Source organism: Psychromicrobium xiongbiense, from assembly GCF_030271165.1.
Classification (GTDB): Bacteria; Actinomycetota; Actinomycetes; order Actinomycetales; family Micrococcaceae; genus Renibacterium; species Renibacterium xiongbiense.
This window is the reverse complement of the sequence record NZ_JASSZH010000005.1, coordinates 1-57,169: the sequence shown is the minus strand read 5'-3', so window position 1 is coordinate 57,169 and position 57,169 is coordinate 1. Positions and strand designations below refer to the sequence as shown.

At 64.0% G+C, this 57,169-nt stretch carries 53 protein-coding genes, 5 tRNA genes, 3 pseudogenes and 1 riboswitch (1 of these 62 cut by a window edge); of the genes and pseudogenes, 21 read left to right on the top strand and 40 right to left on the bottom strand.

The window, feature by feature from the left end; translation table 11 throughout:
- Together QQM37_RS01415 and QQM37_RS01410 are read left to right on the top strand one after the other, a co-directional pair.
- Positions 1–266, top strand: the 3' end of a protein-coding gene (locus QQM37_RS01415) for an MFS transporter (protein WP_285724302.1). It extends 1,213 nt beyond the left edge of the window; the window shows 266 of its 1,479 coding nt (coding positions 1,214–1,479); its start codon lies off the left edge, out of view; it ends in the stop codon at positions 264–266.
- A gap of 88 nt (positions 267–354) precedes the next feature.
- Entirely contained in the window at positions 355–930 is a 576-nt protein-coding gene (locus QQM37_RS01410) for an NUDIX hydrolase (protein WP_285724300.1), read from the top strand.
- Here QQM37_RS01410 and QQM37_RS01405 read toward each other — a convergent pair.
- From QQM37_RS01405 to QQM37_RS01380, 6 genes and pseudogenes are all read right to left on the bottom strand, one after another.
- Positions 927–2,256, bottom strand: a pseudogene (locus QQM37_RS01405) (alpha-N-arabinofuranosidase). The gene QQM37_RS01410 and the pseudogene QQM37_RS01405 overlap by 4 nt on opposite strands.
- Positions 2,257–2,897: 641 nt before the next feature.
- On the bottom strand, positions 2,898–3,581 hold the full coding sequence (locus tag QQM37_RS01400) for a type 1 glutamine amidotransferase domain-containing protein (protein WP_285724298.1): 684 nt from the start codon (positions 3,579–3,581) through the stop codon (positions 2,898–2,900).
- Between the two features lie 27 nt (positions 3,582–3,608).
- A pseudogene (locus QQM37_RS01395) lies at positions 3,609–4,152 on the bottom strand (aldehyde dehydrogenase family protein).
- A 238-nt stretch (positions 4,153–4,390) separates the two neighbouring features.
- Positions 4,391–4,759: a type II toxin-antitoxin system death-on-curing family toxin gene (locus QQM37_RS01390; RefSeq protein ID WP_285724297.1), complete on the bottom strand. Its 369-nt coding sequence runs from the start codon at positions 4,757–4,759 to the stop codon at positions 4,391–4,393.
- Positions 4,756–4,962: a ribbon-helix-helix protein, CopG family gene (locus QQM37_RS01385; RefSeq protein WP_285724295.1), complete on the bottom strand. Its 207-nt coding sequence runs from the start codon at positions 4,960–4,962 to the stop codon at positions 4,756–4,758. The genes QQM37_RS01390 and QQM37_RS01385 overlap by 4 nt, the downstream gene beginning before the upstream one ends.
- Positions 4,963–5,182: 220 nt before the next feature.
- Positions 5,183–5,264 (bottom strand) — tRNA-Leu (locus tag QQM37_RS01380).
- Between the two features lie 122 nt (positions 5,265–5,386).
- Here QQM37_RS01380 and QQM37_RS01375 point away from each other — a divergent pair.
- Positions 5,387–5,992, top strand: coding sequence for an ANTAR domain-containing response regulator (locus QQM37_RS01375; RefSeq protein WP_285724293.1), 606 nt, complete (start codon positions 5,387–5,389; stop codon positions 5,990–5,992).
- Between the two features lie 83 nt (positions 5,993–6,075).
- Here QQM37_RS01375 and pyk read toward each other — a convergent pair whose 3' ends face one another.
- The 11 genes and pseudogenes from pyk to hisI all read right to left on the bottom strand — a co-directional run bounded on the left by pyk (position 6,076) and on the right by hisI (position 21,375).
- A complete protein-coding gene (pyk, locus tag QQM37_RS01370) occupies positions 6,076–7,551 on the bottom strand; it encodes a pyruvate kinase (protein WP_285724291.1) in 1,476 nt (491 codons plus the stop codon).
- A 120-nt stretch (positions 7,552–7,671) separates the two neighbouring features.
- Complete coding sequence (locus QQM37_RS01365) at positions 7,672–9,129, bottom strand: glutamate synthase subunit beta (RefSeq protein WP_285724289.1); 1,458 nt, start codon at positions 9,127–9,129, stop codon at positions 7,672–7,674.
- Positions 9,122–13,750, bottom strand: coding sequence for a glutamate synthase large subunit (gene gltB / locus QQM37_RS01360; protein ID WP_285724287.1), 4,629 nt, complete (start codon positions 13,748–13,750; stop codon positions 9,122–9,124). Before gltB ends, QQM37_RS01365 begins: the two co-directional genes overlap by 8 nt.
- Before the next feature lie 205 nt (positions 13,751–13,955).
- Positions 13,956–15,173, bottom strand: coding sequence for a prolipoprotein diacylglyceryl transferase (gene lgt, locus QQM37_RS01355; protein ID WP_285724561.1), 1,218 nt, complete (start codon positions 15,171–15,173; stop codon positions 13,956–13,958).
- Positions 15,174–15,204: 31 nt separating this feature from the next.
- Positions 15,205–16,080: a tryptophan synthase subunit alpha gene (gene trpA, locus QQM37_RS01350; RefSeq protein WP_285724285.1), complete on the bottom strand. Its 876-nt coding sequence runs from the start codon at positions 16,078–16,080 to the stop codon at positions 15,205–15,207.
- The gene (gene trpB / locus QQM37_RS14475; RefSeq protein WP_420030109.1) at positions 16,077–17,351 is read right to left on the bottom strand and encodes a tryptophan synthase subunit beta; all 1,275 of its coding nucleotides are present in this window, start codon (positions 17,349–17,351) and stop codon (positions 16,077–16,079) included. The genes trpA and trpB overlap by 4 nt, the downstream gene beginning before the upstream one ends.
- An 81-nt stretch (positions 17,352–17,432) precedes the next feature.
- Positions 17,433–18,155, bottom strand: a pseudogene (gene trpC / locus QQM37_RS14470) (indole-3-glycerol phosphate synthase TrpC); the annotation flags it as partial.
- A gap of 2 nt (positions 18,156–18,157) precedes the next feature.
- The gene (locus QQM37_RS01340; RefSeq protein WP_285724281.1) at positions 18,158–18,439 is read right to left on the bottom strand and encodes an HGxxPAAW family protein; all 282 of its coding nucleotides are present in this window, start codon (positions 18,437–18,439) and stop codon (positions 18,158–18,160) included.
- Positions 18,440–18,596: 157 nt separating this feature from the next.
- Complete coding sequence (locus tag QQM37_RS01335; RefSeq protein ID WP_285724279.1) at positions 18,597–19,331, bottom strand: Trp biosynthesis-associated membrane protein; 735 nt, start codon at positions 19,329–19,331, stop codon at positions 18,597–18,599.
- Complete coding sequence (locus tag QQM37_RS01330) at positions 19,328–20,947, bottom strand: anthranilate synthase component I (RefSeq protein WP_285724277.1); 1,620 nt, start codon at positions 20,945–20,947, stop codon at positions 19,328–19,330. Before QQM37_RS01330 ends, QQM37_RS01335 begins: the two co-directional genes overlap by 4 nt.
- Positions 20,944–21,375 carry a phosphoribosyl-AMP cyclohydrolase gene (gene hisI, locus QQM37_RS01325; RefSeq protein ID WP_285724275.1) on the bottom strand — a complete coding sequence of 144 codons (432 nt, stop codon included), beginning with the start codon at positions 21,373–21,375 and terminating at the stop codon, positions 20,944–20,946. Before hisI ends, QQM37_RS01330 begins: the two co-directional genes overlap by 4 nt.
- A 111-nt stretch (positions 21,376–21,486) precedes the next feature.
- Here hisI and QQM37_RS01320 point away from each other — a divergent pair, with 111 nt between their 5' ends.
- Positions 21,487–22,131, top strand: a complete 645-nt coding sequence (locus QQM37_RS01320; RefSeq protein ID WP_285724559.1) for a TIGR03085 family metal-binding protein — start codon at positions 21,487–21,489, stop codon at positions 22,129–22,131.
- A gap of 49 nt (positions 22,132–22,180) precedes the next feature.
- On the opposite strand, the gene hisF is transcribed toward QQM37_RS01320, so the two are convergent.
- From hisF to QQM37_RS01245, 15 genes are all read right to left on the bottom strand, one after another.
- Positions 22,181–22,954, bottom strand: coding sequence for an imidazole glycerol phosphate synthase subunit HisF (gene hisF / locus QQM37_RS01315; protein ID WP_285724273.1), 774 nt, complete (start codon positions 22,952–22,954; stop codon positions 22,181–22,183).
- Positions 22,955–22,978: 24 nt separating this feature from the next.
- The gene (gene hisG, locus QQM37_RS01310) at positions 22,979–23,821 is read right to left on the bottom strand and encodes an ATP phosphoribosyltransferase (RefSeq protein WP_285724271.1); all 843 of its coding nucleotides are present in this window, start codon (positions 23,819–23,821) and stop codon (positions 22,979–22,981) included.
- Between the two features lie 73 nt (positions 23,822–23,894).
- The gene (locus QQM37_RS01305) at positions 23,895–24,158 is read right to left on the bottom strand and encodes a phosphoribosyl-ATP diphosphatase (RefSeq protein ID WP_285724269.1); all 264 of its coding nucleotides are present in this window, start codon (positions 24,156–24,158) and stop codon (positions 23,895–23,897) included.
- 9 nt (positions 24,159–24,167) lie between these two features.
- Complete coding sequence (gene ribH / locus QQM37_RS01300; protein ID WP_285724267.1) at positions 24,168–24,656, bottom strand: 6,7-dimethyl-8-ribityllumazine synthase; 489 nt, start codon at positions 24,654–24,656, stop codon at positions 24,168–24,170.
- Entirely contained in the window at positions 24,653–25,327 is a 675-nt protein-coding gene (gene ribA, locus QQM37_RS01295) for a GTP cyclohydrolase II (RefSeq protein ID WP_285724265.1), read from the bottom strand. Before ribA ends, ribH begins: the two co-directional genes overlap by 4 nt.
- A complete protein-coding gene (gene ribB / locus QQM37_RS01290; RefSeq protein WP_285724263.1) occupies positions 25,324–26,025 on the bottom strand; it encodes a 3,4-dihydroxy-2-butanone-4-phosphate synthase in 702 nt (233 codons plus the stop codon). The genes ribA and ribB overlap by 4 nt, the downstream gene beginning before the upstream one ends.
- Positions 26,022–26,636, bottom strand: coding sequence for a riboflavin synthase (locus tag QQM37_RS01285; RefSeq protein WP_285724261.1), 615 nt, complete (start codon positions 26,634–26,636; stop codon positions 26,022–26,024). The genes ribB and QQM37_RS01285 overlap by 4 nt, the downstream gene beginning before the upstream one ends.
- A gap of 3 nt (positions 26,637–26,639) precedes the next feature.
- Entirely contained in the window at positions 26,640–27,689 is a 1,050-nt protein-coding gene (gene ribD, locus QQM37_RS01280) for a bifunctional diaminohydroxyphosphoribosylaminopyrimidine deaminase/5-amino-6-(5-phosphoribosylamino)uracil reductase RibD (protein WP_285724259.1), read from the bottom strand.
- Positions 27,686–28,411: a nicotinamide riboside transporter PnuC gene (pnuC, locus tag QQM37_RS01275; RefSeq protein WP_285724257.1), complete on the bottom strand. Its 726-nt coding sequence runs from the start codon at positions 28,409–28,411 to the stop codon at positions 27,686–27,688. The genes ribD and pnuC overlap by 4 nt, the downstream gene beginning before the upstream one ends.
- 86 nt (positions 28,412–28,497) lie before the next feature.
- Positions 28,498–28,632: riboswitch (FMN riboswitch) on the bottom strand.
- An 83-nt stretch (positions 28,633–28,715) separates the two neighbouring features.
- On the bottom strand, positions 28,716–29,366 hold the full coding sequence (gene rpe / locus QQM37_RS01270; protein ID WP_285724254.1) for a ribulose-phosphate 3-epimerase: 651 nt from the start codon (positions 29,364–29,366) through the stop codon (positions 28,716–28,718).
- A gap of 88 nt (positions 29,367–29,454) precedes the next feature.
- Positions 29,455–31,026: an RsmB/NOP family class I SAM-dependent RNA methyltransferase gene (locus QQM37_RS01265; RefSeq protein WP_285724253.1), complete on the bottom strand. Its 1,572-nt coding sequence runs from the start codon at positions 31,024–31,026 to the stop codon at positions 29,455–29,457.
- On the bottom strand, positions 31,019–31,942 hold the full coding sequence (gene fmt, locus QQM37_RS01260; RefSeq protein WP_285724251.1) for a methionyl-tRNA formyltransferase: 924 nt from the start codon (positions 31,940–31,942) through the stop codon (positions 31,019–31,021). The genes QQM37_RS01265 and fmt overlap by 8 nt, the downstream gene beginning before the upstream one ends.
- A complete protein-coding gene (gene def / locus QQM37_RS01255) occupies positions 31,939–32,505 on the bottom strand; it encodes a peptide deformylase (protein WP_285724249.1) in 567 nt (188 codons plus the stop codon). The genes fmt and def overlap by 4 nt, the downstream gene beginning before the upstream one ends.
- Positions 32,506–32,606: 101 nt before the next feature.
- Positions 32,607–33,500, bottom strand: coding sequence for a cytochrome (locus QQM37_RS01250; RefSeq protein WP_285724246.1), 894 nt, complete (start codon positions 33,498–33,500; stop codon positions 32,607–32,609).
- A gap of 143 nt (positions 33,501–33,643) precedes the next feature.
- Positions 33,644–33,715 (bottom strand) — tRNA-Val (locus tag QQM37_RS01245).
- A gap of 301 nt (positions 33,716–34,016) precedes the next feature.
- Here QQM37_RS01245 and QQM37_RS01240 point away from each other — a divergent pair.
- The 5 genes from QQM37_RS01240 (at position 34,017) to QQM37_RS01220 (ending at position 36,030) form a co-directional block, all read left to right on the top strand.
- A tRNA-Gly gene (locus QQM37_RS01240) sits at positions 34,017–34,088 on the top strand.
- A 69-nt stretch (positions 34,089–34,157) separates the two neighbouring features.
- Positions 34,158–34,228 (top strand) — tRNA-Cys (locus QQM37_RS01235).
- Positions 34,229–34,267: 39 nt separating this feature from the next.
- Positions 34,268–34,342, top strand: a tRNA-Val gene (locus QQM37_RS01230).
- 164 nt (positions 34,343–34,506) lie between these two features.
- Positions 34,507–34,752: an antitoxin gene (locus tag QQM37_RS01225; protein WP_285724244.1), complete on the top strand. Its 246-nt coding sequence runs from the start codon at positions 34,507–34,509 to the stop codon at positions 34,750–34,752.
- 78 nt (positions 34,753–34,830) lie between these two features.
- On the top strand, positions 34,831–36,030 hold the full coding sequence (locus QQM37_RS01220) for a benzoate/H(+) symporter BenE family transporter (RefSeq protein ID WP_285724242.1): 1,200 nt from the start codon (positions 34,831–34,833) through the stop codon (positions 36,028–36,030).
- Positions 36,031–36,034: 4 nt separating this feature from the next.
- On the opposite strand, the gene zapE is transcribed toward QQM37_RS01220, so the two are convergent.
- Positions 36,035–37,081 carry a cell division protein ZapE gene (gene zapE, locus QQM37_RS01215; RefSeq protein WP_285724239.1) on the bottom strand — a complete coding sequence of 349 codons (1,047 nt, stop codon included), beginning with the start codon at positions 37,079–37,081 and terminating at the stop codon, positions 36,035–36,037.
- 164 nt (positions 37,082–37,245) lie between these two features.
- On the opposite strand from zapE, the gene QQM37_RS01210 reads away from it, so the two are divergent.
- From QQM37_RS01210 to QQM37_RS01175, 8 genes are all read left to right on the top strand, one after another.
- Positions 37,246–38,154 carry a sulfurtransferase gene (locus QQM37_RS01210; protein ID WP_285724237.1) on the top strand — a complete coding sequence of 303 codons (909 nt, stop codon included), beginning with the start codon at positions 37,246–37,248 and terminating at the stop codon, positions 38,152–38,154.
- A gap of 12 nt (positions 38,155–38,166) precedes the next feature.
- A complete protein-coding gene (locus QQM37_RS01205; protein WP_420030103.1) occupies positions 38,167–38,655 on the top strand; it encodes a SufE family protein in 489 nt (162 codons plus the stop codon).
- An 8-nt stretch (positions 38,656–38,663) separates the two neighbouring features.
- Positions 38,664–39,170, top strand: a complete 507-nt coding sequence (locus tag QQM37_RS01200) for an aminoacyl-tRNA deacylase (RefSeq protein ID WP_285724233.1) — start codon at positions 38,664–38,666, stop codon at positions 39,168–39,170.
- Between the two features lie 69 nt (positions 39,171–39,239).
- Positions 39,240–39,728 (top strand): hypothetical protein, encoded by a 489-nt coding sequence (locus QQM37_RS01195; protein ID WP_285724231.1) that lies wholly within the window; start codon positions 39,240–39,242, stop codon positions 39,726–39,728.
- Between the two features lie 14 nt (positions 39,729–39,742).
- Positions 39,743–40,213 (top strand): peptide-methionine (R)-S-oxide reductase MsrB, encoded by a 471-nt coding sequence (gene msrB / locus QQM37_RS01190; protein WP_285724229.1) that lies wholly within the window; start codon positions 39,743–39,745, stop codon positions 40,211–40,213.
- A gap of 7 nt (positions 40,214–40,220) precedes the next feature.
- A complete protein-coding gene (locus QQM37_RS01185; protein ID WP_285724227.1) occupies positions 40,221–41,339 on the top strand; it encodes a threonine aldolase family protein in 1,119 nt (372 codons plus the stop codon).
- A 48-nt stretch (positions 41,340–41,387) separates the two neighbouring features.
- Positions 41,388–41,984 carry a DUF3000 domain-containing protein gene (locus QQM37_RS01180; protein ID WP_285724225.1) on the top strand — a complete coding sequence of 199 codons (597 nt, stop codon included), beginning with the start codon at positions 41,388–41,390 and terminating at the stop codon, positions 41,982–41,984.
- A gap of 49 nt (positions 41,985–42,033) precedes the next feature.
- Complete coding sequence (locus tag QQM37_RS01175; RefSeq protein WP_285724223.1) at positions 42,034–43,335, top strand: HRDC domain-containing protein; 1,302 nt, start codon at positions 42,034–42,036, stop codon at positions 43,333–43,335.
- 37 nt (positions 43,336–43,372) lie between these two features.
- Here QQM37_RS01175 and QQM37_RS01170 read toward each other — a convergent pair whose 3' ends face one another.
- A complete protein-coding gene (locus QQM37_RS01170; protein WP_285724221.1) occupies positions 43,373–44,278 on the bottom strand; it encodes a LysR family transcriptional regulator in 906 nt (301 codons plus the stop codon).
- A gap of 265 nt (positions 44,279–44,543) precedes the next feature.
- Here QQM37_RS01170 and QQM37_RS01165 point away from each other — a divergent pair, with 265 nt between their 5' ends.
- Together QQM37_RS01165 and QQM37_RS01160 are read left to right on the top strand one after the other, a co-directional pair.
- Positions 44,544–45,806, top strand: a complete 1,263-nt coding sequence (locus QQM37_RS01165) for a thiolase family protein (protein WP_285724219.1) — start codon at positions 44,544–44,546, stop codon at positions 45,804–45,806.
- Entirely contained in the window at positions 45,803–47,959 is a 2,157-nt protein-coding gene (locus QQM37_RS01160) for a 3-hydroxyacyl-CoA dehydrogenase NAD-binding domain-containing protein (protein WP_285724217.1), read from the top strand. The genes QQM37_RS01165 and QQM37_RS01160 overlap by 4 nt, the downstream gene beginning before the upstream one ends.
- A gap of 86 nt (positions 47,960–48,045) precedes the next feature.
- Here QQM37_RS01160 and QQM37_RS01155 read toward each other — a convergent pair whose 3' ends face one another.
- The 4 genes from QQM37_RS01155 to QQM37_RS01140 all read right to left on the bottom strand — a co-directional run bounded on the left by QQM37_RS01155 (position 48,046) and on the right by QQM37_RS01140 (position 51,898).
- Positions 48,046–49,023 (bottom strand): aldo/keto reductase, encoded by a 978-nt coding sequence (locus tag QQM37_RS01155; RefSeq protein WP_285724215.1) that lies wholly within the window; start codon positions 49,021–49,023, stop codon positions 48,046–48,048.
- Positions 49,024–49,125: 102 nt separating this feature from the next.
- Positions 49,126–50,175 carry an ABC transporter substrate-binding protein gene (locus QQM37_RS01150; RefSeq protein WP_285724212.1) on the bottom strand — a complete coding sequence of 350 codons (1,050 nt, stop codon included), beginning with the start codon at positions 50,173–50,175 and terminating at the stop codon, positions 49,126–49,128.
- Positions 50,176–50,234: 59 nt separating this feature from the next.
- Positions 50,235–51,107: an ABC transporter permease gene (locus QQM37_RS01145; protein ID WP_285724210.1), complete on the bottom strand. Its 873-nt coding sequence runs from the start codon at positions 51,105–51,107 to the stop codon at positions 50,235–50,237.
- Positions 51,104–51,898 (bottom strand): ABC transporter ATP-binding protein, encoded by a 795-nt coding sequence (locus tag QQM37_RS01140; protein ID WP_285724208.1) that lies wholly within the window; start codon positions 51,896–51,898, stop codon positions 51,104–51,106. Before QQM37_RS01140 ends, QQM37_RS01145 begins: the two co-directional genes overlap by 4 nt.
- A 258-nt stretch (positions 51,899–52,156) precedes the next feature.
- Between QQM37_RS01140 and QQM37_RS01135 the strand changes: the two genes are divergently transcribed.
- Entirely contained in the window at positions 52,157–53,788 is a 1,632-nt protein-coding gene (locus QQM37_RS01135) for an ATP-binding protein (protein ID WP_285724206.1), read from the top strand.
- Positions 53,785–54,444 carry a response regulator gene (locus QQM37_RS01130; RefSeq protein WP_285724204.1) on the top strand — a complete coding sequence of 220 codons (660 nt, stop codon included), beginning with the start codon at positions 53,785–53,787 and terminating at the stop codon, positions 54,442–54,444. The genes QQM37_RS01135 and QQM37_RS01130 overlap by 4 nt, the downstream gene beginning before the upstream one ends.
- 3 nt (positions 54,445–54,447) lie before the next feature.
- Here QQM37_RS01130 and QQM37_RS01125 read toward each other — a convergent pair whose 3' ends face one another.
- Both QQM37_RS01125 and dxs read right to left on the bottom strand, forming a co-directional pair.
- On the bottom strand, positions 54,448–54,990 hold the full coding sequence (locus QQM37_RS01125) for a DUF402 domain-containing protein (protein WP_285724202.1): 543 nt from the start codon (positions 54,988–54,990) through the stop codon (positions 54,448–54,450).
- A gap of 8 nt (positions 54,991–54,998) precedes the next feature.
- A complete protein-coding gene (dxs, locus tag QQM37_RS01120; protein WP_285724200.1) occupies positions 54,999–56,972 on the bottom strand; it encodes a 1-deoxy-D-xylulose-5-phosphate synthase in 1,974 nt (657 codons plus the stop codon).
- Between the last annotated feature and the right edge of the window lie 197 nt (positions 56,973–57,169).

The following is a 57,169-nucleotide window of genomic DNA, read 5'->3' as shown; positions in this document are numbered from 1 at the left end:
CGGCAACTCTGGTGCAGCTTGCCGCCGGAGCAGGCATCGCGGTGGCTGCGCTCCTGCTGCGGCTTCTCGACCCAGGATCCTGGTGGGGAAGCCTCTGGGCTGCGGCAACCGGCACTGCCCCGGGAAGCAGCCAGGGCAGCGACCCGGCCCTGGCCTATCGCGGAACGTTCCTGGCCATCGCCGTGCTGATTCTGCTCAGCACCCTGGACAGCCTTGCACTACCCCGGCAGGCCGGTGCTTCCGTCAGCGCCAAATCCTCGCGATGAAAGCCGCCACCGAAGAGGCATCGAAAAAGCACTGCCAGGCAGACCCGCCAGGAAAAACCGGTCAGAAATTCCGCAAGAAATGAGAGAGATGTCCCACCTCGCCAGCATCCGCCAGACCCTCGAATCCTGGAGCCCGCTCAGCGAGTCCCAGCGGGTGCTCCGCGATGACTATCTGACTTTTCTTCAGACCACCGGTGCGGCTGGCCTGGAACGGGCGGGCGATCCCCGGCATCTGACGGCCAGCTGCTTTGTGTTCTCGCCGGATTTCCGCCAGATCCTGCTGTGCTTTCACGGCAAAGGGAACTTCTGGGTCCAGCTGGGTGGACATCTGGAACCCGATGACGCCTCGTTAGCGGCCGCCGCACTCCGGGAATGCCGCGAGGAGAGCGGCCTGGAGCAGCTGGAGCTGCTCTCCCCGCTTCCCCGGGACCTTGATCTGCACCCGCTGAGCAGCGCTTTCGGCAGCTGCCGGGCTCATTTCGATGTGGGGATGGCCGCCATCGCCGACCCCACCGCGCCGCTGGTGATCAGTAGCGAAAGCCGGGACCTGCGCTGGTGGCCCGTCGATGGGCTTCCGCCGACCGCGGCTCCGAGCATGCCGACCCGGATCACCCAGACACTGCGCGAGATCAGGGCTCAAGCGGAGCTGGCGGCGGAGGCCTAGTTCTTCGTCACCTCGAGCTCGATGACGGCCCAGGACAGCTGCGGCAGAGTCGCCCGCAGCTCGGCCCCGGTGGCACTGACGCCTGCCAGCGGCTTCAAGGTGACGGCGTTCTGCGCAGACTCGGTGTTGGCCAGGAACCGGTCTGCTCCGTCCGGCACCCGCAGGACCTCTGCGCGGATCACGCGTTGAACGGAAAATCCACGTAGTGCAACTTCCAGGTCGCGCTCACATCCACCAGGTCACTGCTGTCGAAGCGGGCGTTGTCATACTGATCCGATGCGATGGACGGTCGCAGGATCTGACCTGTGGCGAGCTCAGCCATCCGGGCAAAAGGATAGAAGATGCTCTGCCGCCAGGCCGGTCCGTTCGGCTCGCAGCGGATCGGCGCAATCACGTTGACCAGCTGGGCCTGGTTGGCAATCTTGACCCGGTCACCGCGCCGTAGCAGGGAATTCAGCAGCGTTCCGACCACCACGGCATCCGTGACGTTGTACTGATCCTCAATGACCCGCGGGTGCTCCCGCCATCCCGCCTTCACCACCCGGTGCGGTTGATCCTCGCGGTCCAGCCCCCGCTCGTACCAGACGTTCCATTCGTCAAAGGAGAGATTGATGTGCTTCTGATGTTTGCCTCTGGCCCGGACGCCATCCGCCGTGGCCACGACGGACTCGATGAATGTAGTTCATGTCCACCGCGCTGGCCAGAAAACTGGCGGCATCGCCATCGTGCTCCTGGTAGTACGCATGCAGCGAGACATAGTCGACCACATCGTAGGTATCGCTGAGGACCGTTTGCTCCCGGGCGCCGAAGGTCGGCATCCCGGAGTTTGAGCTGCCGCAGGCGACAAGCTCGATGTCCGGATCCACGAACCGCATCGCCTTGGCTGCCTCCTGGGCCAGCCGGCCGTACTCCTGCGCAGTCTTGTGACCGCTCTGCCAGGGCCCGTCCATCTCATTGCCCAGGCAACACAGCTTGATGTTGAACGGATCCCTGGCGCCATTTTTGATCCGCAGGTCCGAGAGGTAGGTCCCACCCGGATGATTGGCGTACTCGACCAGTTCCCGGGCGGCATCGACACTTCGCGTGCCCAGATTGATCGCTTCCATCACCTCCACGCCCGCCTGAGCGGGCCACCGTCGCACCCAACTCCCTGACCAGGGAGAGGACGTCCTGGCGGTAGCCATGCTCATCCGCCTACGAATGGCCCGGCTCATAGATGCCGGTGCACACACACCGCCCCATATGTTCAACGAAGAATCCGAACAGCCTGCGGGGCACCTCGCCCAGGGTGAAGTCGCGGTCAATGCTGATCCGTGCATGGGACATGGTGTCGATTCTGCCACGTGGTCGTTTCCGGCGGCAGGGTCTCAATGTCAGATCAGTCCGAGTTCCGTGAAGGCCGTGACCAGCCCTTCTTCGCGCGGCGGTGGCGCTGTGCGATCAGCCAGGGTAAGCGGTTCCGGGCTGGACCCTTCAATGGCGATGCCGTCGGCCTTGGTGATCCCCTGCTGGTACAGCTCTCCGGCGTGCTTGCCCTCCCCCCCATCAGGGAATTGCCCACGACGGCGATACCGTCCCCGATCTCCGTGACCAGGCGTTCCATCGGCACCCGAGACTCAAAGACCCCGATTTTTGCAAAGGGTGTGAGGGCCAGGTCTTCCGAGGAGCTCAGCGAACCCAGGATGCCGCTGGCGCCCTCCTCAGGGGCGGAGGACGCCTGCCGGAAGTGCTCGAGTATGTCAACCCTATTTGGCCCCGGTAGGACGGTTACTTCTGGCCCCGGGGGAACTAAGTTCTCGTGTTTGGCTTGGTGCCGGGTACTCCTGTCCGACGTGCGGGTCTTGCGCGTGTGCCGCCGCCGGCTATCGCGGCGAGCTGCGCCATAATCGGTGGATTGGTCGCAGCGGCCCGTCGGCGGTCTTTGGCTTGGACCGAAGGCCACGGTTCAGCTTGCCGGTATGTTCGCCTCAGAGCTGCGCGGCGACCTTCTGCGCGGTCTCCTTCGCGGAACCGGGGTTCTGGCCGGTGACGAGCTTGCCGTCGGTGACGGCGTAGGAGACGAACGGCAGCTTGGCCTTCTGGTACAGGGCGCCGCGCTTCTTCATCTCCTCCTCCGCATTGTAGGGCACGAGCTTGTCGACCCGCGCGAGGACCTCCTCCTGCCAGGCGAAACCCGTGAGGTGCTTGCCGTCGACCAGCAGAGTCCCGTCCGTGAGGCGGACATTGAGCAGACCGCAGTAGCCGTGGCAGACGGAGGACACGACCTTGCCCTGCTCCCACAGTTCGCGGGTCAGCCTTTGCAGGCCTTCGCTGTCGGGGAGGTCGTACATGACCGCGTGACCGCCCGTAAAGTAGATCGCGTCGAAGTCCTCCGCGTTCACCTGCTCCGGGCTGAGCGTATTCTCCAGCAGCGCCATCCGCTCGGGATCGGCGTGCCAGGCCTTGGCGGATTTGTCGTAGCTCGGGAACTTCAGCGAGCGGGGCTCCAACGGCACCTTTCCGCCCTGGGGGCTGACGATGACCTGCTCGAAACCGTGTCCCTCGAACACCTCCCAGGCGTGGGTGAGTTCGGAGAGCCAGAGGCCGGTGGGGTGGTCCGGATCGTCGTAGTGGCTGATATTGGTGACGACGTGCAGGATGCGCTTGATCATGGTCCGTCCTTATCTCTCGTGCGTGCGTTACTTGTTGTTCAGAGCCTTCAGGGCTTTCAGTGCCCGGGTCAAGAGGCGGGCCCAGGCCTCGGGAGCCATCCCCCGCGGCGCGGTGAATCCCTGCAGGCGCTGCTGGGCGATCGTCTGTGCCTCGGTGTACTTCAGCAGCCCGTCGGCTCCGTGCCGACGTCCGACGCCGGAGTCCCCCATGCCGCCCATCGGAGCATCGATGCTGCCCCACGCCGCCGCGAAGGCCTCGTTGACGTTGACCGTCCCGGTGTGCAGGCGCGCGGCGACGGAACGTGCGCGGGCGCCGTCGCGCCCCCAGACGCTCGCGTTGAGTCCGTAGGGTGAGTCGTTTGCCATCCGGACGGCGTCGTCCTCCGGCCAGGACGCGGGCGCCTTTGTCCACGGCGTCCTGGACGTGCCGAGTCACGGTGTCCAGCTGGGACGGGGTGGACAGGCTGCCGACGTCCATGGACCAGTCGTAGGCACCGCCGACCGTCAGCTGCTTCGTCGCCGCGACGAATCGGGAGGCGAACTCCTCAAGGAGCGCGTCCGGCACGTACATCCGCTCGATCGACACGCACAACTGGCCCGCGGAGGGGCATTGGGGACTCGTTAGGGCGAAAGTCCCCCTCTAACGAGGGGTTTTGCAATGCTCGAGGTGGAACTCGAAGTGCGTTCCACGCCTTCCGAACACTGGGAACTCCCGAAGACATTCCGACTACCGCCCATTCCGATACCAGTCTGGCCGAGTCTGACGGGCGGCAGGTGTGCTCAGCCCTCTTCTGAAAGGTGAGGCAGGCTTACCGTTCCACCAGATGCTTCGAGATCACGGCCGAGGAATCCCGGAGTTCGATGTTGCCTGCAGCAACTCCGACCACCAGGTCGAAGCCCTCGTCAGTCGTGAAGTCATGGCGGCAGCCGTTGATCCACAACAGCAACACCATGAGCGTCCAGGCGGTGCGCTTGTTGCCGTCAATCAGAGGATGGAAACGGGCCACCGACTCCAGCAACGCAGCCGATTTCATCGCCAACTCAGGATAGGCCTCAGCGCCCATGACCGTTGTCGCGGGCCGAGCCAAGGCCGAGGCGAGCAGGCCGATGTCGCGGATGTGGAACCCGTACCCGTCTATCACCTGCAGTGCGTCCTCGATGTCGAGGTACGCGGTCATGCGTCCTCAAGCCGCGTCAACAGCTCGGCGTCATGGCTCATGACGAAGTCCAGGCCCGCACCGATCTCACGCCGGCGCGCGTGGCGCTGCAGGACCAGCTCGGCACCCTGGAGGAGCAACGCCGACTTGGAGGTATGTTCCTCGGCGGCAAGCTGCTCAAGCCGCCGGTCAAGCTCTTCGGGAACACGCAGATTCATCGCCATATCCCCATGGTACCAAATTAGTACCAACCTTCATCGTCAGTCACGGCCCGTCCCACCCGGTAACGAATGACGTCATTGAGGAGTTCACGTTCCGCCAGCCGAATCAGGGCCTCCGGCCACAGCAACGCCCACCAACGAAAAAAGCCCCCGAAGGGGCCAATCCGTGAACATTTTGTCCACACTCAGGGGCCAAATAGGCCCCTGACCTGCGACAACGCTGTGCCCGAGGTGGGACTCGAACCCACACACCTTTCGATACTGCATTTTGAGTGCAGCGCGTCTGCCAATTCCGCCACTCGGGCATACCACCACGACGGCCGTTTTCTCGGTCGGCAACCTCCCGGAAACCATCGCGTGCGAAAATCTACTTTACATGCCGATAGGCTGATTGATGCAACTCATTGAGCACCACAAGGAGACCCACGTGTCTGAACCCCAAGAATCGCCCAACCCCCAGGCGCTCGCGCGACGCGTCGTCGTCGCGGAGGACGAGACGCTCATCCGCCTCGATATCATCGAGATTCTGCGCGGCGAGGGTTATGACGTGGTCGGGGAGGCTGACAACGGCGAGAAGGCCATTGAACTCGCCCGCGAACTCACACCCGATCTGGTCCTGATGGACGTCAAAATGCCCATCCTGGATGGCATCAGCGCCGCAGAGACGATCGCCAAAGAACGTATCGCACCGGTGGTGCTGCTCACCGCCTTCAGCCAGAAGGAGCTCGTCGAGCGCGCCAGCGAGGCTGGTGCCATGGCCTACGTCGTCAAGCCCTTCACGCCCGCGGACCTGATCCCCGCGCTCGAAATCGCACTCTCCCGCTATCAGGAGATCAAGGCCCTGGAAGCTGAGGTCACTGACCTCCAGGACCGTTTCGAGACCCGCAAACTCGTCGAGCGCGCCAAGTCGCTGCTGATCACCAAAATGGGTCTCACCGAGCCCGAGGCGTTCCGCTGGATCCAGAAGACTTCCATGGATCGCAGACTCAGCATGCGGGAGGTCGCAGAGACCATCATCAGCCAGGTCAACTGACTTAACGCCGATGGCGGGCACTCACCACACGGTGAGTGCCCGCCATCGGCGTTAAGACTGGTCCGCCCGTCAGGAAGCCAGACTCAGGAGCCGGAGCCCCAGAAGCCGACCTTCTCGCGGTTGCTGCGTCCGGTCTCCGAGAAATCGGCCAGATCACCGACCTTGTGGACCTTGACCGAGTTCGTCGAGCCGGCCTGTCCAGGAGGTGAACCGGCAGCGATGACGACCTCTTCGCCCAGCTCTACCAGGTGCTTCTCCAGCAGGATGGTGTCCACCTGTTCGGTCATCTCATCGGTATGGCGCACCATCGGAACCTGGATCGGCTGGATGCCCCAGGTCAGCGACAGCTGGTTCCAGACCCGTTCGTCCGGGGTGAACGCCAGAATCGGGCGGACCGGGCGCAGACGGGACAGCCGCCGCGCGGAATCACCGGACTGGGTGAAGGTGCAGATGTACTTCGCATCGAGCTGATCGGCAATCACCACGGCAGCCTTGGTGATGGCGCCACCACGGGTCTTGGGGTTGCTGCCCAGCGGTGGGATGCGCTCCAACCCGTGCCGTTCGGTCGACTCAATGATCTTCGCCATGGTCTGCACGGTGACGATCGGGTACTTGCCCACACTGGTCTCACCGGAGAGCATGACGGCATCCGCGCCATCGAGCACGGCGTTGGCGCAGTCAGAGGCCTCGGCGCGGGTCGGACGCGGGTTGTCAATCATCGACTCGAGCACCTGAGTCGCCACAATGACCGGCTTGGCCCAGCGACGCGCCAGTTCAATGGCCTTCTTCTGCACGATCGGTACTTCCTCCAGAGGAAGCTCCACACCGAGGTCACCACGGGCCACCATGATGGCATCGAAGGAGTCAATGATCTCGTGCAGGTGTTCAACCGCCTGCGGCTTCTCGATCTTGGCGATCACCGGCACCCGGCGGCCTTCTTCGTCCATGATCTCGTGCACGCGGTTGATGTCCGAGGCATCCCGGACGAAGGAGAGAGCGATCAGGTCAACGCCACGGCCGATGGCCCAGCGCAGATCGTCCTCGTCCTTTTCGCTCAACGCCGGAACGTTGACCGCTACGCCGGGCAGGTTGATGCCCTTGTTGTTGGAAAGCATTCCGCCCACCACCACTTCAGTGACCACCTTGACGGCGTCCACAGCGGTTGCGATCAGGGAAACCTTGCCATCGTCGATCAGCAGGGTGTCGCCGACCTTCACGTCTTCGGTCAGGCTCTTGAGCGTGGTGGAGCAAATATCCTTCGTGCCCACCACGTCTTCGGTGGTGATGGTGAAGACATCTCCCGGAACCACCAGGTGCGGCCCGTTCTCAAAGCGTCCCAGGCGAATCTTCGGTCCCTGGAGGTCAGCCATGATCGCCACCGGCTTGCCGAGTACCCCGGCCGCCTTGCGGACGTTTTCGTAGGTCCCCGTGTGAACCGAATAGTCGCCATGGCTCATGTTCATTCGTGCCACGTCCACGCCGGCTTCGAGCACCGCAAGGGTGTTCTCATAGCTGGAGATGGCCGGGCCAAAAGTTGCCACGATCTTCGCGCGTCTCATATCCCTACCTTAACTTGAGCGGGTTGTGCTCATATGACCTGGAGTTGTCTCTCCAGTGAATCTTCGGTGACGTCGGCCCAGAGCAATCGGTGCACCGGACCAGGAACAACGTGGAATCTTCTACAGCGGGCTGATGGCCACATCGGTGGGGGCCACCGGTGCTGGCAGAATCGTGGACCCGCTCAGATATTCGTCGACAGCAGCGGCGCAGGCCCGGCCCTCAGCGATCGCCCAGACGATCAGGGACTGTCCACGACCGGCATCGCCCGCTACGAAAATGCCCTCCGTCTCGGTCATGTAGTGGCCATCACGGGCCACGTTGCCGCGGGCATCGAAGGCCGCACCGACCTGCTCGGTGATTCCTGCCGGTTCCGCACCGGTGAAGCCGAGCGACAGGAAGACCAGATCCGCGGGGATCTCCCGCTCGGTGCCGGCCTTGGGCAAACGGCGGCCGTCAACGTATTCCGTCTCGGCAATCCGCAGGCCGGTCAGTACCCCGTCCTCCCCCAGGTACTCCACGGTGGAAGCCAGGTACGTCCGTTCCCCGCCCTCTTCATGGGCGCTTGCCACCTCGAAGAGGGTGGGGAACATGGGCCAGGGCTGATGCCCGGGTCGCTCCGACGGTGGCTGCTTGCCGATCGCCAGAGTCGTCACGGAGGCAGCCTGCTGACGGTGTGCGGTACCGAGGCAGTCTGCGCCGGTATCACCGCCACCGAGGATGACGACGTGCTTGCCACGCGCGTTGATCTGGTCGGCAACGGTTGCGCCCTCCTGGACGCGATTGGCCTGAACCAGGTAGTCCATGGCGAAGTGAATGCCCTGCAGTTCCCGGCCCGGAATGGGCAGGTCACGCGGCACCGTGGCACCGGTGGCGATCACCACGGCATCGTAGCGGCGCCGCAGCTGCTCCCAGGAGATGTCCTTGCCGATCTCCACCCCAGCACGGAACCGGGTGCCCTCGGCGCGCATCTGCTCCAGCCGACGGTCGATATGGTGCTTCTCCATCTTGAAATCAGGAATGCCATAGCGCAGCAGACCGCCGATGCGCTCATCGCGCTCATAGACCGCCACGGTATGACCGATCCGGGTCAGCTGTTGTGCAACAGCCAGTCCAGCGGGGCCGGAGCCCACGACGGCGACCGTATGACCGGTCAGCCGGGCAGGAGGCAACGGCGTGACCCAGTCGTTGTCGAAGGCCTCATCAATGATCGAGACCTCGATCTGCTTGATCGTCACGGCGGGCTGATTGATCCCCAGCACACAGGACGACTCGCACGGCGCAGGACACAGCCGCCCGGTGAATTCCGGGAAGTTGTTCGTCGCGTGCAGACGCTCAATCGCCTCTTCACCCTTGCCACGCCAGGTCAGATCGTTCCATTCCGGAATCAGGTTGCCCAGCGGGCAGCCCTGATGGCAGAACGGCACACCACAGTCCATGCAACGGCCGGCCTGGCTGCGCAGGATGCCTTTTTCCTGTGCTTCATAGACCTCTTTCCAGTCCATGATGCGCACCGGCACCGGACGGCGAGGCTGGGTCTGCCGTTCCCGGACTTTCAAAAATCCCCGTGGATCAGCCACCGGTCACCTCCAGAATCCGCTGCCAGACGACATCGCCGTCAGGGTCCAAACCTTCACCGCTCGCTTCCTCACGGGCCTTCAGCACTGCCGCGTAGTCCCGAGGCAGTACCTTGGTGATCCGGCCGAGGCTCGCCTCCGGATCCGCCAGGAGTCGTGCGGCCAGCAGCGAGCCGGTCTCCTCCTCATGCCGACGCAACAACGCCAGCACTTCGGCGGAATCCCCCTCGTTGAGCGGATGCAATTGCAGTTCGCCGGATTCCAGCGCCTGCTTATTGATCTTCGACTCGACCAGGTCCAGCACATACGCCACGCCACCGGACATTCCGGCGCCGAAGTTACGTCCGGTGCGGCCCAGAATGAGTGCCCGCCCCCCGGTCATGTATTCGCAGCCGTGATCGCCAATGCCTTCGACCACCGCGACGGCGCCGGAGTTGCGCACCAGGAAGCGTTCGCCCACCTGACCACGCAGGAAGATCTCGCCACTGGTCGCACCGTATCCGATGACGTTGCCAGCGATCACGTTCTGCTCCGCCGGGAAAGTGTTCGCCCGGTCCGGACGCACCACGATCCGTCCACCGGAGAGGCCCTTGCCGACGTAGTCGTTTGAATCGCCGTAGAGCCGCAAGGTGATCCCTGCCGGCAGGAAGGCGCCCAGCGACTGGCCAGCCTGGCCGGTCAGGGTGATGTCGATGGTGTCCGGGCCGAGCACGTTCACACCGAACCGCTTGGTGACCTCATGGCCGAGCATCGTGCCGACTGAACGGTCCGTGTTGACGATGGGCAGGCTGATCTTCACCGGGCTGCGGTCGGCCAACGCCTCCGCCGCCATCACCATCAGCTGCTGATCGAAGTGCTTCTCCAGCTCATGGTTCTGCGAGACCAGGTTCCGTAACGGGACATCGGCATCGAAGTTCTGACCTTCGAGCAGCGGCGCCAGTTCCAGTCCGGCCGTTTTCCAGTGGTTGACCGCCCGGTGGATGTCCAGCACATCGGCATGACCGATCGCCTCATTCAATGAGCGGAAGCCGAGTTCGGCCAGGATCTCACGGACTTCCTCGGCCAGGAACTCGAAGAAGTTCACCACGAACTCGGGCTTGCCAGAGAACCGGGACCGGAGCTCAGGATTCTGCGTCGCCACGCCCACCGGACAGGTGTCCAGATGGCAGACGCGCATCATCACACAGCCGGAGACCACCAGCGGCGCCGTCGCGAAGCCGTACTCCTCAGCACCGAGCAGCGCTGCAATGACCACATCGCGACCGGTCTTGAGCTGACCATCCACCTGGACAACCACCCGGTCGCGCAGGCCGTTGAGGATCAGTGTCTGCTGCGTCTCTGCCAGGCCCAGCTCCCAGGGAGCACCTGCGTGCTTGAGCGAGTTGAGCGGTGAGGCACCCGTGCCGCCATCGTGGCCGGAGACCAGCACCACATCTGCCTTCGCTTTGGTCACACCGGCGGCCACCGTACCGATGCCCACCTCGGAGACCAGCTTGACGTGCACCCGAGCCGAGGGATTGGCACGCTTGCAGTCGTAGATCAGCTGCGCCAGGTCTTCGATCGAGTAGATGTCGTGGTGCGGTGGCGGCGAGATGAGGCCGACGCCGGGCGTCGAGTGCCGGGTGGCAGCGATCCACGGGTAGACCTTCTGTGCCATCAGCTGGCCACCCTCGCCGGGCTTGGCTCCCTGCGCCATCTTGATCTGGATGTCGTCCGCGTTGGTCAGGTACAGGCTGGTCACGCCAAAACGCCCGGAGGCCACCTGCTTTACCGCGGAACGGCGTCGCGGGTCCAGAAGCCGGTCGATGTCCTCGCCACCTTCACCCGTGTTGGACTTGCCGCCCAACTGGTTCATGGCGATGGCGAGCGTCTCATGAGCTTCCTGGGAGATCGAGCCGTAACTCATCGCACCCGTGGAGAATCTCTTGACGATCTCTGAGACGGGCTCGACTTCCTCGATCGGCACTGCCGGGCGCTGACCGGCCTTGAAGCCGAGCAGCCCGCGGAGAGTCATCAGGTTTTCCGACTGATCGTCGATCGCCTTGGTGTAGTTCTTGAAGATGTCATAGCGGCGTTCCCGCGTGGCATGCTGCAACCGGAAGACGGTGTCCGGGTTGAACAGGTGAAGTTCGCCCTCGCGCCGCCACTGGTATTCGCCACCGCCGACCAGTGGCCGGTGAGCCTGCTCCACACCATCGGCCGGGTAGGCCATGGCATGGCGCGCAGCAACCTCGGCAGCGATCACGTCGAGACCGATGCCGCCCAGCTGAGTCCGGGTGCCCGCAAAGAATTCGTTGACCAGATCCTGGGAAAGCCCCAGCGCCTCGAAAGTCTGTGCGCCGCAGTAGGACGCCACCGTGGAGATGCCCATTTTGGACATGATCTTCAGCACGCCCTTGCCGAGCGCCTTGAGCAGATGATGCACGGCGTCCTGGGCACTGACACCGGTCAGATCGCCACAGCGCACCAGTTCCTCGACGCTTTCCATCGCCAGGTACGGGTTCACCGCAGCAGCACCATAGCCGATCAGTGCAGCGACATGATGCACCTCGCGCACATCCCCGGCCTCAACGATCAGCGCCGTCCTGGTCCGGTTGGCGCTGCGCAGCAGATGATGGTGCACCGCACTGATCAACAGCAGCGAAGGAATGGGAGCCCACTGAGCGTTGGAGTCGCGGTCGGAGAGCACCACATACTGCACGCCACGGTTGATGGCGCTGGAAACCTGCTCGCTGATCTCGTTGAGTCGGGCCCGCAGCGCTGCTGCGCCGCCATCGACCCGGTACAGACCGCGCACCTTGATCGAAAGCCGCTCGCCCGCCTGATCCCCGGCACTGGCCGGAGCTTCCAGGTTGGCGATCTTGGCCAGTGAGTCATTGTCGATCACCGGGAAGTCGACAGCCACCTGGGGCTGTCGGACCTGATGCCGCGCCAGCAGGTTACCCTGCGGCCCGATCGTGGTCTGCAAGGAGGTGACCAGTTCTTCACGGATGGCGTCCAACGGCGGGTTGGTCACCTGGGCGAAGGACTGCACAAAGTAGTCGAAGAGCAGCCGGGGGCGTTCGGAGAGCACAGCGATCGGTGTGTCCGAGCCCATCGCACCGAGCGGCTCGGCACCGGTGCGTGCCATCGGGGCCAGCAGGATGCGAAGCTCCTCCTGGGTGTAGCCGAAGGTGCGCTGGCGCAGGTTGACCGAGGCCGAGGTGTGCACCACGTGCTCGCGCTCCGGCAGGTCCTCCAGCCGGATCACGTTCTGCTCCACCCACTGAGCCCAGGGGTTGGCTGCGGCAAGCTCGGACTTGATCTCCTCGTCATCGACGATCCGCCCGGCCTCGGTGTCCACCAGGAACATCTTCCCAGGCGAGACGCGACCCTTCTTGACCACCTTGGCCGGCTCGATGCCCAGCACCCCGACCTCGGAGGCGAAAACGACCAGGCCGTCCTCGGTGATCCAGTAGCGTCCGGGGCGCAGGCCATTGCGGTCCAGCGTTGCGCCGACCAGGGTGCCGTCGGTGAAGGAGATCGCCGCCGGGCCGTCCCAGGGCTCCATGAGCAGGGAGTGGTACTCGTAGAAAGCCCTGCGAGCAGGATCCATCGCGGTGTGGTTCTCCCAGGCCTCCGGGATCATCATCATGATGGCGTGGGTCAGCGGACGTCCGGAGAGCCACAGCAGCTCGGCCACCTCGTCGAAGGAGGCCGAATCGGAGGCACCCGGGGTACAGATAGGGAAGAGTTCCTCCGGGTTGTCCCCCAGCAGCGGGCTGGACAGGGTGGCCTGGCGGGCACGCATCCAGTTGCGGTTCCCCTTGACCGTGTTGATCTCACCGTTGTGAGCCACCGTGCGGAACGGCTGGGCCAGCGGCCACGAGGGGAAGGTGTTGGTGGAAAACCGGGAATGGACGATGCCGAGCTTGGTCTTGAAGCGCGAATCAGACAGATCAGGGTAGAACGGTTCAAGCTGGGCCGTCGAGAGCATTCCCTTATAGACGATGGTCCGCGAGGACAGCGAGGGGAAGTAGACGCCCAGCTTGTTCTGCGCACGCTTGCGCACGCGCCAGGCGCGCGAATCGAGCACGTCTGCCACATTGGCACTCTCAGCGATCTCTTCGCCTTCGGGCAGAGCCAGGAACACTTGGCGGAACTGAGGCATGGCTGCGCGAGCCTGCTCCCCCACCAGATCCGCGACCACCGGCAACTGCCGCCAGCCCAGAACACGCAGGCGCTCTTCGGTGGCAATCAGCTCCAGCCCGTCGACCGCGGACTGTGCTTCGGCAGGCTGAACCGGCAGGAAGGCGGTACCCACCACATAGCGTCCGGCGGCGGGCAACTCGAAGTCGAGCACGCCACGGAAGAACTCGTCCGGAACCTGGGTGAGCAGGCCCGCGCCGTCACCGGTTCCCTCGTCGGCGCCCACCGCTCCACGATGTTCCAGAGCACGCAAAGCGGTCAGCGCGGACTGCACGATGTCGTGCCCCGCCTCGCCTCGCAGGGTGGCCACGATGGCCAGACCGCAGGCATCCTTCTCGTCCTCAGGGCTGTAGAGTCCTTGGGCAGCAGGCGCAACGGCGAATCGTTCAAATGGGGAACGCATCGCCTGCTTAAGTGCAGGAGGGCGTGGTGTCATAGCGTGGTCCTTCCCCCAGTCAGTGTCATACGGAGGGGACAACATCGGCCCCGTTCGCCTTCGGCAAATACACGAAAGCGTACAGATGTAGCAAGCTTCCTTATCGGAATTATAGGGCAGGGCTCACCCCGTGCACACCGGCCATCATGGGCGAAGCGCATCGTGAGTATCGGGTGCAGCACCTGACTCGTCGTCTACCCGGGGGTCAGTCGCGATTGATGCTTCGTCGATCTGATCCGGACTCGGATTCCGCTGTGTTGTCGGTCACCGAATGATCTTGGGCGAGACTACCATGGGTGTCCACAGCGGTCTCATCCTGAGACGGCGCGTCCGCATCATGGACGTCCTTCTCATCTCCTGAGGCGGCCCTGGACCCGGCCTCCCCGGGAGCCTCCTTCCTCGGCTCAGCCGTGGGCTGACGCTCAGAATCTGCATCCTCGGCGTCAGTTTCGTCCGTTGCGGCCGGGGCGTCCGGCTCTACCGCAGACTCCATAGCCGGTTCACGCAACAACACCGAATTGTCCCGTTCGGACAGCGTTCCCCGCTTCTTCCTGACCCGATGAATCACGGTCAGCACCACGAAGATCAGCAGCGCCGCCAGGAACACCAGAATCGAGGTCCAGACGTTCAGTCGGGTGGTGAGGCCGAACAGGGTGATCTGCTGGGCATCGTCAATCCGCAGGGCCTCAATCCAGACGCGGCCTGCGGTGTAGTACATCGCGTAGAGCCAGAAGAGCCGACTGTCCCGGAACTTCAGCTTCCGGTCCAGGAGGAGCAGCACGACCACACCCAGAATGTTCCAGATCATTTCATAGAGGAACGTGGGGTGGAACAGCGTGTCCGCCGGGTAATTGTGCGGAAAATTGGGACTGTTCGGGTCCACTTGCAGGCCCCAGGGCAGCGTGGTGGGCCCACCGAACAGCTCCTGGTTGAAGTAGTTGCCCCAACGACCCAGAGCCTGAGCCAGCAACAACCCCGGCGCAGCAGCGTCCAGCAGAGCGCTGAGCTTCACGCCCGCGCGTCGGCAGCCGATCCAGGCACCAAGCACACCGAGCACGACGGCGCCCCAGATGCCCAGTCCGCCTTCCCAGATCTGGATGATCTTCCACGGTTCGCCATGGCCGTTGTAGCCGGGGCCGAAGTAGAGGTCCGGCGAGGAGAACACATGGTAGAGACGACCGCCGATGATGCCGAAGGGGATCGCCCAGATGGCGATATCCCAGAGCGATCCTTCTGGAGCACCGCGGCGCTTCCAACGCACCCCGGTGAGCCAGAGCGCCGCGATGATGCCGACCAGAATGCACAGCGCGTAGGCGTGAATCGTCCAGGAACCGCCTGGCAGCGGGATCACAAACCCGGACCACTGTGGGCTGGGAATACTTACCGGAGCGGTTGCCCCGGTAAGCCCGGCAAGGGTCGACATGGGCGCCGTGCTCAGGACTGAGAAGGACACATCACTCGCTTTCGTCCGGACGCTGCGCGTCGGGCGTTGATTCGGTGGCGCTGCCACTGGTCTTGCCGGTTCCGGTGCTCAGTTCATGGCTGAGCTGGGCCACAGCCTCCACCCCGCCATCGCGCAGGGCAGCGACCAGTGCGGTTCCGACGATCACGCCATCGGCGTAGCTGCCGATCTCCGCGACGTGGGCAGCAGTGCTGACTCCCAGTCCAACGCAGACGCGATCCGCGCCGACGGCCCGGGTGCGTTCCACCAGGCTCTGGGCGCTGGCGGAAACATTCTGCCGCGCCCCGGTGACGCCCATGATCGATACCGCGTAGACGAACCCACGGCTAGCTTCCACGGTGCGCGCCAGGCGTTCCGGGGTCGATGACGGAGCGACCAGAAAGACCCGGTCCAGACCGAATTCGTCCGAGGCGGCAAACCATTCGGAGGCCTCATCCGGAATCAGATCCGGTGTGATCAATCCGGCCCCGCCCGCAGCGGCCAGACGGCGGGAGAACTCACGCACACCCATCCGCATGACGGGGTTCCAGTAGGTCATCACCAGAACGGCCACGTCGGTGGCAGCGGTGATCCCGGCCACCACGTCAAAAACGCTCGCCACCCGGAAACCCTTGGCCAGTGCCTCGGTGGTCGCGGCCTGGATGACCGCTCCGTCCATCACGGGATCCGTGTACGGAATGCCGATCTCGATCAGGTCCACGCCGTTACGGGCCAGCGCAATGCCGGCATCGATGGTCGTCTGCACATCCGGGTAGCCTGCGGGAAGGTAGCCGATCAGGGCTGCCCGTCCGGCATTGCGGGCGCGGTCGATGGCGGCAGCCGACTTGGACTGGCCTGCCAGGCTTATCTGGTCAGTCGTGGCGCTCATGCGGGGCTTCCTTCATGCTGGTCCTGATCGGTGTCCTGGTCCAGAAGTCCGAACCATTCGGCTGCGGTCTCCACATCCTTATCTCCCCGACCGGAGAGATTCACCAGGACAATCAGGTCCTCGGGATTCGGCACACCGGCTGCCAGACGCTTACCGATCCGGATCGCTCCGGCCAGGGCATGGGCAGACTCGATGGCGGGGATGATGCCCTCCGTGCGGCACAGCAGCCGGAAGGCATCCATCGCCTCGGAATCGGTTACCGGCTCATACTGGGCCCTGCCGATTTCCGCCAGATAGGCATGCTCAGGCCCCACGCCCGGGTAGTCCAGGCCTGCTGAAATCGAGTGGGATTCGATGGTCTGGCCATCGTCATCCTGCATGAGGAAGGACCGCGCCCCGTGCAACACACCGGGTTTGCCGAGGGTGATCGTGGCGGCATGCCTACCGGTCTCAACGCCATCGCCGCCGGCTTCAAAGCCGTAGAGCTGCACCGTAGGATCGTCCAGGAAACCATGGAAAATGCCGATCGCATTGGATCCGCCACCGATGCAGGCACAGACCGCATCGGGCAGGCGCCCGGTCAGGCTGAGAATCTGTTCCCGCGCCTCTTCACCGATCACCTCATGGAAGTAGCGGACCATGGCCGGGAAGGGATGTGCTCCGGCAGCGGTGCCCAGGAGATAATGCGTGGTGTCCACATTCGCGACCCAGTCACGCAGGGCATCATTGATGGCATCCTTGAGCGTCTGAGAGCCGTTGGTCACCGGGATCACCGTCGCGCCGAGCAGCCGCATCCGGGCGACGTTGAGTGCCTGCCTGCGAGTGTCTTCGGCACCCATGTAGACCACGCACTCCATGCCGAGCAGAGCCGCAGCGGTGGCGCTGGCCACGCCGTGCTGACCGGCGCCGGTCTCCGCGATCAGGCGGGTCTTACCCATCCGGCGCGCCAGCAGAGCCTGCCCCAGCACATTGTTGATCTTGTGTGAGCCCGTGTGATTGAGGTCCTCGCGCTTGAGGAAGACCCGTACACCACCGGCATGCTCGGCAAAACGGGGAGCCTCGGTCAGCAGCGAAGGTCGTCCCGAATAGTCGCGGTTGAGCCGGGCCACCTCAGCGAGGAACTCCGGATCAGCCTTCGCCTTGTTGAAGGTGTCTTCCAGCTGATCCAGCGCAGCGATCAGGGCTTCGGGCATCCAACGGCCACCGAAATCGCCAAAGTACGGCCCGGAGGCGTACTTGAGCGAAGCTTCGGGAGCGTCCGGAACGGACACCGCGCGCGTGGCAGGATCCTGGGTGGCCGCCGCCTGGCGGAAATCTTCAATCAACGTGCCGGGTTCCTTGTCTTTGACCAGTGCTTCGCCGACCAGCACTGCGGTGGCCCCGTGGCTGGCGTAATACGCCACATCGTCGGAGTCCTGGACTCCCGATTCGGCCACCAGGACCAGCCCGGCAGGCACCAACGGGGCCAGCTTCGCGAATACTTCGCGGTCGACATCGAGCGTTTTGAGGTTACGAACGTTGACGCCGAGGATGCGCGCACCGGCGGCCAGCGCACGGTCGACCTCCTCGGCGGTGTGCGTCTCCACGAGCGCATTCATGCCCAGTTCCTCGGTCAGCTCCAGGAACCGGCGCAGCTGGGCATCATCGAGCGCCGCCACGATCAGCAGCACCAGGTCCGCACCGTAGGCGCGAGCCTCCCAGATCTGGTATTCCTCGACCGTGAAATCCTTGCGGAGCACCGGGATGGAGACCGCCGCGCGCACTTCCTCAAGATCGGCCAGGGAGCCGCCAAAACGGCGCTGCTCGGTCAGTACGCTGATCACCGAGGCGCCGCCGCGGGCATAGCTGGCCGCGAGGGTGGCGGGATCGGGGATCTCGGCCAGTGCACCCTTGGAAGGACTACGACGCTTGACTTCCGCGATCACACTCAGACCCTCGGTCGTCAGCGCGGCCAGGGCATCCCGCGCCGGAGCCTGCTGTACACAGAGGGCCTGCAGTTCCTCCAGCGGGCGAGCAGTGATGCGTTCAGCGAGGTCTTCTCGGACTCCTGCAATGATGTCGTCGAGGACGCTCACGCTCAGTGACCCGAGTTCTTGACCCTGGAACCGCCCACGCCGAATCCGAGGGACCGCAGGATGATGCCGAGGGCAAAGCCGATCACCATGACCACGGCGCCAGCGATGAACAGCGGCACATTGGCGATCACGAAGGCGATGGAGCAGATCAGTGCGCCAGCCAGGGCGACGAAGACCAGAGTCCAGGCGGCAGGGCTGTTTCCGTGTCCCTCGCCCGCGGCAGGAGCGAGCTGCGCCCCGGTCGTCTGAGTGGTCGCGCGGCCATCGGTGGTCCTGGTGCTCATGATCTCTCCCTGAGACGTATGGTGTGCTGAACGCGTGTGATGGCGGGCGATCCGCAGGTCTGCAGCTTATCGCCGGGCCGCCACGCACACCCCTTCATTCTGCCAGATGGCAGAAGGGGCTTGGTGTACCACTTCGTGGGTGTTGACTCGTGGGTTTTCAGTCGTGATCGTCAGTCGGGTCGAGCCCGGCACTGAGCTGGTCCCAGCGATCGATGTCGTCCGGCTCGGCGACCGCTGCCGACTTCCCGGCCTGCGGCGTGCGCACGGGGATTCCGCCCTCGGCGGACCCGACTACTTCAGCGGACTGGGCCGCTGTCCCGCTCTGCGCCGACCCCCGTGGCGTTGGTGCACTCGACGCTGCGGTGTAGTCAAACTTCCGACTCTGCGACCAACTGCGCCCCAGTGCCACGACTGCCGCTGCCCCCAGCAGGAGCAGGACCGACAGCACCACAGCAGCCCAGACCCACCACTGGGTTCTGATGTCCAGGGCCAGCCCGGTCACGCCCAGTTGCGTTCCCACCGGCCCGGACACCGCGGCATCGGCGTTGAGCAGCACGTTGAGCGCACTGAGCCCGGCACCCAGAGCTGCCAGAGCCCAGACGATGGCCGCCACCAGACGGCCAACCTTGCCACCCAGGGCTGCGGCCAGGGCCGCGGCGACGGCCACCACGGCGAAGGCCACCACGGCAGGACTCGCCTTGGACCCCGCGACCTGCACGGTGGTCGGCTGAATCACTCCCTGGTTGATCTGCACCACGAACCAGTTCTGTGTGGTCACCCCGAACAGGGCGGCGGCCAGCAGAATACCCGCCAGGATCAGAAGGCCCTTCCTGCGGTACCAGGGCAGAGAAATGCTGCGGGACTGATGCTGCTCCTGCGGCGTCTCGCTCACTGGACGCCCGCGATGACAGCGTCCCGTTCGTCATCGCGCGTGCCCGAAGCCGCCAGGCCTGCCTCCGCCGCCCGCTGGTGAAGCAGCTCTGCGGCATAGACCGCCTGCAGTGGAGCCGCCGCCTTGTTCACCGTTTCCAGAGCTTCTGCGGTCTCCTGTGAATCTGCCACGATCCCGCCACCGGCCTGCACATAAGCGGTCCCGCCACGCAGCAAGGCGGTACGGATGCTGATCGCGGCATCCATGTTCCCGGAGAAGTCCAGGTACCCGACGATTCCCCCGTAGAGGCCGCGCCGCTGGGGCTCCAGCTCATCGAGCAACCGCATGGCGCGGGGCTTGGGTGCCCCGGAGAGAGTCCCCGCCGGGAACGTAGCCGCGAGCGTGTCATACGCGGTTTTCTCCGGAGCGAGCGTCCCGACCACGGTGGAGACCAGGTGCATGATGTGGCTGAACCGCTCCACCTCCATGAACTGGGTCACCTCCACCGAACCTGGCAGGCAGACCTTGGAGATGTCGTTTCGGGACAGGTCCACCAGCATCAGATGCTCGGCGCGTTCCTTCTCGTCGGCCAGCAGGTCCTGCTCCAGAGACTGATCCTCCTCCGTGGTCCGCCCCCGTGGCCTGGATCCGGCGATCGGGTGGGTGATCACCTCGGTTCCGGAGACCGTCACGAGGGCCTCCGGGGAGGAACCGACAATGGTGTAGTCCTCGCCCTCAGGATCGGTGAAGTTGAACAGGTACATGTAGGGGCTGGGGTTACTGACCCGCAGCATGCGGTAGATATCGAGCGGATCCGCCTGGGTCGCCATCTCGAAACGTCGGGAGACCACCACCTGGAACACCTCGCCATCGACGATGGCTTCCTTGCCCAGCTTGATCGCGGCCAGATACTCCGCTTCATCCCAGGTTTCCCGGACCTGCGCCCGATACCCGGAACGGACCTGAGCACTGTCCACCGGGACGGTGACCGGAGCCACCGGCGCTGACTGCAGCGCGGCGAGCATCGCCTCAATCCGTGCCACGGCATCGTGCCAGGCTTCGTCCACCCGTTCGTCTCCGCCATCGAAATTGATGGCGTTGGCGATCAGCAGCACCGAGCCATCGGTGTTGTCATGGACCGCCAGATCGCTCACCAGGTTAAAGGCCAGCTCCGGCAGTCCCAGATCATCCACAGGAGGGGTGGGCAGCTTTTCCCAGTGCCGCACCGATTCCCAGCCCAGGAAGCCGACCATTCCTGAGGTCAGCGGAGGCAACCCCTCCAGCCGCTCGGTATGCAGCAGCTCCACCGTACGGGCCAGCGCGTCCACCGGACTTCCGGACAGCGGAACACCCTCGGGAGGGGTGCCCTGCCAGTGCACCTCGCTCCCTCGGCTGGTCAGCGTGGCAGAGGACCGCACGCCGATGAAGGAATGCTGAGACCAGACGCCACCAGGTGCGGCGGATTCCAGCAGAAAGGTCCCCGGAGCGCCTCCTGCCAGCGCACGATACAGACCGATCGGCGTCTGGGAGTCCGCCAGAACCCGCAGACGAACGGGGATCACGCGATGCGCCTGCGCCAGGACCCGGAACTCTTCCAGGCTTGGTGTCACGTTGCCGGGGGTCACGCTGATGTTCACTGAGCGGCCTCATCACTTAGCACGACGACGGGGAGTTCCCGGCCGTCAAAACAGGTTCGGGTGCCGGTGTGGCAGGCGGCACCATGTTGATCGACGGTGACCAGAAGGGCATCGCCGTCACAATCCAGGGCGACGGATTTCACGAGCTGAATGTTCCCGGACGTGTCACCCTTACGCCAGTACTCCTGTCGGGATCGGGAGTAGAACGTCACCCTGCCAGTGCCGAGCGTCCGGCGCAGGGCTTCATCATCCATCCAGCCCAGCATCAACACCTCGCGGGTGTCGAACTGTTGCACGACGGCGGCAACCAGCCCCTGCGGGTCCCGCTTGAGCCGTTGGGCGATCTGAGCAGGCAGGGCCGGGCGGTCTGAGGCATCCCCAGAAGGGTTTTCGTCAGCAGGAACTTGGGTGGGATTCACGATGGACATCTTCTCAATTCTAGGACGTTGGTCATGACTCACAGAATCCAGGCATTCGCCGGAGAACGACGCGGTGCAGAAGCCCGCTTTCCGGGCCAGTTCGTGCTAATTTCACAAGTGATGCATTTCGTCGATCCTTCCCGCGAAGTTCTGGCCGAAACACTTTTAGCTGCCGGCCCGGACGCTGCCACGCTCTGCGCCGGATGGCGCACCCGGGAACTTGCGGCGCACCTGTACCTGCGGGAGCGCAATGCAAGCGTCGGCCTGGGACTTCTGGTGCGTTCCTTCGCCAGGGCCTCGGAGTCCGCCACTCGCAAACTTGCGGCGAAATCAGCCACCCCTGCGGCCTACGCGGCGCTCGTTGAGCAGTTCCGCGCCGGGCCTCCCGCGCTCTCTCCGATGCGGATCAAGGCCGTAGACGAGTCCTCCAACCTCACCGAATACTTCGTGCACACCGAGGACGTCCGCCGGGCGACCGACCGTTGGGCGCCCCGTGCCCTCGATGAGGCCTACTCGCAGGCTCTCTGGGATGAACTCGTCAAGCGCGCAGCCATCCTCTACCGGGGGGTTGATCTCGGCATCGTGTTGGTACAGCCCAGCGGTCCGCGCCATGTGGCCAAACGAGCCCCTGTTTCAGTGGCTATTGTGGGCGAGCCCGGCGAACTGCTGATGCATGCGCACGGCCGCACCGACCATGCTCTGGTGACCTTTGAAGGCCAGCCGGATGCCGTGGCCTTGCTGCAGAGCGCCGAGGTCGGGCCCTAAGGCCTTCGTCCGAAGCTGAGCCCTCCGAAGCGCGGGGGCGACCGAAGCGTCAGCGGACCTCGTAGCCCGCAGCCCGAATCGCAGCCTTGACCTGAGCGATCGCATCCACCGGACCGAAGTGGAAGATGCTGGCGGCCAGAACGGCGTCGGCCCCGGCGATCACGGCGGGCGGGAAATGCTCGGGAGCACCGGCACCACCGGAAGCGATCAGCGGAACCGTCACGGCAGAGCGCACCGCCCGGATCATCTCCAGGTCGAAGCCTTCTTTGGTGCCGTCGGCATCGATCGAGTTGAGCAGAATCTCGCCCACTCCCCGATCGGCTGCCTCCCGGGCCCATTGCACGGCATCGCGGCCGGTACCGCGGCGTCCACCGTGAGTGGTCACCTCGAAGCCGGAGGGTGCAGAGGCCAGATCTGTGGTGCGACGGGCATCCACGGAGAGCACCAGCACCTGGGAGCCGAAATGCCGGGTGATCTCGTCAATCACCTCGGGGCGAGCCACCGCCGCGGAGTTGATCGAGGCCTTGTCGGCCCCCGCCCGCAACAGCCGGTCCACATCGGCGACCTCGCGGACCCCACCACCGACGGTCAGCGGGATAAAGACCTGCTCAGCGGTGCGGGCCACGACGTCGAAGGTCGTCTCCCGCTCGCCGGAGGTCGCCGTGACGTCCAGGAACGTCAGCTCGTCGGCACCGGCCAGATCGTAGCGGCTGGCCAGTTCCACCGGATCACCTGCGTCCCGCAGCTGCTCGAAGTTGACGCCTTTGACCACGCGACCGGCATCGACGTCCAGGCAGGGAATGACTCGAATGGCAACGGACATGTTGTTTCCGTCCTCTTCAGTGGCTCAGATACGGCAGGCGTGAATGGAGGAGACCAGAATAGCCCGTGCCCCGAGGTCATAGAGCTCGTCCATCACCCGGTTGGTGTCCTTTTTGGGCACCATGGAGCGCACCGCGACCCAGTCAGAATCGCGCAGCGGCGAGACGGTTGGCGACTCGAGTCCCGGAGTCAGCGCACTGGCAGCATCCACCAGGTCCTTGCGGATGTCGTAGTCCATCAGCACGTACTGCCGCGCGACCAGAACGCCCTGCAGCCGTCGAATCAGGACATCCAGTCCTGGTGGGGTCTGCCCGGTGCGGCCGATCAGCACAGCCTCGGAACGCAGGATCGGATCAGCGAAGATCTCCATGCCGGCCGCACGTAGCGTGTTACCGGTCTCCACCACATCAGCGATGGCGTCCGCCACGCCCAGTCGCACCGAAGACTCCACAGCGCCATCGAGGCGTACCACGGTGGAATTCACCCCGTGGTCGGCAAGATACTGTCGCAGCAGACCGTCATAGCTGGTGGCGATCCGTTTGCCCTCCAGCTCCTTCAGTGTCGAGAAGTCACCGATCGGCCCGGCAAAGCGGAAGGTGGAGGCAGCAAAGCCCAACTGGAGCAGCTCACCGGCGTTCACCTGCGCGTCCAGGAGCAGATCGCGCCCCGTGATGCCCAGATCGAGGGTGCCGGAGCCAACGTACACCGCGATGTCGCGCGGGCGCAGGTAGAAGAACTCGATGTCGTTTTCGGCATCGACCAGCACCAGCTCCCGGGTATCCCGGCGCTGCCGGTACCCGGCTTCAGAGAGCATGGCGGCGGCTGATTCTGACAGAGAGCCCTTATTGGGCACGGCTACGCGAAGCATGGAAAATCCTCAAGTCTATGAGTGGGGAAAGCTGGGAAAGGACGGCAACAGGCCACCGGCGCACGGCCGGCGGCTAGAGATGGGTGTAGACGTCTTCCAGGCTGATCCCCTTGGCCACCATCATGACTTGCACGTGGTAGAGCAGCTGGGAGATCTCCTCCGCGGCTTCGACATCACTCTGGAACTCTGCGGCCATCCAGACTTCCGCCGCTTCTTCCACGATTTTCTTGCCGATTCCATGCACGCCCGAATCCAGTTCGATGACGGTCTTGGATCCGGCTGGACGCTGCACCGCTTTCTCGCTGAGCTCAGCAAAAAGGGCTTCGAAGGATTTCACGACTCCAGCTTATCGGGTTGAGCGCAGGATCAGCGCCGTGTTGAGCGCGGCATGCGTCGCCTCGTATCCTTTGTCCTCCACCGATCCGGGGAAGTCACCACTGGCTGCGAGTCCGGCCCGGTCCAGCGCCTGACGCTCGTTATCGCAGGTCAGCACACCGAAGCCGACCGGCACCCCGGTGCGCACGGAGACCTCCGTCAGCCCGGACGTCGCACCCTGACAGACGTAGTCAAAATGCGGTGTACCGCCACGGATGACGACGCCCAGCGCCACCAGGGCATCAGAACTCCCGGCCAACCGACTGGCAGCTACCGGCAGTTCAAAGGTGCCCGGCACGCGAATGACGCGCGGTGCCCCGATGCCGGCATCCTGGGCGGCCCGGAGGGCACCGTCCAGAAGCCCGTCCATCACCTGTTCGTGCCAGGAAGCAGCAATGATGGTCAGGGCGAGTCCGGAGGCGTCGAGGGACTCGGTCTGTGGTGCGCCAGCTCCGCTCATGCGGGTTGTCCTTTCGAAAGGGTGGTCGAGATGGGCAGGGGCCGCGGCTCAGCGAAGCCCTGCAAACTCAGTTGATGGTTCATTTTGTCCCGCTTGGTCTGCAGATACCGAAGGTTCTCTGCGCGGGTGGGCACCTCGGCGGGAATCACGTCCGCAATCGTGATGCCCAGCGCCGCCAATCGTTCCGACTTCGCCGGATTGTTGGAGAGCAGATTGATCGTCTCAAAACCGAGCTCGCGAAGAATCGCTGCGGCTGCCCCATAGGATCGTGCATCCACCGGCAGGCCCAACTGTTCGTTGGCTTCCACCGTGTCTGCCCCGGCTTCCTGCAAGGCATAGGCACGAAGCTTATTGGACAGTCCGATGCCGCGACCTTCCTGGCCGCGCAAGTACACCACCACCCCGCCGTGCCGCTGGATCTGTTGCAGGGCGTCATCCAGTTGTTCTCCGCAATCGCAACGGTAAGAACCGAAGACGTCACCGGTCAGGCATTCAGAGTGAACCCGGACCAGCGGAGTCGAGCCATCCGGCACCGGGACCTGTACCGAAAGATGCTCAATCCCGGTACCTTCCTCATGCCAGGCCTGCATCTGGAAGATTCCGTGCACGGTGGGCAGCTGGACCACCGGCCCAGCGAGCAGTTCAACCTCAGGATCGAGGGGTGTGTTCATCGTTCTACCTCCGGGTGCGCCCCACTGCGGGCGAGTGCGCTGCTCTCATGGCGGTCAAGATATTTCACCAGGTCAGCGATCGAGATCATCGGGCAGCCATGCTCGCGGGAAAACACCTCGAGTTCGGCGCGACGCATCATCTCGCCATCGTCACGGACGATCTCGCTGATCACGGCTACGGGTTGGCAGCCAGCCAGAACCGCCAGCTCAACAGCAGCCTCGGTGTGGCCTGGCCGCTGCCTCACCCCGCCTTCAACGGCGCGAAGCGGGAAAATATGCCCAGGTCGGGTCAGGTCCTCCGCGATCGATGCCGGGTCCGCCAGGACCCGCGCCGTTCGCGCACGGTCGGTGGCACTGATCCCGGTGGACACGCCCTGGGCCGCATCGCAGCTGACCGTATAGGCGGTGCCCTTTCCGTCCTGGTTGACCTCCGTCATCGGCGGCAGCTCAAGCCGATCCGCGTGCTGGTGGTCCAGCGGCACGCAGATCACCCCTGATGTATGCCTGATGGTCCAGCCCATCAACTCGGCCGTGCTGTGCTCTGCTGCGAAAATGACATCGCCCTCGTTTTCCCGGCTTTCGTCATCTACCACCACGACTGCGCCACCGCGGGCTATTGCAGCGATCGCCTCGGGGATGCCCCAAAGCTCTTCTTGTTGCCCGGAACCTACTGGCTCACTGGGGCTGGTCCGGTTCATGAGTCTTCCCGGAAGGCGAGCAGCCGTTCGGTGTACTTGGCCAGCACATCGGTCTCCAGATTGACGCCCTCGCCGATCGACTTTACGCCCAGCCCAGTCTCGGCCAGGGTGGTCGGGATGATCCCTACCTCGAACCACGGCTCGGGCTCCCCCGGCGCGCTGACCGCGGTGACCGTCAGCGACACGCCATCGACGGCTATGGACCCCTTCTCAGCAACGTATCTGGCCAACCGGGGCGGCAGGGCAAAACGCAGCCGCTGCCACGGGCCAAGATCAACACGTTCGAGCAGGCTCCCGACGCCGTCCACGTGACCCTGCACGACGTGCCCGTCCAGGCGTCCGCCGGCAGGAACGCAACGTTCCAGGTTGACTGACTCGCCCACCACCCTGGAGCCGAGTGTGGTCCGTTCCAGAGTCTCCCCCATCACGTCCAGCCGGACCACTCCCTGCTCAATCGAGGTGGCGGTCAGGCAGACGCCGTCCACAGCGATCGAGCCACCCCAACTGAGTCCCTCGGCCTGCTGGCCTGCCTCCAGGAAAAGCACCGCCCCTGCGGGCCCGAGCTGAAGATCTGTGATCGTGCCGCGTGCGGCCACAATTCCGGTAAACATCGTCTATCGCCTTTCCGACGAGTCGTCCCGCGCATCGCGGGGAATCAGAGTAAAGATGAGGTCGCGGCCCTTCAGCGTCAGGCCGGCAGCGGGATCCCAGTCGAAACTCAGGGCATCGCTGAGCGTCCGGATACCCAGATCGCCAATCACAGGAATTCCCGCGCCCAGAATGGTCGGGGCCAGCGCCACCGTGATTTCATCGACAGCGTCTGCGGCCAGAAAAGCCGCCGTCACCTGGGAGCCGCCTTCCACCATCAGATGGCGGACGCCTTGGCGGTGCAGTTCCTTCCCCGCACGGACCGGGTCCCGATGCCGCAGGTGCAGCCAGGCGCCGTCCCCACGGATGGCGGCATCCTCCGATACCTCTCGCTCGCCCAACACCACACGCAACGGCTGATGCGGGTGCAGGGCACCACCCGGAATGCGTGCGGTCAGACGCGGATTATCAGCCAGCACCGTCCCGGTACCGACCAGCATGGCGTCCACCCGGCTGCGCAGGGCATGATTGTCCTCCAGTGCCTCCGGGCCGGAGATCCACTGGCTGGTGCCGTCCTGGGCGGCGATCCGCCCGTCGAGCGTCTGGGCCAGATGAAGGCTGGTGTACGGCCGCTGTTCACGCACCGCGCGCAGCCAGCGCCGGTTCAGCTCCTCAGCCCGGGGCCGAAGAACGCCTCCCTGGACCTCGACCCCGGCGGAACGAAGATATTCGGCACCGCCGGCAGCGCGCCGATCCGGGTCATCCACGGCATAAACCACGCGCCCGATGCCGGCCTCGACCAGAGCGTGCGAACAGGCAGGCATGCGGCCCTGGTGGTTGCAGGGCTCCAGGGTCACCACCGCGGTGGCCCCATGCGCCTGCCCAGGCTCCAGCTGTGCGAGGGCATCAGCTTCGGCATGCGGCGTTCCGGCCCCGCGGTGATGTCCCACGGCGAGCAGCCGCCCCTGCGGATCCAGGATCACGGCCCCCACCAGCGGGTTGGCACCGCGCACCCCACCGAGAGCGGCGTCGAGTGCGGTCTCCATGGCGCTTTCCTCCGCGAGCACCATGCTCATGGTCGCGCCTCCACAGCCGATGCCTCCACCGGCTGGGGGCTCAGGCGACCATTCAGGTACCTGACCCGCCACCAGATAAAGAATCCGGCCAGGGTGAAAGCCCCGTAAAAGATGTACATCAGGGCACTGGCGATGTAGCCCGCAGAAAACAGCAAAGGAACCCCGACAACGTCGACGGCCACCCAGAGCAGCCAGAATTCCACCCAGCCCCGCGCCATCCCGTAGGTGGCCAGAAGCGAGCCGGTGAAGATCCAGGCATCGGCCCAGACCGGCGGATACGATCCAAGAAGACTGAACAGAGGCGTCAGGATCGCGGTGCCGCCCAGGAGGGCTGCCACCAGGCCCAAGCGGACCGGCCAGCTGGCCCACCGCGGCACAATCGCCGTCTCCGATCGCGTGGCGGTGTCAACGGCACCCGTGACCGCATGCCGAGGCTGGCGCCAGCGGTACCAGCCGTAGACCGAGACCACGATGAACATGATCTGGCGGCCCGCCTGGCCCCAGAGATTGACCGCCTGCGGGGAGCCGAAGACGGTGCCCATGAACACCGTGAAAAGAAGGACGTTGCCTACAATGCCCACCGGCCAGGCCCACGCCTTTCGACGCATCCCACCCAGGGCGCTCAACAGTCCAAAGACATTTCCCAGCACTTCTCGCCACAACAGGAACCCGCCACCGGCGAATTCGAGTTTGGCGTCAAAGAGCCACCGCAGAAATTCCACTACGTTCCCTTCCATCTACTGCGATGGCTCCGGGGACGTAGTCATGAGCACGCGGAAAAGAGACCTCTCCCTGGCATGCCAAAACTCGCGCGCTTCTCCCATCCAGACTTTAACTGTCGGTACCGGAATTTCACCGGATCGGCCACATCCACTCCAAAGAGCAGCTGTGGTTCGCGGACTATCACCGCCGGTTCGGACTTACACCGACCCCGGAGCACGTTGATTGTTCTATTCTGCACTAACTACTCAGGCACCAACGCACGGCGAGGGCATTTTCTTCCCTCGCCGTGTCAGAGATCGCCGGTCAGAGATCTGTCAGTTGACGGAGCCGGTCGATGGCGGCTTCCGGATCCGGCGTGTTGTAAACGGCGGAACCCGCGACGAAGACGGTGGCACCCGCCTCCGCGGCACGCACGATGGTCGACTCGGAGACACCGCCGTCCACCTGGAGCGCCACCGCAGCCCCCGAGCCGTCGATAGCGGCCCGGGCGCGGCGAATCTTCGGCAACAGCACGTCCAGGAAACCCTGGCCACCGAAGCCCGGCTCCACCGTCATCACGAGCAGCAGATCCAGCTCGGCCAGAAGATCCAGATAGGGCTCCACCGCTGTGGCAGGGCGCAAGGCCATACCAGCACGGGCACCGCAGGCGCGCAGTTCCCGGGCCAGCAGAATCGGTGCCCGGGATGCCTCGACATGAAACGTCACCGAAGCCGCGCCGGTCTTTGCATACTCGGGGGCCCAGCGATCCACATCCTCGATCATCAGATGCACATCGAGCGGCACTGGGCTGACCTGCTGAATGCGCTGCACCACGGGCAGGCCAAGTGTGAGGTTCGGCACAAAGTGATTGTCCATCACGTCAACGTGGACGGCGTCAGCATTGGCGATGCGGTCAAGCTCGGCCTGAAGGTTGACGAAGTCAGCTGACAGGATGCTGGGGTGAATTGCTGCCATGCTCGGATTTCTCGATTCTGTAATTCATAGGTGCACTCGGATTCTTGCACCCCAGTGCTGCAGTGTGAGGGACGATGACGACCTCCGCTCAGGTCTTCTTCTGCAAAAGCGCCAGGAACATCGCATCGGTGCCGTGCAGATGCGGCCAGAGCTGCGCCTGCTGATCGTGTCCCGCCTCCAGTGGTCGGAGCGCCACAGCGTCCAGAGCCGATCCGGCATCGAGGGCGACGATGTCCTGGCGCTTGCGCAGTACATCAGCGACCACGGCGCTGGTTTCCGCTGGATGCGGAGAGCAGGTCACATAGGCCAGAACGCCGCCCGGTGCCAGGGCATCCAGGCCTGCGCTGAGCAGTTCACGTTGCAGGATGCTCAGCTGGGCCACCTCGGCGGGAGTCCTGCGCCAGCGGGCCTCGGGGCGCCGTCGCAGTGCGCCCAGGCCGCTGCACGGCGCGTCCACCAGGATTCGGTGGAAGCGTTCAGGAGACTCCTCGCCAATGGTCCGGCCATCCCCCTGGCGTAGCTGCCAGGTCTCCTCCGGGACCGCGAGGAGAGCCTTGCGGACCAGCTCGGCTCGGTGAGGGGTCGGCTCATTAGCCAGCAGGCTGGCACCGGATTCGTGGGCCAGCGCGGCCAGTAAGGCAGCTTTTCCGCCCGGGCCGGCACAGAGATCAAGCCACCGTTCCGGCGTTCCCTCCTCGGTCTGCAGTGGCACGCCAGCCAGGGCGCGGGAGACCAGCTGGGAACCCACGTCCTGCACCCGGACCCGTCCGGAACGCACATCGGCCATGCGCCCGGGGTCTCCACCGGATCCGATCGCCGAGTCCTCCACGAGTGGTCCGGGTTCAAAACCTGCATCCAGCGCCTCATCCAGGCTCCCGAGCCCCGGCAGCGCCACCAGGTTGACCACAGGTGCGGCGTTATCCGCCTCCAGAAGAGCGTCGATCTCCTCCACTGGGCGTCCGTGACTGACCAGCGACTGGCGCAGGGCACGCACGATCCAGGCCGGATGCGCATACCGCACGGCAGCGGCCTCCAGCGGATCCGCACCATCCGTCAGCAATTCAAGCCAGGCGGCAAGATCATGTTCGGAAATCCGGCGCAGGATGGCGTTGACAAAGGACGCAGCACCGGCCCCGACCACCGCGCGGGCCAGACCCACAGTCTGGTTCACTGCGGCATGCGGCGGAATGCGGGTGGCCAGTAGCTGATGAGCACCCAGACGAATGACGTCGAGTACGGCAGGCTCCACCTCGGCGAGGGTACGGTCCATACAGCGGCTGATGATGGCGTCATAGGTGCCCTGACCGCGGAGGGCGCCATAGCTGAGTTCGGTGGCCAGCCCGGCATCGCGGCGGTCCAGCCCGGCGCGGCGAATGGCCGCGGGAAGCACCAGATTGGCGTAGGCGTTGTCAGCAGAAACCGCCCGCAACACCTCGAAGGCGACCAGTCTGGCCGGATCGGCTTCGCGCAGACGCTGAGCGGGTGTGGCCTCGGAATACTGGCGGGGTGCGCGGGTGCCACGGTTGCGTTCCCGGCCCTGTTCATTGCGGCGTCCGCCGCCGGAGGAGGATCTACCCCCTGCGGCCCCGCCCGACGGTTGGCGCGGCCCCGCACCCTCTCGCTTTCCCCGGCGACCGTCATCGTGTGTGCCGTTATTCACCGAACATCACCTCCTGTGTCGTCGCCATTCCACGCAGCCAGTCAGCGGCGCTCATCATCTTTTTTCCGGCAGGCTGAACCGTGATCAGTTGGACGGCATGCGAGCCGGTCCCGACCAGTGCTGCTCCATTCACCACGGCCAGCTCCCCGGGCTTGAGCCCGCGAGAGTCAGGACGCAGGATCACCGGCCCGAGCTTGAATCGTTGACCGGCAAGCAGGGTCCATGCACCCGGCTCCACGGTCATGGCGCGAATCCGGCGCGAGAGAGCAAGCGCAGTGTCGTGGAAGTCGACCTGGGCATCTGCCAGAGTCAGTTTGGGGGCCAGGCTCACCGGTCCTGACTGTGGGGTCGCTACCGCCTGGCCGGACTCCACGAAACTCAGCGTACTGGTCAGCAAGCCTGCACCGCGGCGGGCCAGGCGGCTGAGCAGTTCCTCGCTGGTGTCCTTCGCACGAATCGGCTCGGTCACGGTACCGAAGACCGGGCCGGTATCCAGCCCCGCCTCCAGTTGGAAAGTGGAGGCACCCGTCACCTCATCCCCGTGCAGGACGGCATATTGCACGGGCGCAGCTCCGCGCCAGGCCGGAAGCAGGGAGAAATGCAGATTGATCCACCCGAAGGGTGGAATCTGCAGAGCTGCGGGCGGGACCAGCGCGCCATAGGCGACGATGGCGGCCACCTCGGGCTGGAGGGTACGAATGGCCTCCTGCGCCTCAGCGTCCACCCGGGATGCCCTGATCACCGGGAGCCCGAGTTCCTCAGCCCGCGCTGCCACCGGTGAGGGGGTGAGGACGCGCTTGCGGCCCAGCGGCGCATCGGGCCGGGTCAGCACCCCGACGACGTCGAATCCCGCGGCGAGCAGAGCTTCGAGACTGGGCAGGGCGACGACTGGGGTACCCGCGAAGAGGACCTTCATGCGGTCCCGCCCAGGCCACCGAAACTGGATGCCACGGTGCGGGCACGCAGGTCGTTCGTCTGCGCAGTGATGCCGGAGTAGTCCGCCTGTCGGATGGACCGCATGGCGTTCTTGCGGTCAGTTCCTTCCAGACGGTCAATGAAGAGCGTTCCGTTCAGATGGTCTGTCTCATGCTGGAGGCACCGGGCCAGATATCCGGTTCCCTCAACGGTCACCGGTTCGCCGTGGAGATCAAACCCGCGAACCACACTGTGTTCGAAGCGCGGCGCAGGGAACCCGAGGCCGGGGACCGAAAGACAACCCTCAGCGCCCGAGCCCTGGAGCTCTGCGCTGTTGATGATCGTGGGATTGATCACGTGCCCCTGCGCATCTCCGATTGCATAGGTGAAAACCTGCAGGCTCACGCCGATCTGCGGAGCCGCAAGACCCACCCCGGCGACATCGTTCATGGTCTCCGTCATGTCAGCCACCAGCTTTTCCAGCTCCGGGCCAAAGTCAGTGACCGGTGCTGCCGGGGTGCGCAGAACAGGGTCCCCGATGAGCCGAATATGAAGAATCGCCATGCCTACTCAGGATTCCGTTCAGTTGAAGGTTCAGGTGAAGAGGGTCTGGAAGTGACGTGCCCTGCCAGGAAAACCCGCCAGGAAAAACAGACGGTTCAATTCTAGGCTGTGGGAGGGATCGGCCCGGTGTTTGCTGCCAGGCCTCCAGCAGGGAACGCGGTGGGCGGTGGAACCGCCAGCAAGGGGGCCGGCCCACGACCGGCTTCTGCGTCCCGTTCCCAGAGTTTGCGCAAGGCACAGAACTTGTACCAATACGCTGGCAGCACCTCCGGATTCGCCCGCATTGGCAACACCTCGGTCTCACCGATGGCGACCGCCAGAAGCAGCGGATCCTGCCCATAGCGCCAGGGCTGCCAGGTCCCCGTACTGGCGTCGACCAGGCTCTCCTCGGCTTTCATTCCGGCGACAAGCTGCATAACGACCTTGGGATCCATCGCCTTGATCTGCCCGTTGCGGTCAGTGCCCTTGGTTTTGAAGTCGATCAGGCAGAGCCTGCCGGCAATGGTCGCCACAAGATCGAGTGTGCCGGCGTACCCCACTGTCTGGTTCCAGACGCTGACTTCGGGCTCCAGCGGGACGACCCCGAATCCCTTCCACCACTCATCAAAGCGCTCAGCGAAGCGGAGTTCCTGGGCCGCAGCGAGCGCCTCCCGCGCCTGGTCGAGCCGGTGTTCCCGGCCCAGATCGCGTAGCGACACCTGTTCGGCATAGAAGTGCACCCGGTCTCCGCGCGCGGCAGCAGCTTCCCGGTAGTCAGCGGCTGCCGAGGCCGAGGCCCGAACCAGGGGGCGCATTTTGTCCGGCCGGCCCACGGCCTCGGCCAGTGTCGGGCTCGCCGCCAGGGCGTTGGCAGCCATATATCCGACCCACCCGTCCAGGTCCATGGACTGCATGCCAATCACGGTCGTGATCGAGGGAACCGTGGGACGCTCGGTCAGAGAACGGGCATACATCCTGCCCAGATGGGTCGCATGTGCCAGAGCAGGTTGAGTCATGCTTTTACTATGCCACCAGGTGCAGACAGCGGAACTCCGGGACGGCTGAAAAGGAATCAAATAAAGGAAGGGCGGGCCCACCTCAATCGGTGAAACCCGCCCTCATCCGCAGCAAACTGCCGACCTCCCGGTCAGGCTCTCGGTGGGCGATACTGGGTTCGAACCAGTGACCTCTTCGGTGTGAACGAAGCGCGCTACCACTGCGCCAATCGCCCGCAAGCTGCTCAGAAAGCCTACCGGAAGCATGCGTCTTGTGCCTAATCGGCCCCTGAGTTCAGTTGTAAGTTCAGTCGACCGGAGCCGGTCACTTCCTCGCCCCAGACGGCATCCTGTCACTGCGAGAGACTCATCAAGCAATCACTCCACACCCCGAAAACACGCGGAAACACGGTCAATTTGGCGTTTCAGAGAACCTCAGATAGAGTTCTTACTCGCAGGAACACGAGAGCGAAGAAAGTTTCTGGGAGGCGCAAACTTCCCTGAAGCCCCGGTTCTCACGGAAAACCGGTTCCTTCTGCGGATGTGGCTCAGTGGTAGAGCATCACCTTGCCAAGGTGAGGGTCGCGAGTTCGAATCTCGTCATCCGCTCGCAGGAAACTGTTGATCAGACCAGCGTCTGAAGAAGACACGGGATACTGAAGTCCGGGTCTTCGACACGGTGGGGTGGCCGAGAGGCGAGGCAGCGGCCTGCAAAGCCGTTTACGCGGGTTCGAATCCCGTCCCCACCTCTCTGTCTCCGATCAGAGCAGTAGAGTTTGCGGTTTTCCGGGCGATTGGCGCAGCGGTAGCGCGCTTCCCTGACACGGAAGAGGTCACTGGTTCGATCCCAGTATCGCCCACCACGGTAGCCCCGGTCGAGATGCAACAGCATCTCGACCGGGGCTTTTTGCGTGCCCTCCCCCAGCGCCGGGATGCATTTCGCTCGACTCTGGTCAGATTCTTCCGGGCGGGATACGATCACAGAAGAGGAGCGAATCTGGCTCCGCCGAAATGATAGGAGGTGTCTGTGGGTCTGTTTGACGAGATCAAGGACAAAGCCGGAGAACTCTTCGAAGGCAATAAGGAAGCCCTCAAGGACGGCATCGAAAAGGTTGGCGACTTCATCGACGAGAAGACCGGCGATAAGTTCAAAGACCAGGTAGATGCAGTCCAGGGCGCAGCTTCCGGCCTCGTAGGGAAAGTTTCAGGCGGAGACCAGGGCGCTGGTGCACCCGCTGAAGGTGCAGCAGCCACCGAGGAACCGCAGGCCTGACCCGGCTCCCGATCCAAGTCAAAAGAGTGCTGGTCCCGCCGCGAGGCGGTGCCAGTACTCTTCGTTTAAGAAGGCCTCATGACCCCCAGCCGTTCGCTCTCTGCGCAGGTGATCGCCCGCCCGGTCATCGCCGGTATCGTCACAGCACTGGTCGGATTCACCTCGTCCTTCGCTGTTGTCCTGGCCGGCCTGCACGCCGTCGGCGCCACAGAATCGCAGGCGGCCTCCGGTCTGCTCGCACTGACGCTGGCATTCGGCCTCGGCGCAGTGTTTCTCTCCTGGACCAGCCGCCTGCCGGTGACACTGGCCTGGTCGACGCCCGGAGCGGCCCTGCTTGCCGGTTCCACCGGTCTCGATGGCGGATGGCCTGCCGCCGTGGGCGCCTTCCTCCTCACCGGGGTCCTTTTCATGCTGACCGGCCTGGTGCCCGCTCTGGGTCAGCTACTGAGGCGTATTCCGGCCGCTCTGGCGCAAGCCATGCTGGCCGGCGTACTTCTCCCGCTCTGCCTGCAGCCCTTTACCGCCCTGGCCAGCGTGCCACTCCTGGTGATCCCGGTGCTCGTGCTCTGGCTGCTCCTGACGGTGATGGCTCCCAGATGGGCTGTCCCTGCCGCTTTTGTTCTTGCGCTGGCCGGCATCGTGCTCAGCATGGTGATCCAGGGGCACCCTCTCGTTCTAGAGCACATCTGGCCGGAGTTGCACTGGACCACACCACGCTTGACAGTGCAGGCGGTCGTGGGCGTTGCCCTGCCGCTTTTCGTCGTCACCATGGCCTCACAGAACGTGCCCGGCGTGGCGGTGCTGGCATCCTTCGGGTACCAGACACCCTGGCGACCCGCCATGCTGGTCACTGGCGTGGGCACCGCTCTCGCCGCGCCCTGGGGAGGGCATGCCATCAACCTTGCAGCTCTGAGCGCCGCTCTGACCGCCGGTGAGGAGGCCGGCCCAGACCGGCGTCGTCGATGGATCGCTGCTTTCACCTCGGGCTGGGCCTACCTTCTGCTGGCTGGCTGCTCGGCTCTGCTCGTCGCGGTCATCTCCGCCGGGCCCCGTGGCGTCATCGAGGCCGTGGCCGGGCTCGCTCTGATGAGCACTTTGATCGCGGCACTCAGTAGAGCACTGCAGGAGCCGAGCGACCGGATCCCGGCGGCCATCACTCTTCTTCTGGCGGCATCCGGGATCAGTTTCGCCGGAATCGGTGCGGCCTTCTGGGCACTGGTGATCGGACTGTTGGTGCGGTGGCTGTTCCGCCGAACGACCCGGCGCTCAGGACTCTAGACGGTCAGGAGGGCAGATCGACCTGCTGGCCTTCGCGGGTCAGTGCGGTCAGGCGGGACACCGCGCGGAAGTACTTCTTCAGGTATCCCCCGCGCATCATCTCTTCGGAGAAGAGCTGGTCCATGGGTACGCCGGATGCCATGATCGGCACGTCTTTGTCGTAGAGCCTGTCCGCCAGCACCACAAAGCGCAAAGCGGTGCTCTGGTCGGTGATGGTCTCCACAGCGTGCCAGACGACGGCGTCAATGCCATCGATGAGTTGACGGTACCGGCTCGGGTGAACCCCGGCCAGATGCACCAACAGCGAGGGAAAGTCATCCACCGCGACGCGCTTACCGGCGAACTCAACCGCTGCCGCAGCGTCCAGGAGTTCGTCGGCCAGCGGCTCGGGCGGTGTGGGCAGACCACGATGCCGATAGTCCTCGCCATCGATCCGGATCACGTCGAACTGGTCCGCCAGCACCTGGATCTCCCGCTGGAAATCAACGGCAGCGAACCGTCCCTCGCCCAGGGAACCAGGCAGAGTATTGGAGGTGGCCGCCAGCTTCACCCCCGCATCGGCAAGCTCACGCATCAGCCGGGACATCAGAACGGTGTCCCCCGGATCGTCCAGCTCGAATTCATCAATGCAGACCAGGTTGTAGCCGGAGAGATGTTCCACAGTCTTCCGGAAGGAGAGAGCACCCACCAGATTGGTGTACTCCACGAAGGTGCCGAAGGCCTTGGGCCCCGGAACCGCATGCCACAGGGAGGCCAGAAGGTGCGTCTTCCCCACGCCAAAGCCACCGTCCAGGTAGATGCCAGCGCGGTCCGCTTTCCTGTTCCCCTTAAAGAGTCGCTTCAGCCCTCTGGCCACCGGCACTCCCACCGTCTGAGCGAAGGTCTCCAGGGCAGTGACCGCCGCCACCTGGCTGGGTTGCTGCGGATCCGGCCGATAACTGGCAAAGGACACCTCTCCGAATCGCGGGGAGGGGAAGAATCCCTGGAGAAGCTCCCCAGCTGAGACGTTGGGCGTGCGGTCCACCAGATGTTCAGTATGCAAGGGAAACATTTCCGTCGGTGAGAAGTCGGAGAACCGCGAATCTGCGGTGCACAGCCAGAATACCGCCCGCACACCGGGGATATGTCTTTTCGTGACCGAGCGGACATTTTTACTGTCCGCTCGTGGTTAAGCTGAAGACCACTCAGTGATCCCCTCGACCGAAATGAGCAATCGTGAGCCTTGCCCCTGACACCACCGAGAAGTTCACCGACTACGCCCACCCGGAGCGTCTGGTCTCTACCCAATGGGTTGCGGACGCCATCGCCGCAGGCCAGGTAGGCACCGGCGAACTGGCTGTCGTGGAGTCCGACGAGGACGTGCTGCTCTATGAAACCGGCCATATCCCCGGGGCAGTCAAAATCGACTGGCACACCGATCTCAACGATGCCGACACTCGCGATTACATCGATGGGGCGGCTTTCGCCGAGCTTCTGGCGTCCAAAGGCATCAACCGGGACACCACCGTGGTGATCTATGGCGATAAGTCGAACTGGTGGGCCGCCTACGCCCTCTGGGTCTTCACCCTGTTCGGCCATGAGGACGTCCGGCTGATCGACGGCGGCCGGGACAAGTGGATCGCGGAGGGTCGCGAGCTCTCCACCGAGACGCCGACGCCTGCTGTGGCGGAATACCCCGTGGTGGAACGTCACGACGAGGACATCCGGGCTTTCCGTGATGACGTTCTTGCCCACCTGGGTCAGGGACCCTTGATCGATGTCCGCTCCCCCGAGGAGTACACCGGCGCCCGCACCTCCATGCCCGCCTACCCTGAAGAGGGTGCCTTGCGCGGTGGCCATATCCCCACTGCTGCCTCGGTGCCGTGGGCCCGGGCTGCCGCTGAGGATGGAACCTTCCGCAACCGTGAAGAGCTCGAAGCCATCTACCTGGACAGTGCCGGGCTGAAGAACGGCGACGATGTGGTGGCCTACTGCCGCATCGGCGAACGCTCCAGCCACACCTGGTTTGTCCTCAAGCACCTGCTGGGCTTCGAGACGGTCCGCAACTACGACGGGTCCTGGACCGAATGGGGCAATGCCGTCCGCGTTCCGATTGTGAAGGGTGAAGCCGCTGGCGTGCTCTGAGCCGGCTGGGAGATGGTTCCAACGAGGACTACGCTGGAAATCGTGACCGACACTTCACTGCCGCAGACGCTCGCCGAGATCATCGACGATTTCCAGTCCCTCGAGGAAAAGGAAAGGCTCCAGTTGCTGCTGGAGTTTTCCCGTAGCCTCCCGGCGCTGCCGCCCCGGCTCGCCGAGCACGTGGAGTTACTGGAGCAGGTCGTGGAATGCCAGTCGCCCCTGTTCCTCACCGTTGAACCCCAGCCGGACGGGACCGTCCAGCTGTTCTTCTCGGCTCCCGCAGAGGCACCGACTACCCGCGGCTTTGCCAGTGTGCTCCATGAGGGCCTCAACGGGCACACCGTGGCTGAGATTCTGGCCGTCCCAGACGATATGCCCGAACAACTGGGGCTCACCCGTGCGCTGACTCCGTTGCGCCTGCGTGGCATGACGGCCATGCTGGGTCGGATCAAGCGCCAGTTAAGGGACGCCCAGGCGCGGTCGGTCCAGAACGCACGGTAACCGGCCGGGTGACGACAAAGAAAGGCCCCGGCGGCACCCCGATGACGGTCCGGCTGGATGCGGAACCGGTTCCCTACCAGCTCCATGCCTATCATCATGATCCGGCAGTTCGCTCCTTCGGAACCGAGGCCGCCGAGGCTCTCGGGCTTCCGCCGGAGCAGGTGTTCAAGACGCTGCTAACCACCGTCGATGACTGCGGGACCAACACGTGGGTGGCTGCCATGGTGCCGGTCAGCGGCAGGCTGGATCTCAGGTCACTCGCCGCTGTCCTGGGAGTGAAGAAGGTGACACTGGCGGATCCGGTGGATGCCCAACGGCGCACGGGATACGTCATCGGTGGCATGGCACCACTGGGGTCCCGGCAGGCTCACCGGACGGTGATCGACAGCAGCGCACTGACCTTTCCGACTATCTTCTGTTCCGCGGGGCGTCGCGGGCTGGACGTTGAGCTTGCGCCGCAGGATCTGGTCCGTCTGGCCGATGCGGTGGTTGCCGCCATCGCACTCACGTCCTGAGCAGTCGCAGAAGATCTGCTGCCCCCAGATGTGGGCTGACAACGCCCCAGTTGCCAGTAGGCTTGGGCCATGACCGAGCGAATCATTGTGCTGACCGAGACCGCGCTGACTCCGATGGACGTGCAGAATCTGCAGGAACTCGTCGAGGACGCGCCCGCTGAGCTGACCCTGCTGGTGGAGGCGGAGCCGCGCCGAAACCTGCTGGTGGACGTCATCGACCAGCTGAGCCTATTGGACATCCCTGCTGCACTCAAAGAGTTCCGGCCCAGGCCCTCGGCCGATGAGGCGCGGGCGAACTCCGAGGCCATTCTGCAGTCCTCCTTAGCCGCTCTCGCAGCTGCCGGGCTCACGGCCACCGGCAAGCTCGTGGAGGGCGATGCCGTCGCTGGCCTGATCGCCGAGGTTGGCTCCGCTCAGGCACGCCAGGCTGTTGTGGTCACCGAGCCACATGCTCTGGAAGACACCTTCCATACCGACTGGGCCAGCCAGGCTCAGCACAAGCTGGGTCTGCCGGTTCTTCACCTGTACTCCGGCTCGGGATTCATTGGCGAGTCCTGAGCGTTAGAAAGAACATGACGACTTCAAACGCTGATTTCTTTGCCAATCTGCCCGCTGTACCTGTAACGGCTGCCACGGTTGCTCCTGTGGTGAAGTCCGAGGAGGAATGGCGCGAAGAACTGAGCCCCGAGGAGTACCGGGTACTCCGTCAGGCCGGCACAGAGCGGCCGTTCGTGGGCGAGTACACCGATACGCACACCGAGGGCGTCTATTCCTGCCGCGCCTGCGGGGCTGAACTTTTCCGCTCGGGTGAAAAGTTTGATTCGCACTGCGGCTGGCCGTCGTTCTGGGCACCACTGGCCGATGACCGGGTGCGCTACATTCACGACCGCACCATGGGGATGGACCGGGTGGAAGTCCGGTGTGCGCGGTGCGATTCACATCTGGGCCATGTGTTCGAAGGGGAAGGCTACGGCACCCCGACCGACCAGAGATACTGCATCAACTCGATCTCGCTGCGCCTGACGCCCACGGAACAGCCATAATCGAAGGGTGACTTTTTCCCCGCTGCAGCCAACCGATAATCTGCTCACCACTCCACTGCATGACCCCACCTGGCGCACCTTCGCCTCGGACAATTACTCGGGTGCACACCCGGAAGTACTGACGGCGCTGGCTACTGCCAATGAAGGGCATCAGGTCTCCTACGGTGAGGACGTGTACACGGCACGTCTCGCAGCCGTGGTGGAACAGCACTTCGGCCCAGCCCTCGATGGCAGCCCGGTGGAGTGCTATCCGGTCTTCAACGGCACGGGGGCGAATGTGGTGGCGCTCCAGGCCCTGCTCCCCCGCTGGGGCGCCGTGATCTGTGCCAGCACCGCCCATATTGCGGTGGATGAGGGTGGGGCACCGGAGCGGGTTGCCGGCATTAAGTTACTGCCGGTGCCCACGCCAGACGGCAAACTCACCCCCGAGCTGATCGACCGTGAGGCCTGGGGCTGGGGCAATGAACACCGCGCCCAGCCCCTAGTGGTCTCCATCACCCAGACCACCGAATACGGAACCTGCTACAGCGTGGAAGAGATCCGCGCGCTCACCGAGCATGCCCACCGACTCGGGATGACGGTGCATCTGGACGGATCACGTCTGTCCAATGCCGCAGCCCACTGCAACCTCTCCTTCCGTGATCTCACCACCGCAGCGGGCGTGGATCTGGTGTCCTTCGGTGGAACCAAAAACGGTCTGCTGTTCGGTGAACTCGTCCTGGCACTGAACCCCAGTGCGGCGCCGGGGCTTCTCTATCTGCGCAAGCTCAGCACCCAGCTCGCCTCCAAAATGCGTTTCATCTCGGCTCAGTTCCTGGCTCTGCTCGAGGGAGATCTGTGGTTACGCTCGGCCAGGCATGCCAACGCCATGGCCGCCCGACTGCGGGCCGGGGTCGAGCGGCTGCCAGGCGTGCAGCTCACCCAACCCACCGAGGCCAACGGGGTTTTCGCCATCCTCCCGGCCGGGGTGGCAGACCGGGTGCGCAAGGACTTCCCCTTCTACGACTGGGATGCCAGCCGGAATGAGGTCCGCTGGATGTGCTCCTTTGACACCACTGAAGCCGATGTCGATGCCTTCGTTGCCTCCGTGGTGCGTGGCCTGGAGGAACAGTCTCGGGGTCGGTGAACGGCGCGCCTTCTCGTCATTGTCGCTGCCTGCACATACTCTGCGAGGGTGAGCGCCTTAGCACAAGCACCTTCGGATTTCCTGAGCGCCCTGAGCGGCCTTCGCAAGGCTCAGTGCCGCAGCGAGGTTCATCTCGAAGAGATCCCAGCCCCCTCGCGACTGGCCCCTTTTGCGGTCGCGTTGTCGGCGGAGGTCCTTGACCCTTCCCCGTCCGGGCTGGCAGACGAGGAGCAGATCGAGCTCGCTGCGGGAAGGTTCATCCTGCTGCACGATCCTACGGGGTCCTCGCTGTGGGATGGCACCTTCCGGATCGTCACCTACATCCGCGCTCAGCTGGAAGCCGAGCTCGGCAACGACCAGATGCTCGGCTCGGTGGCCTGGACCTGGCTGATTGAGGCTCTCGAGGAGCACCGCGCGCTCTACCGTTCCGCAGGAGGAACGGCCACCCGGATCCTCTCCGAGTCCTACGGATCCCTGGCGGGCCGCCCGGACGCCATTGATATTGAGTTGAGGGCGTCCTGGACACCGGAGGGACATCAGGTCCGGGATCATCTGGAAGCGTGGACAGATATGGTGTGCACCTTTGCCGGTTTGCCACCGCTCCCGGAAGGTGTCACCGCCCTCCCTCAGCGCCGACTCACCTGAACGTGCCCAGCACTGATGCCCGATGCATGGAGGATATGCTGGATCCATCATGAGTTCCCCCTCCGAAATGTTTGATTCGCCCCTCGATCTCTCCTCTCTACCCGAGGTAGTGGAACTGACCGAACCCCGTGATGGCGTTCCCTTCGTCGTGGACGATGCCGCAGGCCTGGCGAGAGCGGCAAAGGCTCTGGCCAGCGGTACCGGCCCGGCGGCCGTTGACGCAGAGCGAGCCTCCGGTTTTCGATATGGCCAACGTGCCTTTCTGGTGCAGATTCGCCGTCAGGACTCAGGAACCTGGTTGATCGATCCCGAAGCCTTCAAGGATCTGAAGCCTCTGCAGGAAGCGCTCGAGGGTGTGGAGTGGATTCTGCATGCGGCAAGCCAGGACCTGCCCTGTCTTTCCGCCGTGGGCATGTGGCCCAGTGCCTTGTTCGACACCGAGTTGGCTGCGCGGATTGCGGGGCTGCCGCGCGTCGGCCTCGCCGCCGTCGTCGAGAATCTGCTCGGTTTCAGCCTGGCCAAAGAACACTCTGCTGCTGACTGGTCCACGCGCCCGCTCCCCGAACCCTGGCTGCGTTATGCAGCGCTCGATGTCGAAGTACTGATCGAACTGCGCGAAGAAATGATCACGGTGCTCACCGAGCAGGGCAAGCTGGACTGGGCTGCCCAGGAATTTCAGGCAATTCTCGATGCCGGTGTGCCCGCTCCTAAGCAGGACCCGTGGCGCAAGACCTCCGGAATGCACAAACTGAACCGTTCCCGTCAGCTCGCGGTAGTGCGCGCGCTATGGCAGGAACGCGAAGATCTGGCCCGGCACCGCGACATAGCCCCCGGTCGGCTCCTGCCCGATTCGGCGATCGTGGCGGCCGCACGGGCTACCCCCGGTACCGTTCCACAGTTGCTGGCCACCCCTGGTTTCCATGGTCGGGCCGCCCAACGTGAGGCTCCCCGTTGGCTTCGTGCCATCACTGAGGGCTTGCGCAGCGAGGATCTTCCGCCGCTGCATCTGCCCAGCAGCTCTCCTCCACCACCCCGGGCCTGGGCGGACAAGGACCCGGAGGCAGCGGCTCGACTGGCGACTGCCAGACCTCGGTTGATGGAGGTTGCGGAGCGGGTCAATGTTCCGCTGGAATCTCTGCTGACCCCCGATTATCTGCGACGTCTGGCCTGGCGGCCTCCGGCATCGATGGATCCTTCCTCGATCGCGGAGGCTCTTCAGACACTCGGCGCCCGGGAATGGCAGGTGGAACTGACCGCCGGGGTTGTCTCCGAGGCATTCACTCATCCGGAGCCCCTTCCTGAGAAACAGTCGGAGAAAAAGACCGTGGTCGAAGACGCCGCTGGCTCCTGACGCGTTGTCCCTCCGGGCTGCTTCTCCTAGCTGCTTCTCAGGCAGCGGGCAAGGAGGCCAGAAAGCGTTCAGCGGCCCGGCTCAGCTGTCCGCGCCACACGGCTCGCAGATCCCTCTGCAGCATCAGAGCATCGACTTCGATCAGTCTCACCCGGCCCGTAGCAAGTTCATCCCTGACGGCCAGTCGGCTGACCACTGCGGGAAGATCGGCGTTGATCGCCGCGGTCACCACAGCCGAAGTGCTGGGGAATTCTGCGGCGATCAACGGTGCTTGTCCGGTGACATCGCGCAGGGCGCTCTCGAAAACCTCCCGAGTGCCCGAACCAGTCTCACGCAGCAGGATCGGGGCCGCGAGAAGTTCAGCCAGACTCGCGCGACGCTCAGCAGCCCAGCTGTGACGAGGACTGACCACGACCACCAACTCGTCGTGTGCCACCACCCGGCTGTTCAGCTCTCGCGGAAATTCTGAGGACTCAATGAATCCCAGTTCGGCGCCACCGTCGAGAACTGCCTGGCATACCTGAGTGCTGTTGACCGTGCTCAGGTGGGTCTGAACGGCATCGACACCCGCATCCCGTCGGAAGGCCAGCAACCAGAGTGGCAGAAGATGCTCCGCCACGGTCAGGCTGGCCGCAATCGTCAGTTCAGCATCCCGCTGAGCGGCGATCTCAACCGCCAGACTCCGGAACCGGTCGCCGGCCTCGATCACTTCCCGGCCCTGTTCCGCCAGCCGGTGGCCGACTGCGGTCAACGCCACTCCGCGCGGCGATCGGCTGAAAAGCGTGCAGCCCACAGTCCGCTCCAACGCACCCATCCGCTGCGAGACCGCCTGCTGACTCAGCCCGAACTGCTGCGCCACTGCGCTGAAGCTAGCACTCGAGGCGAGGACATCGAGCGCGCTGAGCAGCTCAAGGCTCAGCATATCCGGCACATCAGCGCTCATGTCCACGGTTCCGTTCCCGCCCGCCACCGGGCCATTTTACTAGGGCCGTCTGAACGGGCCGCCTTGAGAAGTTCCAGCACCTGGCTACAAGTGATCATTGTATCCCCGGAGCACTGTGCATCCCGCTATGAACCCCCGTGTGAACCGAGCCACTTGAAGGCAAAGTTACCAGTGAGTAACATAGCGGTAGCAGCGTCGCTCATCAGAGGCGACAGCAGCGATTCCGCGACCATTCGCAGTCATAATCGCACTGAAGGAGCACAAGGTGAGCGCACACACACGGGCCGTCCGTGACGTCGTCTTCGTCGACGGCGTCAGGACACCGTTCGGGAAGGCTGGGGCCAAGGGCATCTACGCCGATGTCCGGGCAGATGACCTGATCGTCAAATGTATCCGGGACCTGCTGCGCAGGAACCCCGAACTGCCGCCCGAACGCATTGATGAGGTGGCCATTGCTGCCACCACTCAGACCGGAGACCAGGGCCTGACCATCGGACGCAGTGCCGCCCTGCTGGCCGGCCTGCCCGTTTCTGTGCCCGGCTTCGCCATCGACCGCATGTGCGCGGGTGCGATGACAGCCGTCACCACCACCGCCTCCGGGATCGCTTTCGGGGCGTATGACGTGGTCATTGCCGGTGGGGTGGAGCATATGGGCCACCATCCGATGGGATCCGGCGCAGATCCGAATCCGCGTTTCCTCACCGAGCGGCTGGTGGATCCGGCGGCCCTGAACATGGGTAATACTGCTGAAAACCTGCACGACCGCTTCCCCGCCATCACCAAGGAGCGGGCAGATCGCTACGCCGTGAACTCACAGGCCAAGCTTGCTGCGGCCTATGCCAGGAGCCAGATCCAGCCTGATCTGGCGCCAGTGGCAGCCTCCAGAGCCGAACCCGCCCGTGAGGATGGCAGCATCGGCCACAGCTGGACGCTGAACACCATGGACGAACCACCCCGCCCGGGCACCACGATGGAAGATCTGGCCGAGTTGCGCACGCCGTTCCGCCCCCATGGGCGGGTCACCGCGGGCAACGCCGCGGGGCTCAACGATGGCGCCACCGCCGCCCTGCTGGCCTCCGCTGAGGCAGCCCAGGAGCTGGGGCTTCCGGTCAGAATGACGCTGGTCAGCTATGGTTTTGCCGGGGTCGAGCCGGAGGTGATGGGCGTCGGACCGGTTCCGGCCACGCTCAAGGCCCTGAAGATGGCAGGCCTGAGGATCGAGGACATCGGCCTCTTTGAGATCAACGAGGCCTTTGCCGTTCAGGTCCTCTCTTTCCTGGACTACTTCGGAATTGACGATGACGATCCGCGGGTCAATCGCTATGGGGGCGCCATCGCGGTGGGTCATCCACTGGCCTCCTCCGGCGTCCGCCTGATGACCCAGCTGGCCCGCCAGTTCGAGGAGGATCATTCAGTGCGCTATGGCCTGACGACCATGTGCATTGGCCTGGGCATGGGAGCCGCCGTGATCTGGGAAAATCCCCACTACGTCGAAGGATCGCAGCACACCGAAGGAGAAGCAGCATGAGCGCCGCTGATTACCGCCAACTCGCTGGGCTGATACCCCAGGAAGTGGTCACACATTCTTATCTCAGGGACATCCAGCTTGCTGATACAGCAGGCAACGCCCTGGGTACCTTCGCCCTGATCACTCTGGATAACGGACTCGATCACAAACGGCCCACTACCCTGGGCCCATCGACGCTCATTGAGCTGGGCACCTTACTGGAAGCTCAGCGGGAACGGGCCGCCCGAGGTGAGATCATCGGCGTCGGCATCACCGGAAAGCCCTATTTCCTGGCGGCGGGCGCGGATCTCTCCGCGGTCAAGACCCTCCATGACCGGGAGCACGGTCTCTGGATGGCGCAACTCGGTCATGATGTCTACCGAACGCTGAACAACCTGGGGGTTCCCAGCTTTGTCTTCATCAATGGCATGGCCCTGGGCGGCGGCCTGGAGATCGGGCTCAACGCCACCTACCGCACTGTCTCCACGGCAGCAGGAGCCCTGGCGCTGCCCGAGGCACACCTGGGCCTGGTCCCCGGCTGGGGTGGTGTCTATCTGCTGCCGCGGCTGATCGGCCCGGAAAATGCCGTCAGAATCATGGTCGAGAATGCGCTGAACAATAACCGCACCACCTCCGGTGCTCAGGCGTTTGCGCTGGGTATTGCCGATGCGCTCTTTGAACCGGCAGATTTTCTGGAGCAGTCCCTGAGCTGGGCGGCCGGGGTCCTCTCCGGGCAGATCGTCGTGGAGCGGCCGAATGCCGTTTCCGATCCGCTCACCGAGGAGGAGTCTGCCGCCTGGGATCGCGCGGTGACCACCGCCAGGAAGATCGTTGAGGCCAAGACCTCCCAGGCCACTCCTGCACCCTTGCGGCTGATTGAGCTGCTCGAGGGCGGCAAGCACTGGACCAAAGAGGAATCCTTTGCTGCCGAGGATGAGGCCCTGGCCGATCTGATGCAGAGCGATGAATTCCGGGCGACCGTCTACGCCTTCCTTGACCTGGTGCAGAAACGTGCCAAGCGACCAGCCGGGGCACCGGACAAAGCGCTGGCGCGGCCGGTGACCAAGGTCGGCGTCGTCGGCGCTGGGCTGATGGCCAGCCAGCTGGCCCTGCTCTTCGCCCGCCAGCTCAAGGTGCCCGTGGTGATGACGGATATCGATCAGCAGCGGGTGGACAAGGGCGTGGGCTATGTCCATGCCGAAGTGGACAAGCTGCTGGCCCGGAAGAGGATTTCCGCCGATGCCGCGAACCGCACCAAGGCGCTGGTCAGCGGTTCGGTGTCCAAGCAGGCCTTCGCCGATGCCGACTTCGTGATCGAGGCGGTTTTCGAAGAACTGCAGGTGAAGAAGAACGTCTTCGCAGAGCTGGAGCAGGTGGTCTCCGAGGAGTGCATCCTGGCTACCAACACCTCCTCGCTGTCGGTGACGGCGATGGCGGAAGGCCTCCAGCACCCCGAACGGGTGGTGGGCTTCCACTTCTTCAACCCGGTGGCCGTGATGCCGCTGGTGGAGATCGTCCGCGCACCGGAGACCTCCGACGCGGTACTGGCCACCGCCTTTGAGACAGCCAGAGCGCTGAAGAAGAACGCCGTGCTGGTCAAGGATGCAGCGGCTTTTGTGGTGAACCGGGTGCTGCTGCGCCTGATGGGGGTGGTGGCGGAGGCCTTCGACAACGGCACCGACGCCCGGACCGCTGACACCGCCCTGCGCCCCATGGGCCTGCCGATGACGCCTTTCACCCTGCTCGCCATGGTGGGGGTTCCGGTGGCGCTGCACGTTTCCGAGTCCCTGCACGACGCCTTTGGCGATCGCTTCCATGTCTCCGCGAATCAGCAGCGATTGATCGATGCTGGCAAGAAGGGCATCTGGGAGATCGGCGAGGATGGAATGCCGTCCGTCCCTCAGGAGACCCTTGACCTGCTCGAGTTCGGCGACTCGCCGATCAGCGGCGAGGAACTTCTGATCCGCACCCAGGACGCACTGGCAGAGGAAATCGGGCTCATGCTCGAGGAGGGCGTGGTGGCTGGCCCGGAGGATGTGGATCTCTGCATGATCCTCGGCGCTGGCTGGCCGCTTCATCTGGGCGGCATCACCCCTTATCTGGATCGGGTGGGTGCCTCTGAGCGGGTCAATGGCAAGCGTTTCCTGGCGCCGGGAGTGGCCTCGCGCGCCTGAGGCTCCTTGATGAACAGGAAGGCCCGGCTCGCCGCGAATTCGCGTGGCGGGCCGGGCCTTCTGCTTCAGAGGCCCCGTGACCCGAGTTAGAACAGTGCAACCTTCGGCGTCTGCGGGAAGATCTCATCCAGCTCCGCCAGATCAGCAGCAGAGAGCTCGGCGGAGGCAGCCTCCGCATTGGCCCTGATCTGTTCCGGTTTGGTGGCACCGGCGATGACGCTCGCGACGGCGGGTTGGGCGGCCAGCCAGGAGAAGGCCACCTCCAGCTCGGTCAGGCCGCGCACCCGGGCGAACTCGCCAAAGGCAGCCAACTGGTCCCAGTCGGCATCGTGCACCAGGTTGGTGCGCGTGTGCGACAACCGGCTGCCCTCCGGGGCGTGACCCTTGCTGTACTTTCCGGTGAGCAGACCGTTGGCCAGCGGGAAATAGGGCAGTACGCCCAGGCCGAACTGCTCTGCTGCACTCGTCACTTCCAGCTCGGCGCGCCGGTCCAGTAGGTTGTAGTGGTTCTGCGCCGAGATGAACGGGGTGAATCCACCCAGCTGCGCCTCGTAGGCCGCTTCGGCAATCTGCCAGCCGGTGCGGTTGGAATGGCCCAGGTAGCGGACCTTGCCGGAGTGCACCAGGTCATCGAGCGCCGCCAGGGTCTCCTCGATCGGAGTCACGCCATCCGGAGTGTGGTATTGGTACAGGTCGATCCAGTCGGTGCCCAGCCGTCGCAGCGAGGCCTCGGCCGCCTTGACGATGTACCGGCGTGAGCCTCGCGCACCCCAGTCAGGGCCGTTGGCACCCTTCATATCCATACCGAATTTGGTGGCCAGCACCACGTCATCGCGGCGGCCCTGTAGCGCCTTGCCGAGCCGTTCCTCGCTGAGCCCGGGCGTTGCGCCGTAGACATCGGCGACATCGAAAAGCGTCACCCCGGCATCGATCGCGGCATGGATGACCAGGTCAGTCCCCTCCTGCGATTCGGTGGGAGTGCCGGGGCGTCCCAGGTTGTTACACCCCAACCCCACGGTGGAGACAATCAATCCAGAGTTACCCAAAGGGCGATAGTCAGTCATATCCCCAGCCTATAGGCGTTAATGTCCAGGCACGACGATGCCGTGATGGCGGCTTCCCCACAGCCTGCCATCACGGCATCGTCAGTGAATCGTCGGCTGGCGCTACTTGGCGGCCTTGACGAATTCGTCGGTGAACGTCTTGGCAAGATCAATGGTCTTGCCCTTGACATCCGGGTTGGCCTGAAGAACCGCGTTCACGATCTTCGGCCCATCGGCAGGCATGACGCCGGTCGGGTTGTACATACCCTTTTCGGCATCCAGTGCCTTGATGTAGGCATCCTTACCAACACCCGCATAGTAATCAGCAGGCACCTGATCGGTGATCTGGGCCGCGGTGTGATCCTGGATGTACTTGAGGGTCTTCACGTAGACGTTGACCAGTTTCTGCACCAGATCCTTATGGGAGTCAACGTAGCTCTGCGTCATGTAGAGCGAGGTGGCCGGGTAGGCTCCGCCGAAGGTCTTCTGCGATCCAGCCAGATCACGCGAGTCGTACAGGACGAAGGCCTTGTTGCTGTTGATCAGCTGCGAGACGGTCGGCTCGGTGGTCATGCCACAGTCGATGTCCTTGTGATCCATGGCAGCGATGAAGGTGGTGCCGGCCTGCACACCGATCCGGTGCGTCGATTCCGGGGCTACCCCGTTCTGCTGCGCGATGTACTGGGTCAGGTAGTCAGTGGAGGAACCCTGATCGGTGATGCCGAGGTTGAGCCCCTTCCAGTCAGCCGCCGAGTTGATCTTTCCCTTCAGGTCGCTCCGGCACAGTTCCACTTCACCGGGAACCTGCAGCATCGAGATGACCGATACGGTGGCCTTGCCCTTGGCCTGCAACACCTGGTTGTGGTCGTAGAAGCCACCGACGCCATCGACCTGGCCGGAGATCATATTGGTCTCCGCATCCACACCGGCGGGCTCATCGGAGAGCTGGACATTGAGCCCGGCATCCTTGTAGTACCCGAGCTGATCGGCAAGCTTGAACGGCAGGTAGATCTGTTTACTCAGGCCACCGACCATGATCTTGATCTGTTGCCCATTGGCGTCGCCCACTTGCTGCTGACCGTGGCTTCCGCTCGCATTATCGGCACAACCGGTGGCTGCGACGAGGAACAGTGCAACAGCCGAAGCGGTGAGCACCCATTTCTTGGTGGACATTGTTCTCCTCATTGAGATTGCGGTGGATTCCCACCGGGTTAGGGGTTGTGAGGGGTGGTTCAGATTTCAGCGGCAGCTGAATTGTGTTGTGCCGGACGCCAGCGCAACAGGCGGCGCTCCAGACGGGTGATCAGCCATTCGGCAATGAGTGCCAGCACCGCGATGATCACCATGGCCGCCCAGATGCCGTTCTGGTTCAGCGTGCCCTGTGCATTCTTGATCAGGTTGCCCAGGCCTTGCTGGGAACCGACGAATTCACCGACGATGGCGCCGATCAGCGCGAAGCCGAAGGCGACGTGCAGGCTGGCGATGATCCAGGAGAAGGCGGAGGGAATAACGACCCGCCAGGTCACCTGCCATTTGCTGGCACCGAGGATCTGGGCGTTGGCCACGAAATTCTTGTCGACCTCGCGGGCACCCTGGAAGGCGTTAAAGAAGACACCGAAGAAGACCAGCACGATGACCGTCATGATTTTGGAGGTGATGCCCAGACCGAACATGATGACGAAGGACGACGCCAGCACGATACGTGGAATGGCGTTCACGACCTTGATGAACGGCCCCAGCACCCGGGCCATGAAGTCGTTACGCCCCATGCCGATGCCGAACACGATGCCGAGTACGGTGCCGATGGCGAAGCCGATCAGCGCTTCTTCGAGGGTGATCCAGATCTGCAACCCCAGCGAGCCGTTGGCGGTACCCTGGGTGATCCAGACCCATAGCTGGCTGACCGTCCCACTGGGATTGCCATAGAGCAGGTGGTCAAGCACACCGGTATCGACCAGGAGCTCCCAGCTGCCGAAAATGACCACCACGATGGCCAGTTGAATAGCCAGGACCTTCAGGCTGGCCCGGCTCTTGCGCTTGCGGGGAAGTGACTGCGCTGAATCTCGCCCGGGGACAGTTCCGTTTTCAAGCGTTGCTGTGCTCATGCCTGCTGTCCTGCCTTCGCGCCGCGGGTCGTCTGCGAATAAGCGATATCGACTTCCTCGCGCAGCGCTTCCCAGATGTTCTGGTAGATCTCATTGAATTTTGCGTCGAAGCGGATCTCCTGCACCACGCGTGGGCGCGGCAGGTCGATCGGGAAGACGTCCTTGACCTCGCCACCAGGGCCGGCGGTGAGCACCACCACCTTGTCCGCAAGCGCAATGGCTTCCTCAAGATCGTGGGTGACGAACACAACAGCTGGCCTGGTCTGCTCCCACAGGTTGAGCAGCTCGGTGCTCATCTTGGACCTGGTCTGGACGTCCAGAGCGCTGAACGGCTCATCCATGAGCAGCAATTTGGGCTCGTTGATCAGATTCTGCGCCAGTGCCACACGCTTGCGCATGCCGCCGGAGAGCTGGTGCGGGAAGTTGTTCTCAAACCCCGCCAGGCCCACCCGGCGAATCCAGTCGCGGGCGTTGGTGTGTGCGGTGTTCTTGTCTACCCCGCGGTAGCGTGGCCCAGCGGCTACATTCTCCAGGACTGACTGCCAGGGAAGAATGGCGTCGGTCTGAAACATGAATCCGGTATCCGGAGTGATGCCATTCACCTCGCGGCCAAAGACCTTGACGGTGCCCTCGGAAGCCCGTTCCATTCCGGCGGCCAGGGTCAGCGTGGTGGACTTCCCACAGCCGGTGGGGCCAACCACCGCACAGAATTCTCCCTGTTCCACCGTGAGGTTCATATTCTTCAGGGCGGTGTAGCGCGAACCATCCGGGGTGGCGAATCGTTTGGTCACCCCCGTGATTTCAATGGCTGGGGTGGAGTCCCCCCGACCGGCCCCAACCCTGGGGCGCATGTCTGACGTCGTTGTCACGTAAATCCCTTCATTCTTCAGTCACGTGAGTTGAATCACATAAGCTGAAGTGATCTTAGAAGGGGACAATTCAATGCCGGTAGAGTTCTTCACGTTATGCATCAAAGCCGCATTAATTGCATTTTTGTGCATTTTGTTCATCCATTCACGGATGTTGATGTACATCAGAAATGAGGCCTGATGAGCACCTCGCCCTTCACTCGATTCCGCCAGATCTGGCACCATCGGGCCCTGGCCACCCAGATTCTCATCTGGGTCCTGTGCATCCTGCTTGCCACAGTGAGCCTGGGTGGCTATCTCTACAGCCGGATCGCCAACGACCTTCTCGACCAGCAATACCAGCAGCGGGCGCTGGGCATCGCCATCACGGTAGCTCAGATGCCGCAGATTCCCCCGGCGCTGCAATCAGGAGATCCGCAGCAACAGATCCAGGAGCTGGCCCAGAAGGTCACCGCTGAGGCCCATCCTGCCTATGTGGTGGTCACCAATCGGGACGGCATTCGTTTCTCCCATCCCAACCTCGCCCTACTGGGAAAAAAACTCGAGGAGCCTGTCGTGGCGCTCGATGGTCAGTCTCACCTCGGCTCCGACTCCGGTAGCCTCGGCAAATCGGCCAACGCCCGGACGCCGATCAGAGACGCGGCCGGAAACATCGTCGGGCAGGTCTCGGTCGGTATCCTGGAGACGACCGAACAGGATGAACTGATCACGCAGGCCTGGCTGATCGCCGGATTCTCCGCCTCGGTTCTGATCCTGAGCGCCTTCGGTTCCCTGCTCCTGGCCCGCAGGATCAAGAAGGTCACCTTCGGCCTGGAACCTGCCGAGATCGCCTCGCTGCTCCAGGAACGTGAGGCACTGCTGCACGGTATCCGGGAGGGCATGCTGGGCGTGGACGATGACGACCGGGTCACCGTGATCAACGAGGAAGCGCGGCGACTTCTGGAGATCGAGGGCACCATTCTGGGGACTCCCCTGCTCGAGCTGTTTCCTCCCGGCCGCCTGCGGGATATTCTCACCGGCAGGATCGACGGTGTCGACCAGGTGGCTCTGACGGATTCGGCCCTGCTGGTGGTCAACCGGATGCCAGTGACCCTGGCCGGAACCAGCATCGGCTCGGTCATTACGCTGCGCGATCGAACCGAAATCGAATCGCTGATCAAAGACCTGCATTCAACTCAAGGGCTGATGAATGCCCTGCGGGCACAGGAACATGAGTATGCCAACCGGCTGCACATTGTCGCCGGGCTCCTGGAACTCGGCGAGCAGGACCAGGCCCGCGCCTATGTCGGCCAGATCGCCGATACTCCCCATGTTCTGGCGGAACGCCTGCGCACCCGCATCTCGCCACCGGAACTCGTCGCGCTGCTCCTGGCAAAAATCACCGTGGCGGCCGAACAGGATATCCAGATCGTCGTGGACGAAGACTCGAATTTCGAGTCGGCTCCGATCGACACCTCAGCGATCCTGACCATCGTCGGTAATCTGCTGGACAACGCGATCGATGCCCTGGCGCACCATCCCGGTGAACGCGTCGTGACGATCAACCTCGATGACGCGGACGGTGCCTTTATCAAGGTCACCGACACCGGTCCGGGTATCCCGGCGGAGAAGATCGATCAGGTGCTTCTGGACGGCTACTCCACCAAAGAGGCCAGGCCCGGTATGCGCCGGGGGATTGGCCTGGCTTTAGTCAGTCGCATCGTCCGGCGCTACAGGGGCACCTTTGACCTTCTGCCCGGACCGGGAGGACACTTCGAGATATGGTTGCCTGATGCCTCAGGGCACCAGAAAACAGAGGAGATCAGTCTGTGATCAAAACCCTCGTAGTCGATGACGACTTCCGAGTGGCCGGAATCCATGCCGCCAGCCTGGCCAAGGTGCAGGGCTTCACCTGTGTGGGGCAGGCACACACCGCCTCCGCAGCCCGGCAGGCCATTGCCCGCCTCACACCCGATCTGCTGCTCCTGGACGTCTACCTGCCGGACGAGAACGGGATCTCTTTTCTGCGGTCGCTGCAGGCAGCCGGTACACCTGTCGACGCCATCGTGATCACTGCGGCGCAGGATGTCAGCACGGTGCGCGCGGCCATGAGCAGTGGTGCCATCTACTACCTGATCAAGCCTTTCGGCTTCGAGCAACTCCGCGTACAGCTGGAGACCTACCGGCGGTGGCGTGAGCAACTCGACTCTTCCCCGACAGCGGACCAGTCCACCATCGACATCCTCTTTCAGCGTCGCCAGGTCAGCGCGACATCCGGACGGAAGCTCCAACCCACGATGCAGAAAATCTTCGATGCGGTCGCGGGCTCTGCGACTCCGGTCAGTGCAGCAGAGATCGCCGATGCCGTAGGAGTGAGCCGACCCACCGCGCAACGTTACCTGGGTGCCCTGGAGGAAAAAGGTCTGCTCTCCCTGGAGCCGCGATATGGCACGACGGGGCGTCCGGTCAATTACTATGCGGTGAAGTAGCTGCTACACCGTGAAGTGGCGGGCGGCGCGCCCGTCAAACGGCGCCCGGCCGGCCAGCACGTCCTGGTAGACCCCGGCACATACCTGCTCCATCCGCTCGATCACCTCGGCCGGATAGCCGTAGCGCACCTGGTGAACGGCAAATTCATCCTCATCGTCGATCCAGGTCTTCCCGCGCGCCACAATGACGTCCAGATCCATATCGATCAAGGTCATCTCCCAGCCATTGCCCCGTGCAAGAGGCGCCCACTGGATATCGGTGACCATATCGACGTAGAGGCTGGTCTGGCCCGGGTGCTGCTCGTCATAGAACGTGGCCACCCACTCCTGATCCCAGGGCACCAGCAAAACCCCGGGCGATTCTGCCAGGAATCCGGAGCCGGGTTTGGAGACCAGTGAGCCGGTCGGCTGATAAATCCAGTGGCCCCATTCATCGCTGCCCAGATACTCTCCGGGGACCACCCAGTGTGCGCTGCCATCCCATTTCCGGTTCCGGGCCACCACCAGGTCCCCCTGGACGGGACCATTCGTGGGAGCACCTGTCATAGGCCCGGTCACAGCGCTGGCAACTGGCCGGTATGGGTCACCGGATCATTCTGCATCGGACGGGCAAACGGCACTTTGGTGCCCAGCACCTGTGCCACCACATCCTGCGCCACCCGCCGCGCGGTCAGTCCAACCCGCTCAAGCACCTGTGCGCGGGTCCCATGCGCCAGGAATTCCACGGGCAGGCCCACTTCATTGAGCGCGGTGTCCACATTGGCGGCACGCATCTCCTGGCGGATCCGCGAGCCCACCCCACCGGCCCGCACACCGTCCTCGATGACGATGACGATCCTGTGTGCGGCGGCCAGCTGCACCACGGACGGTGGCACCGGCAGGACCCACCGGGGATCCACCACCGTCGAGGAAATGCCCTGCGCGCCCAGCAACTCGGCCACCTGCAGAGACATCTCCGCCATCGCCCCCACCGAGACGATCAGCACATCGTTGTCGGTAGACCCGGCCGGGCGGCGTGCCAGTATGTCTACCCCGTCCTCCGTGCGCTCCAGGGCCTCCAGTTCGACCCCCACCACACCCTTGGAATAGCGCAGCACGGTGGGGGCGTCATCGACCGCCACCGCCTCCCGGAGCTCTTCGCGCAGCCTGCTCGCATCGCGCGGTGCTGCCAGGTGCAGTCCCGGGATGATCTGCAGCATGGACAGATCCCACATGCCGTGGTGGCTCGCGCCGTCGGGTCCGGTGACTCCGGCCCGGTCCAGCACCACGGTGACCCCGGCCCGGTGCAGGGCAACGTCCATCAGCAGCTGATCGAAAGCCCGGTTCAGGAAAGTCGCATAAAGCGCCACCACCGGGTGCAGGCCGCCGTAGGCCATTCCGGCCGCCATCGTCAGCGCATGCTGCTCCGCGATGCCCACATCGATCACCCGGTCCGGGTGACGGTCCTTGAAGATCTGCAACCCCACCGGAATCAGCATGGCGCCGGTCACCCCGACCACCTCGGGGCGTTCATCGGCAATATCCGCGATCTCCTCAGCGAAGACCGAAGTCCAGGACTGGGAATCTGAGGGCTTGAGCTCCATACCGGTTTCCGGATCGATGATGTTCACCGCATGAAACTGATCCGCCTCGTCGGCTCGGGCGGGAGCATAGCCTCGCCCTTTTTCGGTGATGGCGTGCACGATGACCGGTCCGGCAAAATGCCGGGCTGCCTGCAGTGCGGATTCCATCGCTTTCTGGTCATGACCGTCGACCGGACCGATGTACTTCATTCCCAGGTCTTCAAAAAGTCCCTGAGGAGCCCACCAGTCCTTGATGCCCTTTTTGGTCGCATGCAGAGACTTGTAGAGGAACTGACCCACAACGCCGCCATGCTGCAGCTTGTTCTTTGTCCAGCCCAGGGTCTTCTCGTAGGCACGATGCGTTCGGACGGAGTCGATCGCTGGGCGCAGCGACCGCAGATAATCGGCCAGTCCCCCGACCGTGGGCGCATAGGATCTGCCATTGTCGTTAACCACAATGACCACTCTGCGATCCTTGTCCGCAGCAATATTGTTCAGCGCTTCCCAGGTCATGCCGCCGGTCAGGGCACCATCACCCACGATGGCCACCACGTAGCGGTCACCTTCGCCGGTGAGCGCACGCGCCCGGGAAATGCCGTCGGCCCAGGACAGCGAGGAGGAGGCATGGGAGGATTCGACGACGTCGTGGTCCGACTCGGCTCGATCCGGATAACCGGAGAGACCACCCTGCTGTCGAAGGGTGGAGAAATCCTGCCTGCCGGTGAGAAGTTTATGAACGTACGACTGGTGGCCGGTATCGAAGATCACCGCATCCCGCGGCGAGTCGAAGACCCGGTGGACGGCAAGAGTGAGCTCCACCACACCCAGGTTGGGTCCCAGATGGCCGCCAGTCTGCGCGACGTTCTGGATCAGGAAATCCCTGATCTCCTGCGCAAGCGTCAGCAGCTGTTCCTCGCTGAGCCTGGACAGATCTGCCGGATGCTTGATGGTCTCCAGAAGTCCCATCGATCCTCACTTCCTGTTCGCGCCGCGCGACGCGAAGGTGCGCCGCACCTGAAAAGTTTATCCCGGCCATCACCGGATTCTGGCTGGAACCACTGAGGCGGCCTTTCCGATGGATCGGAAAGGCCGCCTCAGTGTCAGTGGTGAGCCGAGGCTCCCTGCTGGATCGTCCTGCTACGCCGAAATCTGGCGCAGCACGT

Coding starts and splice junctions, on each gene's coding strand:
- QQM37_RS01410 (WP_285724300.1), top strand. CDS start 355: ATGTCCCACCTCGCCAGCATCCGCCAGACCCTCGAATCCTGGAGCCCG.
- QQM37_RS01400 (WP_285724298.1), bottom strand. CDS start 3,581: ATGATCAAGCGCATCCTGCACGTCGTCACCAATATCAGCCACTACGAC.
- QQM37_RS01390 (WP_285724297.1), bottom strand. CDS start 4,759: ATGACCGCGTACCTCGACATCGAGGACGCACTGCAGGTGATAGACGGG.
- QQM37_RS01385 (WP_285724295.1), bottom strand. CDS start 4,962: ATGGCGATGAATCTGCGTGTTCCCGAAGAGCTTGACCGGCGGCTTGAG.
- pyk (WP_285724291.1), bottom strand. CDS start 7,551: ATGAGACGCGCGAAGATCGTGGCAACTTTTGGCCCGGCCATCTCCAGC.
- gltB (WP_285724287.1), bottom strand. CDS start 13,750: ATGACACCACGCCCTCCTGCACTTAAGCAGGCGATGCGTTCCCCATTT.
- lgt (WP_285724561.1), bottom strand. CDS start 15,173: ATGTCGACCCTTGCCGGGCTTACCGGGGCAACCGCTCCGGTAAGTATT.
- trpA (WP_285724285.1), bottom strand. CDS start 16,080: ATGAGCGCCACGACTGACCAGATAAGCCTGGCAGGCCAGTCCAAGTCG.
- QQM37_RS01340 (WP_285724281.1), bottom strand. CDS start 18,439: ATGAGCACCAGGACCACCGATGGCCGCGCGACCACTCAGACGACCGGG.
- hisI (WP_285724275.1), bottom strand. CDS start 21,375: ATGTCCATCGTGAATCCCACCCAAGTTCCTGCTGACGAAAACCCTTCT.
- QQM37_RS01320 (WP_285724559.1), top strand. CDS start 21,487: ATGCATTTCGTCGATCCTTCCCGCGAAGTTCTGGCCGAAACACTTTTA.
- hisF (WP_285724273.1), bottom strand. CDS start 22,954: ATGTCCGTTGCCATTCGAGTCATTCCCTGCCTGGACGTCGATGCCGGT.
- hisG (WP_285724271.1), bottom strand. CDS start 23,821: ATGCTTCGCGTAGCCGTGCCCAATAAGGGCTCTCTGTCAGAATCAGCC.
- ribH (WP_285724267.1), bottom strand. CDS start 24,656: ATGAGCGGAGCTGGCGCACCACAGACCGAGTCCCTCGACGCCTCCGGA.
- ribA (WP_285724265.1), bottom strand. CDS start 25,327: ATGAACACACCCCTCGATCCTGAGGTTGAACTGCTCGCTGGGCCGGTG.
- ribB (WP_285724263.1), bottom strand. CDS start 26,025: ATGAACCGGACCAGCCCCAGTGAGCCAGTAGGTTCCGGGCAACAAGAA.
- QQM37_RS01285 (WP_285724261.1), bottom strand. CDS start 26,636: ATGTTTACCGGAATTGTGGCCGCACGCGGCACGATCACAGATCTTCAG.
- ribD (WP_285724259.1), bottom strand. CDS start 27,689: ATGAGCATGGTGCTCGCGGAGGAAAGCGCCATGGAGACCGCACTCGAC.
- rpe (WP_285724254.1), bottom strand. CDS start 29,366: ATGGCAGCAATTCACCCCAGCATCCTGTCAGCTGACTTCGTCAACCTT.
- fmt (WP_285724251.1), bottom strand. CDS start 31,942: ATGAAGGTCCTCTTCGCGGGTACCCCAGTCGTCGCCCTGCCCAGTCTC.
- def (WP_285724249.1), bottom strand. CDS start 32,505: ATGGCGATTCTTCATATTCGGCTCATCGGGGACCCTGTTCTGCGCACC.
- QQM37_RS01250 (WP_285724246.1), bottom strand. CDS start 33,500: ATGACTCAACCTGCTCTGGCACATGCGACCCATCTGGGCAGGATGTAT.
- QQM37_RS01220 (WP_285724242.1), top strand. CDS start 34,831: ATGACCCCCAGCCGTTCGCTCTCTGCGCAGGTGATCGCCCGCCCGGTC.
- zapE (WP_285724239.1), bottom strand. CDS start 37,081: ATGTTTCCCTTGCATACTGAACATCTGGTGGACCGCACGCCCAACGTC.
- QQM37_RS01205 (WP_420030103.1), top strand. CDS start 38,167: ATGGTTCCAACGAGGACTACGCTGGAAATCGTGACCGACACTTCACTG.
- QQM37_RS01195 (WP_285724231.1), top strand. CDS start 39,240: ATGACCGAGCGAATCATTGTGCTGACCGAGACCGCGCTGACTCCGATG.
- msrB (WP_285724229.1), top strand. CDS start 39,743: ATGACGACTTCAAACGCTGATTTCTTTGCCAATCTGCCCGCTGTACCT.
- QQM37_RS01175 (WP_285724223.1), top strand. CDS start 42,034: ATGAGTTCCCCCTCCGAAATGTTTGATTCGCCCCTCGATCTCTCCTCT.
- QQM37_RS01170 (WP_285724221.1), bottom strand. CDS start 44,278: ATGAGCGCTGATGTGCCGGATATGCTGAGCCTTGAGCTGCTCAGCGCG.
- QQM37_RS01160 (WP_285724217.1), top strand. CDS start 45,803: ATGAGCGCCGCTGATTACCGCCAACTCGCTGGGCTGATACCCCAGGAA.
- QQM37_RS01155 (WP_285724215.1), bottom strand. CDS start 49,023: ATGACTGACTATCGCCCTTTGGGTAACTCTGGATTGATTGTCTCCACC.
- QQM37_RS01150 (WP_285724212.1), bottom strand. CDS start 50,175: ATGTCCACCAAGAAATGGGTGCTCACCGCTTCGGCTGTTGCACTGTTC.
- QQM37_RS01145 (WP_285724210.1), bottom strand. CDS start 51,107: ATGAGCACAGCAACGCTTGAAAACGGAACTGTCCCCGGGCGAGATTCA.
- QQM37_RS01135 (WP_285724206.1), top strand. CDS start 52,157: ATGAGCACCTCGCCCTTCACTCGATTCCGCCAGATCTGGCACCATCGG.
- QQM37_RS01125 (WP_285724202.1), bottom strand. CDS start 54,990: ATGACAGGTGCTCCCACGAATGGTCCCGTCCAGGGGGACCTGGTGGTG.
- dxs (WP_285724200.1), bottom strand. CDS start 56,972: ATGGGACTTCTGGAGACCATCAAGCATCCGGCAGATCTGTCCAGGCTC.